The sequence below is a fragment of the Coprothermobacter platensis DSM 11748 genome (assembly GCF_000378005.1).
Classification (GTDB): Bacteria; Coprothermobacterota; Coprothermobacteria; order Coprothermobacterales; family Coprothermobacteraceae; genus Coprothermobacter; species Coprothermobacter platensis.
Window position 1 is genome coordinate 1,122,488 of sequence record NZ_KB899040.1, and the last position, 57,671, is coordinate 1,180,158.

Below are 57,671 nucleotides of genomic sequence, written 5' to 3' on the forward strand. Positions count from 1 at the left end.
CATTTATTTCTATGTTTTGACTTACCGATGGTATGGTTACAGGCGCTTTTTCTACTGTAGGACTTAAGGGTATGAGCAGCCTTATGCCTATAATCAGCCACACTATGTACCGCCACTTTGGAGTAAAGTTCTTATTCATCAAAGGTAGTAGTAGAAACATTGCTCCTATTACAATGGAGGTTGCTATGGATACTTGCACCACATTATGGAACAACCATTCAAGCATCCTTTATTCCCCCTTCGTTAATTCCTCTATATATTCCTTTAACGCTATTAGTTCTTCTTCGCTTACTGAGTTGCTTTCATATAACGCTGTTACAAAACTTGTCAGCGAGTTGTTGTATAACTTCTCCAGTATGCTTTTGCTTTCCCTCTCCAAGTATTCCTGCTCAGTTATTGCAGGAGTGTATATGTTTATTTTCCCTTCCCTACGGCATTCTATAAAACCTTTGTTGGTTAGACGTGCAAGAAACGTAAGTATGGATGTAATCTTCCAATCCCTTTTGCCTTTCAGCTTCTCACTGATGTATGCAGATGTTACTGGTTGATTGGCATCCCAAATAATCTTCATAATCTCCAGCTCGGAATCAGGCAATCGTTTTATAACCTTTTTCATGTTTCCCCTTCTTTCTACTTATGTCTAATTTACAATATCATTCTACAGCAGTAGAAATATTTTGTCAATAGATAAATATACAAGTCATTCATAGGAATGGGTATATCTATCAAAAAAAAAAAAAAAAAAATGCGATGCTAATTGTGTAATCAGCAGTCTTAAACTACCTGTGTGATGTTATAAAGCCTGAGCTAATAATATATAAAGCTTCAGGGTAGCAGGCATCAGGATTGTATTTGATCCTTTGGGTGAAACGCTGAGGCAAGCGCGAAAAGAAATTTCAGAATATCTGGAATTTTTACAACAACGAACGACCTCATCAATCCTTTAGATATTCCACTGCTACCGAAGTAATTAACAAAAAGGCTCATGATGAGGTTTTAGCCATAAGCCGATAAGTTCCCAAGCGTGCCTTAAGCACAGAAGTCGCCGCCCACTTTACAAGCCCGTTCAAAGGCATAGCTACATCATGGGCCTAAGGTGATGGAACATATACAGGGAAGCAGTGTGTAGAATTCTTTGAAAGACGTATAAATTTAAAATCTACACTTGTTGTTGAGGTCTGACTTTTTGTAGTATCTTTACAATCTCTTCCGTTCTTAAAACCTTACCGTAAGAGACCACTTTCCCATCAACTACTAAAGCAGGCGTTGTCATGACGCCATAGGCCGCAATCTGCGAGAAATCCGTTACATGGTCAATGGTAGTATCCATGCCAAGTAGCTTAAGTGCCTCTTTTGTTGCCGCCTCAAGCTGATTGCATTTTGCGCACCCGCTTCCGAGGATCTTTACGCTCGCGCCCTCGTCTTTAGCATGTTCGGCCTTTGCCATATTTTCTGCATCGCAGTTTCCTCCGCTGCAGGATGTTGTTTCTTCCTCTTTCTTTTCGAATGGTAACATGTTTATCATACCCCTTTCTATATAATAAATCCCTGAATAGCGTTAAAAAAGTAGCCTACTACAATAATACCAATAGTGCAAATTACGATGAACAACGTCAGCAGTTTCGGCTTGACCGCCTTACGCAGCATAATCATAGATGGTATAGATAGCGTGGTGACGGCCATCATGAACGAAAGAACAGTCCCGAGGTTGGCCCCTTTTGATAACAGGGCTTGTGCAATCGGGATGACACCGAATATATCGGCATACATCGGAACGCCGACAAGAGTAGCCAATACTACGCCAAACGGATTTTTACTGCCCAGGGCCGCGACCACCCATTCCTCGGGAATCCAGTTGTGAATAACGGCCCCGATGCCCACGCCGATCAGGATATATGGGAATACCTTTTTAAAGGTGGACAGCATCTGGTCCTTCGCATAAGCCAAGCGCTCCTTGATAGTCAGGTTGGGTGATTCTAAGTCTACGCTTCCTGCCGTCATAACAAAGCTTTCCACATGCCTTTCCATGTGCAGCCCTTCAATAATCGTACCGCCAATGACAGCGATAATGAGTCCGACGATTACATATATGACGGCTACTTTCGTACCGAAAATGCTCATTAGCAGAAGCAGAGAACCCAAGTCGACCATGGGGGAAGAGATGAGGAACGAGAACGTTACCCCAACAGGAAGCCCCGCCGATGTAAAACCGATGAACAGTGGAATGGATGAGCAGGAACAAAACGGCGTTACTGTACCAAGTAAAGCCGCAACTGAATTAGCCCAGATGCCATGGAACCGACCCAATATCTTCTTACTGCGCTCAGGCGGGAAATAGCTCTGAATATAACTGATAAAGAAAATCAAAAAGCACAACAATATAGTGATTTTGATAACATCGTAGGCAAAAAACTCGATACTTCCGCCCAAACGGGTGGATGTTTCCAGCCCCATACCGGAAAGGGCACTTCCTATCAGTTCATCGAGCCATCTCATGCCAAGAATTTGATATTGAATAAAATCCCAAATCCCTTTTAATGTTTGCATCTTGAGAAACATCCTACATTCAATTTAGAAAACCTCATATCAAATAATTTTGACGTCTTCTGCTTCATAAAAGCCATACGGGTGATGGTTTCTATTGTTTGCAACATGTATTCGCATCTAAACATGCGTTCGGCGTTGTTAGCTCTTTCAGCAGCGCAACTGCGTAAGCACTGCCTTTTTCGCTGATCTTATAGTGCACCCATTTTCCTTCTTGTCGGCTCTCCACAATACCTGAATCAACTAAAATCTTCATATGATATGAAAGCCCTGACTGTCCCAAGTCTAATTGTTCAAGAAGGACACAGGCACATTTCTCACCACTGCGCAAAAGCTCAAGTATTTGTAGACGCTTTTCATCGCAAAATGCTTTAAATATCTTTGCTTGCTCCTTATATTTTGTATCCAAGTAATCACCTCATATCAAAAATATTTGATATATGATCATTGTATGTATAAAATCACATCTTGTCAATAGCCATCACATCGGAACTATTTGCGATGTATATTTTTCTTAATTAAGAGCAGCAATGATGTACTCAAGTACGCAAAAGCTCATATACCAAATTTGGACAATTGACACAAATTAATGCTTTTAGCAGGATACGTAAACAGCCAATTGATTCTTTCCCAAATTGCATCATCTTTTCCCCACTGCAAAAAAGATCTTGAAAAGATTGGCATAAGAAATTGTGGAGTCATAAACCCAGTCACGAACTACGATCTTATAGCAGGAGTGACAACATTCAAGTTTATGATATTTCATCAGTCAAACAGGCTCCTAAATAATGACGAGCACTTCTTACTACAAAACTTGATCAGAGTTGACAATATGCATGGCCCACAACTAAGTAGACACATAATGAGCTACCCATGTTTTTAAAGGATGACGCCATTGCAAGGAAAAGCGATTGTGCGATGTTTCTAAAGTATATGATTAGTTCAAAGCAAAAAGGATAAGGCATCACAGCTTTGCTTTAATGATGGATGCCTTATCCTTTAAATTTTCTAAATGTAACCTTGTGTTACGCTTTACGGCCTAATAAGCAGTCCACCCTCCGTCGACTACCAGCACAGATCCGGTCACCCAAGAAGCTTCATCGGAAGCCAAATAAAGAGCAGCATAAGCGATGTCTTCTGGTTTACCAAGCCTTTTTATAAGGTGCCTGTTTATCCATTGTTGAACGACTTCCGGTTGTTCTATGAACGGTTTAGTAATATCGGCTTCCACCATACCTGGGCATATGACGTTAACCCTTATGTTATGGGGAGCATATTCCACTGCAAGCTGTCTGGAAAAAGAAATTATGGCGCCCTTTGTTGCACTATGTGCAGCAAAGCTGAGACCCTGCCCGCCCATAAGCGCAAGTATGGAAGAAGTGTTTATGACAGCTCCTCCACCATTTTCAATGAGAAGTGGTAGTCCGTAATGACAACTCCAATAGACCATGTTCAGCTCGTTGTCCATAGATTTGCTCCACTTTTCCCAGTCTAATTCAAGAAATGACGGAGCAAATTCTGGATGTGCAGCATTGTTGTAAAGTATGTCCAATTTCCCATAAGTGTCCTTGACGAAATCTATTAACGCCTTAACTTCATTTTCCTTTGATAGGTCTGTTTTCAAGTATTTGTATTCTCCACCAAACGCTGCTATTTCTTGTGCCGTTTCCTCCAGTAAGTTTTCTCTCCTTCCACAGCCGACAACTTTCGCGCCCTCTTTAGCAAACAGTACGGCGGCTGCCTTCCCTTGCCCCGTTCCTGTTCCTGTAATCAGTGCAACTTTACCTTCCAATCTTCCTGCCATTCATTTCACTCTCCTTCACAAGTTGAAAAGGAGACATCTGCATATTAAGTGCAATTGCATGTCTCTTGCTTGGCATTATACACCTCCACATATTCCAAGCTTATATTAGGTTTTATGTGGAAATAATTCCAATACTTGGATACTATATTTATACACATTTCACTATACGCATAACTGTTTATCCGTAATGCTGGTTTTTGATATTAGCCAAGTTTGAGCGAGTGCATAAACTATGTGCATATAAAACTTTTGGATCATATCCTATTGGCACTGCTAAAATTAAGTGGAGCAATCTTGCCTTTCAAGTTTTTTACATAATCTTATCAGGAGGGAAAACATGGACCAAACGAACTTGTTATCGCCGAAAGAAATAGCAGAGAAATGGGTGGAAACAGGCGCTAACAAATGTCAGCTCCCCATTTCCAAAATGTTTGTACTTGCTGTGCTCGCTGGCGCATATATTGCTTTCGGGGCTCAACTCTTTCTTTTAGTAGGTTCCGATACCACCATGGGATTTGGATTTTCAAAGTTTCTCTCTGCCAGCGTATTCACTGTGGGCTTGATGCTCGTTATACTGTGTGGAGCAGAATTGTTCACAGGTAATAACCTCATTATCATCTCCGTTTTGCAGAAAAGAGCTTCGTGGGGCGATCTTTTAAAGAACTGGTTTGTTGTGTACGCTGGTAATTTTGTTGGAGCTTTAGTTGTCGCCCTTTTTCTGTTCTTAGCTGGTACTTGGAGCTTAAATGGTAACTTAGTTGGCGCGAATGCTCTTAAGGTAGCAGCATCAAAAACCTCTCTCACATTTGTTCAGGCGTTTTTCAGAGGCATTTTGTGCAATTGGCTTGTTTGTCTGGCAGTATGGTTAGCTACAGCATCCAAAGATGTGGTAGGCAAGCTTTTCGGCATCTACTTTCCTATCATGGCTTTTGTAGCTTCGTCTTTTGAGCACTCTGTGGCAAATATGTTTTTCATACCTTATGGCATTTTATTAAAATCCGTGCCCAGTGTGATTGCAGCCACTGGAAAAACAGTAAGCAGTTTTTCTAATGTCAACGCGAGCACACTTTTTACTAAAAACCTAATACCTGTAACACTTGGCAACATCGTAGGTGGAGCCTTTTTTGTTGGATTCATATACTGGTACGTTTACTTGAATAATACAAAGTTATGATCCGTAGCCGTAAATTTTATACATGCTGCCAACGTTATAGAACTGCAAGTAGGCAATCCAGTATTCAAAGTAAACGGCAAATCTATGACTTTAGACAGCCCGCCGATAATCAAGAACAGCAGGACTTTGCTGCCTATCAGAGCAGTTGTAGAAGCTATGGGAGGCACTGTAGCTTGGTCTGAAGCAAAAAAACAAGTAGCAATAAACTATAAGGACAACTCTATTGTCTTGATAATTAACAATAACATAGCGGTTGTAAACGGTGCAGTAAAGCAAATTGATGAAAACAATCCTAATGTAGTGCCTGAGATAATCAATGGACGAACGATGCTACCTCTAAGGTTTGTAGCTGAATCGCTTGGTTGTCAGGTCAGCTGGGATGACAAGACGAAAACTATAACAATTACCTATTAGCCACGCTTCTATCAGTAAAAACAGTCAATGTCCTACTTTGGAGGGCAGGAGTCTTTGCTGCCCTTCTGCCCTCCTGCCATCCGTTTACTTTGAATGGTTTTGTTTTTGTAAGTATACTATCTCCCCAAAAAGTGATAAAATGCGGTCAGTTATAAGTTGTCGGGGGTGAAAAATTATGGAAGTACAAAAAGTGTGGGACGACAGCTACAAAATGCTGATCGGTGGTAAATTCGTAGATGCCAGCGACGGTAAGACGATTAAGTCCTACTGCCCCGCCGACGGTGAGCTATTGGCTAGTTTTCCAGAAGCGACAAAGGAAGATGTGGATACTGCTGTGAAAGCCGCATGGAAAGCATTTGAATCGTGGAAGAATGTCAGCGCAGCAGAACGTCAAGACATCTTAATGAAAATCGCAGATGCAATCGATGCAAACAAGCAGAAGCTTGCCATGATTGAAACGATGGACAATGGTAAGCCAATCCGCGAAAGTATGGGAGACATCATGCTTGGTGCTGACCATTTCCGCTACTTTGCAGGCGTTGTGAGAAGCGAAGAAGACCAAGCATCCATAATCAATGACCCTGGTTCTGGTAATAACCTTAGCATCATCCTTCGCGAGCCCATAGGCGTAGTTGGACAAATCATACCATGGAACTTCCCATTTCTTATGGCAGCATGGAAGCTTGCACCAGTAATAGCTGCGGGATGCTGTACAGTCATTAAGCCATCGAACTACACGTCACTTAGCTTATTAGAATTGGCGAAATTAATTGCACCTATTGTTCCTCCGGGTGTAATAAATATTGTCACAGGCAGAGGTTCCACAACAGGGCAATACTTACTCGATCATCCTGATTTCCGCAAATTAGCGTTTACAGGATCTACAGAAGTAGGCTACAGCGTTTCTGAAGCCGCAACTAAAAAGCTGATCCCTGCAACGTTGGAATTAGGTGGAAAATCTGCGAACATCTTCTTCTCTGACTGCAATTGGAGAAAAGCTATCGACGGTGCTGAAATGGGAATTTTGTATAACCAAGGACAAGTTTGCTGTGCTGGTTCACGCATCTTTGTGCAAGAAGATATTTATGACAAATTTGTGGCAGAACTTGTTGAAGCCTTCAAAAAGGTAAAAGTGGGGTTGCCGTGGGAACACGATACGCAAATGGGATCTCAAGTGAGTCAAGAGCAGTTGGATAAAATTCTTTCTTATGTTGAGATTGGAAAAAAGGAAGGAGCCAAAGTAGCTGTAGGCGGAGAAAGGAACACTGAGGGTCCATTGGCAAAAGGCTTCTTTATGAAACCCACTTTATTAATCGATGTTGATAACAAGATGAGAGTTGCTCAAGAAGAAATCTTTGGGCCAGTTGCATGTGTGATCAAATTCAAGAATGAAGAGGATGCTATTGCCATGGCTAATGACACGCAATATGGCTTAGCAGGAGCTGTTTGGACACAAGATATCAATCGTGCTATACGGGTTGCGAGGGGCATTGAAGCCGGTAAAGTATGGGTGAATCAATATAATAATCTACCTGCGGGTACTCCATTTGGTGGATACAAGAAATCGGGTATTGGCCGAGAAACCCATAAAATGATCATAGATGAGTACAGCGAGATCAAAAACATATTCATTAGCCTTGATGAAAATCCCACAGGATTATACTAAAAGCAGCCTATGGAAAGGAGATTGTACATGGTGATCACATTAGAAACACCGGTGGAAGACATTGTAAGAATTCCCGGTGCAGTAACCTATCTTACCGAGCAAGGGGTCTCACCTATTGGTTGAGATGGACCATTCCCAGGAACGCTCGGCAGGTTGCTCGAGATTAAAGGAATAACTGACACAGAAAAGTTTTTAGCACAGCTTAATGATTTTATAAATAAGCAAGGCAAATAGTTCTTAACATCTTCAAAATTATGGGCAAAAAATGGCTGTGGCTCGTTTCATAGCTCTGGAACGGGCAACAGCCATTTCCATATAGCAGAGTAAAAATACCTCTGTCATGCTACAATGCGGAGTATAAACAAGGTGGTATCCGGGGAGGGTGAGTTTAATGACAAAAACAATCAAGAGGCTTACGGTAATCTTTCTTACATTGGGACTTCTGTGTCCAATAATAATGCCAACACCCTTAAAAGCAAACACATCAAATAAAATACTTTCAACTCTTCCACCAGCAGTTTTGACATCCACGTCCTTTCAAAGTGTGCTGATTACCTTGAAAGACGCGCCTGTAATTGAATATGAACACCGTAAAGGGATTTCCCATTTGAATGCAAATACGATCAAAGCTGACCAAAATGCAACTAAATACGAAACTAAACTTCTACAAAAACAGGCACAAACGATAGCCGAAATCAAACAACTGGTTCCTGATGCAAAAATAGGTTACAACATCACTTGGACACTGAATGGATTTACGCTACAAATAAAAGGTATTGATATAAAACGTATAACTGATATTGCAGAAATAGGCTCTGTTTACTTGATAGAAGAACCAACTTATGACAAGTTAGGCAACTATATGGGACATTCGCCTATTGTAAAAGCGCAAACACTTACACCTACCTATATAGAGATAAATGATGATTTGTACAAAGAAATACACTTAAACGATGTGTGGCAGATGAAGGATGCTGTAGGTGATGAATTAACTGGTAGCGGAATGATTGTAGCACTCATCGATACTGGAGTAGATTACACACATCCAGATTTAGGAGGATGCTTTGGTCCTACATGCAAGGTCATAGGTGGATATGATTTTGGAGACAATGATAATGACCCCATGGATCAAGTGGGCCATGGAACAGAAGTTGCAGGCATATTGGCAGCAGATGGTGGTATCAAAGGAGTGGCACCAAAAGCAAAAATTCTGGCTTATAAAGTCATGCCTACACTTACTTCCAGCACTTCTACTGCTGGCGTGCTTTCAGCAGTAGAGAACATTCTTCCAGCCATCGATAAAGCCGCCAAGGATGGAGCAAATGTAATAAACATATCCATGGTAGAAAGTATTTCCACAAATGCGGCTTACGGACAAAAAGTAATAGAGAATTTAGACAATTTGGGTGTAACGTTAGTAGCTGCGGCTGGCAACTACGGTTCAGCTCTTTATTGTTCAGAACCTTTGGCGCCTTCTTTTTGCCAAGCGGGGTTCTCTGCTCCACTCATGACAACATTCACACAGCCGAATGTGATTACAGTGGGCGCGTCTCACTCAGATGGTGAATCTACTAATGGTATAGATGATTACTCCTCTATGGGACCATCTGTAGACTTCAGACTAAAACCAGATTTAGTTGCACCAGGATTTGTTTACACAACTGCAATGGAAATTGGTTACTATGAACCATCAGGAACATCCTTTGCTGCTCCCATAGTTTCATCCATGGTAGCTCTTTTAAAACAAGGGCATCCAGACTGGAGTGAACAAGATATAAGAGCTGCATTAATGAACACATCAACTATTTTAAGTAACGAGGATAATAACGAACCAATAACAATGTTGTTGCAAGGTGCCGGTAGAATAGATGCGTTAGCTTCCATGAAGACACCGCTGCTTATAACGCCCTACTCTATCTCTCTAACGGCAACTAATTTAAAACCAATTAATTTAACAATAAGAAACGTAAGTGGAGTGAATCAGAACATAACGGCATCAGTGCAGCTTACACTAGGGAATTTTGCTTTAGGCGCAAATGATGGGCTCACGTTATCTCTCTCTGCAAGCACAGTTTACTTACCTAAAGATGCCTCTGCCACAATAACACTCACACCATCTGCCGATTTAAATAAATTGGAGAAAGGGCCTCATGAAGCCATAATCTGGGTAAGCAACGGAACAACGCAGCTTCACGTGCCTGTGCTTATCTGGAATGATCCAAGCGCTTGGTGGTTCCCAGTTACAGAAAGCAGGCCTTCCAAGTTAGGCGATGTCAAAGCCTTATCATCCACAATTGATTTTAGTAATCCACGACAGCGCACAGCAACGATTGATTTTACCTTAAAAGCAGGTTCAATGCTGGTAGATACTACCACAACTATACCGTTGGGATACCTTGGTAATCATGTGTACCTTGTGAAGCTCTGCATTCTTGATGAAAACAACTCTACCATTGCGATAGCGTATTCCAAGGATAAATTACTTATAGGGCACTATGAAGCTTCATGGAACGGGCTCGATAAAGAAGGGCTTCCAGTTAAAAATGGCAGGTATAAATATGTGCTGGCTGCATCAGACTTGGGCTTTGGTAATATGGAATTTCTCGATGTAAATATCGATACCGCATCGGGTTACATAGAGGTAAAAAACAGTCCGGAAATCACTCTTCCTACAATAGCGCTTAATATTCCAAACGAAGTTACCGTTACAAAATATGTATTTCAACCAGATCCAACCTTTACACTCGTGGGCAAAACTGATGTCGGTAACACGATAGAAATCAACGGCCAAAATGTAGAAGTAGATGATAGTGGCGCATTCACCATAGATATTCCCCTTCTCGTGGGTGATAACGTCGTAACCATAAATGCCCATAAAACTATGCTTGGCTATATAAAAGTAGACAACACAAAGTATGTAACAATCAATTTGCAACCACTCAATCTTATCGAGCTTGTGGTGGGCAAGCAGCAGTTCCAAGTAAATGACCAAACAAAAACGCTGGATGCTCCGCCTGTAATTAAAAACAGCCGGACTTTACTTCCCATAAGAGCCGTTGTAGAAGCCATGGGAGGGCAAGTTCAATGGGACGCAAAGAATAAACGCGTGGACATACAGTATGGTGGAACCGCCATAAGCTTATGGATAGGCAAGAACACTGCAAAAGTAAACGGGAAAAATATATTAATAGATCCAGCAAATGCAAAGGTTGTACCTGAAATAATAAGTAGTAGAACGATGGTTCCACTGAGGTTTGTAGCAGAGTCTTTAGGCTGCACTGTTGATTGGTCAAATAGTACAAAAACCATAAATATAACTTACCATTAGTTAGAAAGAGAGGGCTTCCTTAGTATGCGGAAGCCCTCTCTAATTAAGCCAGCAGCTTATAAAATTGAAATATACAATCGTAATGTCATTTGTTGATAACGTAAGCGCCATAGGAAAAATGCAATCAATAATCAACCTAAAAAAATAGCCCAACTTATACCTAATATGAACCTTTAATAAACGGTCTTGATTAGTTCTTAGATGTGCCTCCTCGCTTTTCATGCAAGATCAAGTAACATGAATATTCCCGTGCTTCTCTCAACCATACGTTTTGCTCCTTCAGCTTTATAGTCTTCAAACTTCAAAGCAAAACCAACTTCCCCTTTAGCAGCCAGCGGTTTTTTACAACGTCTTGCCCCAATAATGTAATCGTACACCAAGTAGGCTTGAGAAGCCTAAGCACCTGCCTCATCATAGTTGTTTTACCAGCACCGTCGGGAGCCTATAAAACATACCAGCAATCTCATGTTACATAACACCAAGATTTACGAAAGGACACTGAGAAACTACTCTTTCGAAGACGGCAACCTATCACATGGATCTTGTGCGGCTTCCTTTCGTATCGTTATTTTAGCTGTCAAGAGCTATAGAAAAAGTAATCAGTATGGCCGAGGTTTGAAGTGGCAAAGATGTATGAAGGCAAGCTTCCTAAACGTAAATACCAATTAAAACTAGCAACTTTTTATACAACAGACTTTACTGTATAATCCTCAGCTTTAACTAGAGCTTCAAGGTTCTGCTTCAGCAAATCAATTGCATTTTGCAAATGTAAAATGCTGATAGTGCAGAACTTATTAGCCATTTGACACAAGAAACCCCCAAAAAAAAATGAAGCACATGAGTCGATCGCACTTAGAGAGCCGTGTTATACGCTCAAATAAGATTTATTGAGGTTTAATCGCTCACTCTATCTTTAAATTTTTTGTACTATTTTTCCCGGCGGTCATGCTCGTGAAACTAGACTTATGATGTTCAAATATCCATGCATCGTCAAATAGGAAGGAATAAGAAAGTTGACATATAAACAGAGTCGATGAAGCTATTTCTTCCCTAAAACTTTCAAGGTACTTTGTTGTAACTACCTGTGCTTCTATGACGATATGGAATTATTCTGCAGACTAGAGTGGCAATTATATCTGTTATTATATGAACATATTCCCCTACTGAGGAATATACAAAATCTTTAGAAGGGAATTACGTGATGGAAGCCGTTCAGGTGAAGTCTAGCAACGCAGAAAACGTTATCGTTGTCCCTAACAATTGTGGGGTTCACAAGAAGGAAGCTGAGTAATTCACGTGCTAGAAAGTGAAAGGTGATACTTGCATCATGCATAGCTTCCCAGAAGGCTTTCTCGGGAAAGCCATCTTTTGTGTTAGTTCTATCTGTAATCCCAGTTGCGTTTATTGTTATGAAAAAGAAAACTTTTTTGATGTTAATGCAGCACCCATAATGGATAAACAAAGTGCAGACCGTGCACTTGAATATATATTGAACAATTACGTAGATATACTTCGTGTTAGCTTTTTTGGTGGGGAACCTCTCCTGAATTTCTCAGTCATTGAAGCGCTACTGTATGGCCTAGGAAGCGATACCTTTTGTTTTGAGCTTTCTAAAGGATACTCAGAGACCTTCGATACGAAAGGCGAACGTCATCCCTGCTTTAGACTTATAAATTATGATGTTGATGATGAACTTGTAAAAGCTTGTAATTCGAAGAATAATAATCTCTGTAAAAATTGTTGGGCCAAGAATATTTGCCGCAGTTGTACAGCGAATATCCTTTCAAGTCGGGATTTGCCTTTTTTATCCGGTTATGAATGTAAAAAAAGACAAGGTTACCAATACGCATTGCAGCATTTTGTGGGTATATTGGAGGAAGCACCGGATCACTTTCAAAGAATTGTCGACAATTATGTCTACTTTAGCAATTAATTAGAGGGGAATAGTCGATGTGAATTGAAAACATATAATCCATTTATGAAAGATAAGCTGGGCGTGGCTAATCTTGTGCAAATTGTACCGCATTATTCACCACTGGAAGCCGTTTTTTTGGGTGCTCTGAATGTATGTGGGGGCATTGTCCCTACTGTTTATCTATTGGCAACTTCTAAATTCATTGATTCGGCTATAAGTTTTTCGAAGAATGGCTCAGGCAAAAACAGCATCTTCTTATTTATATTCATCATGGTAATTTGTACTGCTTATATGTGGCTTTACCCACTTTTAGTGGAGTTAATTGCTACTAAGCTTGAAAACAATTTAAGAAAAAGCTTTCGCATCGATTTGACAACGAACATTGCATCAGTTAGATACGATTATATCGAGAACCAAGAAAGCATGGATCTCATATCGCGTGTATGCAGGGAGCCTGAAGCAAGAGCATCCCAATCTTACCAGCGTATGCTCAGCGCCTTTGGCCTAATCTTGAAGATTGGTGGTATCATGGTCATACTTTTTTTGCGTGTTTGGTGGGCCACCTTAGTAGTCGCAGGCATAGCGGCTCTTGTATTCATGGTAGCCATGAAGGGTGGAGAAGAGAACTACGAAGCGGAAAGGTTAGCAGAAAAGCACAATAGAAAAGCGCATTATCTGTCCGAGGTTTTGCAAGGGCGCGATGCGGTGCATGAACGGACAATTTTCGACTATTCGGAAAAGGTAAATGAATGGTGGCACAGCCAATATGAAACAGCGAGGAAAATAAAGTTAAGTGCAAGTCTTAAGTGGCTTAAGGAATCTGAGATAAGTGGCATACTGACGTCTCTTATGATATTGGGCATTATTCTTGTGCTTGTAGTACCGCTTAAAAATGGGGCACTTTCCATAGGGCTTTATATTTCTATCATAAACAGCATCATAGCACTTATTCCAGATCTTTCGTGGGAACTGCCAGAATATACAGAAGCCATTGCAGAAGATAAAGAATACCTTTCCGATTTAAGTGGTTTATTAAAACTCCAGCATAATAAAGAATGGTTATCTACTCCTAGCAGTAAGGTCTCAGATGTAGAATCGATAGAATTTAGGAATGTGACTTTTTCTTACCCTGGTCTATGCCGAGATGTACTTAAGAATGTATCTTTTCTCATGGAAAAGGGCAAACATTACGCTATTGTAGGCGCCAATGGTTCTGGTAAAACTACAATCACAAAATTGCTTACAGGTTTATATAACGATTTTTCTGGACAAATACTTATAAATGGTATCCCCATAGGAGCCTATAGCTCATCTGAACTTAAATCCATGTTCGCCATAGTGTATCAGGATTTTGCCAAATATGGCATTTCTCTTTTTGACAATATAGCTATTGGCAATGTGAACAACTTTGACGAAGATAAAGTCTATGAAGCCATAAATGAAATGGAACTTAGTAGCCTTATAGAATCTTTGCCTGAGGGAGTTTTAACTTCTTTAGGGCGGATAAGCGAAGGAAGTGTAGATTTATCAGGTGGACAGTGGCAGCGCATTGCAACAGCAAGAGCACTGGTAAGCAATGCTTCGGTAAGAATATTGGATGAACCGACAGCCGCTTTGGATCCTATAAGTGAAAGCAAACTTTACGAGAATTTTGAGAAGATTAATAAAGGAAAAACGACCATACTTATAAGCCACCGTTTGGCCTCAACAAAACTTGCTGACGTCATTTTTGTCTTTGATGACGGAAGCATTGTGGAACAAGGCAATTATGAAAAATTGATGAGTATGGATGGTATTTACTCAACGATGTTTAATAGTCAGAGAAGTTGGTACATCTATGGCACAGAAGAATAAACAAGGTTCTTTTTTCTCAACGATTTTTCGCATAATACCTATTGTTATAAAGATGTACCCACTGCAGCTCTTAAGCATATGCACCATTGATTTACTTCTTGGTATGTTTCTTGGTTTGAACACTATTGCTTTAGACAGATTCTTCCATGCTATTCAGTATTACGCCGTAGGGAGTACACCGTTCGCAAACATTTTTTATGCGCTTTTGTTTCTTTTCGTATGCATCGCGGCTAATCCAGTTCTTAATGGCTTTAATGACGTTATTTCCTTCGATTATGAGCGTAAGGTTACAGGAAAGCTTGGGGAAATGCTCAATAGGAAGTGCGAAAAACAGGACCCAGTTAACTTCGAAGATATTACCTTTCTTGAAAAGATAAACAAAGCCCAAGAGGGGCTAAAAAACACGTTCAAATTGGCAATAGATATATTAGATGCCCTTTTTGCTTATATCCCATATTTTTTGGTCATAAGTGTTTATTTATATAGATTAAGCCCCATGCTCCTTCTGGTCATTGTACTATTCTTTGTGCCTGATATCTTCTCCCAAGCTTTTAAGGGCAGATTATATACAAAACTGGAAGATAATGTGGCTCCTATCAGAAGGAAGTATGAACATTACGAGCAATGCATCATAGGTAAGGATTATTTTAAAGAAACACGTTCTTTGGGCGCGTTTAACTACTTTTCTAATGTATATAAAGGAGCTTTGGCTTCGCTGAACCACGAAACAATGAAAACGCAGGTTCAATCAGCTCGTATTGAACTCACATTTAAATTGTTCACCCTGTCAGGTTACGTTGGTACATTGCTCTTGCTTGTTATGTACTTACTAAATGGCACCATATCTGTAGCCAGTTTTGGAGCTGTGTTGGCATCCATCGATATGCTTATGAGTATGCTTGAGCAATTCATTTTTTATGTTTTAGGTAGAAGCATGAAAAGAGTAGGTAGCGTGAATAACTTTCTAAGCTTCTTAACTGAAGAACAATATCAAGGCAAAAAGGCAATACTCAGGGAAGCTCCAGAAATCATTGTAAGAAGTGTATCTTTTAGTTATCCAGGAAGCACAGAAAAAGCCATATCAGATGTCTCACTAGTCATTCACAGCGGTGAAACAGTTGCCATTGTGGGTGAGAATGGAGCCGGTAAAAGCACGTTCGTAAAGCTACTTTGTGGCCTGTATATTCCCGACAAAGGCACTATTATTGTAGGTGGACATGATACACGCGATATTGATAGGGAAACACTTATGGCTGGTATGTCCTGTGTTTTTCAGCATTATCAACGCTATAAAATGACCTTAGCACAAAATGTATTTATAAGTAACACCAAAACGGAAATGGATCAAGAAAAGGTTGAACGGTCTTTACAAAAAGCAGATCTTTCTGTGAGAAAAGAGATATTCCCTGAAGGCGAAGATACGATGTTATCTCGCGAGTTCGATGGTATTGATTTATCGGGTGGACAGTGGCAAAAGGTGGCTATAGCCAGAGGGTTTTATAGAGCTCACTATATGATTCTTCTTGACGAACCTACATCTGCTATAGATCCTACTCAGGAGACAAAGCTGTATCGTACATTTATGGAACTATCCAAAGATAAAACGTCCATCATTGTTACGCACAGGCTTGCACTTACCAGTGTTGCGGACCGCATTCTAGTTATGGATCATGGCCACATCGTTCAAGAAGGGACCCATGAGGAGCTGATGGCTCATGACGGGCTTTACAAACGTATGTACCTTGCTCAGAGTAAATGGTACAAATAATCTTCACCCACCTCCTGAGCAGGAAAAGATCATACCATCATTTGCCTTTTTACTATTTGGGTAGACCTTCGTTAAGTTTTCTATCTTGGGAATCTTTTTCACAACGGAACCCGTCTTTCCAATTCAAGCAGAAGGCGATTCCAAGCTGTTCAGAAAAGCGAAGGTCTCCAGTGCTAACGTGATTTCCCTTTCTTCACCCATGGCAGCTAATTGTTCACCGCTGGCATAGTCGTTGATGCTCTGCTCCAGGCTTGCCGTCCTTTCAGTAACAACGTTCAAGATAGAACCTGTCCTGACCTTACGCAATTTTCCTATAACGAACAAGGCTGCAGTCTCCATATCGGCTGCCAAAACGCCCATCTTGCTCCAGTAGTCATCTATTTCGTTCTCTCTGTCTGTGTAAAAGCTGTCGTGACTTCTTATGATGCCACAGTAATGTCTATAATTCAGCTCCCGGGCACATCTCAAAATGGCGAACATCACATCGTTATCTGTAACAGCCGGGTAAGAAGGGTCTATATAGGTTTTTGATGTGCCTTCATCGCGCACAGCTCCTTGAGCAATGATTAGGTCGCCCACTTTCATATTATCCTGAAGTGCACCACAACTCCCAATCCGTATCATCGTTTTTACACCGATCTTGCTAAGCTCTTCAACGGCTATCCCTGTAGACGGCCCACCGATACCGGTAGAAACTGCCAGCACCGGCACTCCTTTGTACTTACCACGAATGCTACAGAACTCGCGGTTGTATGCAAGCTCTTCCACACCATCTAAAAACTTAGCTATGCGCTTAACCCTACCTGGATCACCTGGCAGAACAGCATAATTAGCTGCCTGCTCTTGCGTAAGCCTGATATGAGGCTGCAACTCTCTTTCCATGTCATTCTCCTTCTATTTATAGGTATTTGCCTCTCTCATATTGTTCAGGAAAAGCAACATTTGCCTTAAGTTCATGAGCAGCATACAAAGGCCAATAAGGCTGTCTGAGCAAAGCCCTTCCCAAAAGAACTATATCTGCTCTGCCGTTTCCGATAATCTCTTCTGCTAGTTCAGGAGAAGTGATTAAACCAACTGCTGCCGTAAGAAGCCCTGTACTTTTCTTTACTGCCTCGGCGTAGCCGATCTGGTAGCCCGGATAAAGATCTATTCTGGGAGACAAGAGACCACCAGAGCTGCAATCCACAACATCTACTAAATCCTTCACCAAGTTCACAATAGATACGGTTTCATCAATGTCCAAACCACCTTCGACAAAATCTGTAGCGGAAACACGCATAAAGATGGGCATGCTTTGAGGAATGCAACCCTTTACCTCTTCAAGCACTTCCCTAAGGAATCTAACTCTGTTTTCCCTTGAGCCACCATACTCATCTGTCCTTTTATTGGACAAAGGAGATAGGAACTCATGGATGAGGTAGCCGTGCGCGGCATGTATTTCCAAGGTGTCATAGCCGACTTTTACAGCCCTGCTCGCTGCCGATCCAAAAGCCTTTACGATATTTTTTATTTCATCTTTGGTAAGCTCCTCAGGTGTGGGATATTCATTACTCCAATGGATCGGCGATGGCCCTACAATGTGCTCGCCTTTGACCTCACACTTTCTACCTGCATGGGCGAGCTGCACACCCATCTTGCATCCCACACTGTGAACGAAATCAACAGTCTTTTTTAAAGGTGTGATTTGGCTATCATCCCAAAGCCCAAGATCGTTCCCCGTTATACGCCCTCGTTTTTCTACGGCGGTGGCCTCCTGAATAATGAGCCCAACACCGCCTACCGCTCGCGAACCATAATGGACAAAATGCCAGTCAGTAGATATGCCATCATCACCGGCACTGTACATGCACATGGGAGACATACCGATACGGTTTTTTAAATCAAGACCTTTAATCTGGAGTGGACTAAAAAGCTTACTCATCTTTTGCACCTCCTTCTACCTGTCACTATTATGGTACATAAACGCTGTGCAGGTAATAGTGATAGTGGGTGCAGTATCGACATTGCGCCAAATGAAAGATGCGTCCGCTGAAATTTGCACATGAGGTGCATATTTACGTTTTAGGCTTTTACTTTGTAGCGACCATAGACAACATCTAAAAAAACGATTAATACCATAAACGCAGAGTATGCAATCAAGTTATCTGAAAACAAAACCATTATAAAACCGATAGTGGCGCAGATGCAGAACAACCACCCCAATGCTTTGACGTTCTCCCTGTACAAAAGAGAAAGTGCAAATATGTTGAACATGATAGTAACCACAGTACCACTCACACAACAATTTCTGGAAAATCCAAGAATGTCTAGTGGGCTCATGAATCTTTTGCTATTCACATAGAGACTTAGAAGAACAGCTACTAAACTAACTGCTAAGAAAAACATCATAAGCAGGGACCCATTTGCTATCAGTTTGTATTCTTTAGTTTCTGGAGTCAGCACACCGGTATCGTCCCTCGCGGAAAGAAAATCAGAATAAACCATGCATAAAATTGATACGGTCCATACTACAATACCGAAGTAAGTTGCACTTTTCATGGATGCTAACGGAGCAATATAAAGCACAGAAAGCCCGTTCGTCAAAGCAATCTTTCTTTTAAAATCATTCCTACCCATAAAACCTCCCGTTCTCAATCCAAACTGTATTCGCTCTCTCCATCAAACGAAATCAAATACTGATAACTAAATGGTACATTCGTGCCAATCATCACTTAGTCTTCAGTACGCATGTACCATCTTTTCATATTATGTAAGAGATTTCAAATGCCCGATCTAACGAATCTCTATTAAAGTTAATGGCAATTACTGGATCAACTTTAGTAGGTAATATTACGCCCTTTGCATGATATAAATCAAAAGCTGCCCATGCTGCTAGCATCATCTGGTTTTCTACTCTAATCGCGTCAGGAGCAGGGTTTATAAGATGTTCAATGTAGTTTTGCGCAGCAGATACAGCCCAGTTAATGGGAACAGCTATAAAATCCGTAAAAGTCTCAACTTCTAGAACGATTCTTAAAAAATTCGCCTCGGTTATAAAATCCTTAATTTCCTGCGCGTAGGAACCACGCCTGTCTTCCCAGTATTTGGTTGTTACTGAATCTACTCCAGCTTTAGGGTTTAAATCACTATCGAGATATACACAACCAGTTATATGCCTTGATTGTCCACCCTTATAGTATTCATCAATTGTAAAATTCGCACCTTGAAACTCTTTCAGCGTGTACGAAAGATAATGTGCTGAATCATCCCATGTTCTCCCTCCAACTTGCGGTTCGCTCGCACTAACGTTGTAAATGCACAGTGAACCAACGAACACTGCTAAGATTACAGCAGTAGACAATACTTTCTTAAACCCCACGTATTTACTTACCATTACTATTACACCTTCTCGTAGGATTCTCAGCCTTACCCTGAAGCCCATCTAAACTGGATTATAGCGCTAGGTCAGCGAGAACAGAATCTACAAACTTGTGCAAGCTTAAGAGTCGATTACATCTGATTACATGCTTTAGGCTTTTACTTTGTAGCGACCATAGACAACATCTAAAAAAACGATTAATACCATAAACGCACAGTATGCAATCAAGTTATCTGGAAACAAAACCATGCAAAAACTGATAAGAGCACAAACAAAGAACAAGTCGACTAACGTTGTATGATTTTCCTTATACAAAAGAGAAAGTGCAAATATGTTGTACATGATAGTCGTAACGGCGTAGCCTACAAAGCAGTTTCTGAAGATTTCAACGGTGTTCAAAGGGCCTACAATTCCTTTGTCATTGAGGTAAGCAATTAGAAGCACAGTCCCCACACCAACAAAAAAGAGCAATGCCATAAACACGAACCCCTTCACAATCGCTTTGTATTCACTGCTTTCCACGGGAAGCCTGTCATTAAAATCCTTTCTTCCAAAAAGTACAACAGAATAAAAGGTAATCAGACATGCTACAACTACTAATACCATGGTAAAAACATTCGGATCTTTGGCAACTGCATAGCTGGTAAGCGCAATTAATGAACTTTCATTTATAAAGGTAATTCTCCCCTTAAAATCGCCTCTTTCTTTCATAAAACCTCCCCCTTAAGGTCGTTGTTTGTTGCGATTCTTCTGTGATTCCTACCCATATAATACCGCACGTGGAAAAGGAATATCATGCATACAAAAATTACAGGGATTATAAAGCATTCAAGAGTATCCATTTACTCTTTTTATAGTTTTAAGCCTCATTCTAACTTATTCGGTAGAGAAACTTACTAAGAACATAGAGTGCGGTACCTTGATGATGAATGTTTTACTTATCAAAGAGCTTATTATTTTAGAGGTGAACCACGGAGGCGGTACAGAGACCTGTCACAAACTACATGTTCTGCACCGCCTCCGTGAAAAGCTTATTTAGATATTCTTTGTATTAACAATTTTATTTACAGAATCCAAGTTGGCATCGGCTTCTTCAGCAACCATTTGCGTTTCTTCTTCGTCCCACTTAGGAGCTGGCCCTCTTAAGTAAGACATAAATGCAGCAAGCAAACTAAAAATCATAGCGATGAAGAAAGCTTCACGCAAACCTCTTATGAAAGAGCCGACAGCTAATCCCTGCGAACCTACTTGCGTTCCCACAAACAAAGCTTGCATGGCTTGAGCAGATATGCCAGAAGAAATAATACCCATAGACAAAGCGATGCTTACTACTTGACCAGCGTTATTCATCATAGTCCTGGTACCAGAAGCTATACCTCTCTTATCTTCCGGTACAGACCTCATTATTTCACTTGTATTAGGCGAAGCAAACATGCCCGAACCAAATCCCATGATGAGCATCCACATAACTAAGCCAATTAGGCTTGAGTTCACGGATATAGTAGATAAGCCCATTAAACCGATTGCGGATATCAATAGGCCCAGAGAGCTTAACATTCGTGCGCCGAATCTATCGGAAAGCCAGCCACTAATAGGAGCAGTGACCATCATAGACAAAGCGAATGGCGCCAAGAATATGCCAGCCTTAAGCGGATCCATGGCCTTAACGCCCTGTAGATAAAAGATTAGCAGGAATGTAACTGCACCTCTGGCTATGCCATTAAGCATAGTGCTTGTAAACGCAAAAGCCAGAATTCTTGTCTTAAACAGTCTAAGATCAAGCATGGGCTGATCAGTTCTATTCTCTACGTAGATAAAAACCCCAAGAAGTATTATGGAGAAAACAAAAAGCAAAATAATATAGGGACTTGACCATCCCATAAAGCCGCCAAAGGACAAAGCGATGAGGAATAAAAGCATGCCCATAGTGAACAGCATCGTTCCAGCATAATCAAAGTGCTGCCCTCTGGGTGCAACATGAAGTTCCTTAAGCTGGAACCAAGCCCACAATGTTCCTATTATACCTATGGGTACGTTTATGTAAAAAATCATTCTCCACCCAAAGCCAGCTAGGAAACCACCTAAAATAGGGCCAATAACTGACGCAACACTAACAACCATACTGTTTATACCAAGAGCCATTCCCAGCTCATTTTTCGCGAATGCATCAGTGACAATGGCAGTGCTGTTTGCAATCATCAGTGAACCACCTACGGCCTGTACAAGTCTAAAAATAAGCAGTTCTACTCCAGAGGTGGAAAGTCCACATAAAAGCGAGCCCACTGTGAATATGGCAAAACCTGAAACATAAAGCTTTTTCCTTCCATACATATCGGCTATTCTGCCGATGGAGGGCACTAAAACAGTCAAGGCAAGCATATAGCCCATGATAATCCATGTAATCAAGCTCATGCTAGTGTTTAAGCTTTTCATGATGTCTGGTAATGTAATCATGAGCATACTTCCATTTAAAACGGAAAAAAGCGTACCCAGCGTTGTGCATGAGAGCGCAATCCATTTATAGTTTTTATTAACCATGTACCAATCCTCCTTTTAATAATTTTTGGTTAAAGACAAAGCTCACAAAGAACTCCTCGGGAATAATAGCAGGATTAAAAGACCCTTTTACCTTTGCTCACAATATAAAAGAAACAATTCTGTTTTCTACACAACCACCTTTACTTTCTTTATCTGTTATTAATATTTTATAACCTAATAAAATGTTTTAGCTAACCTGCTTTTTAAAAGAAAAATAACTAAAGGAATTAACAAGAAACCCATTCGAAAAGTAAGCAAACCTTACTGGCCCTACCCTGTTATTGATTCTCAAGCAGAAATAGATAGGGATACTGTTACTCGCAAAACCAAAATGATATGCGAGGATCTATTTCAGCGCCTCGTGAAGATATGAGTATAGGAAAAAAGAAGGATGCAAAAGCAATCGCTTCAGGGATATTCTTTTTGAGAGTAATCATTAAATTATCGAATGCCATTGCCAGAAACAGTTAGAACACATTAGATACTTGAAGAAAGAACGTAATATAACTTCATAAGACTTTACGTTCAAACGGCACAAAGCACAAAATTTACCTATCAAAACTGCTAAGAAAGATTAAACAGACCTTTTGGATTTTAGGAGAATATTACAATGAAATTAGCCCTGATTCGCTGCATAAACCCTTGAAGCAAAATCTTCCAAAGCCTCTTGACAACGTGCGTAGTAGCTATCTGCCTCATCAGACCGCTGTGCGGAAAACAAATCACGGTTTCTTATTTTTTTCAGCCAACTTGTAAGACGCTTCAATGCTTCTTCATTCTCTTCAAATTCTGCATAAGTAAAGTTCTGTCTTCCTATTTCCATTTGTATTTCCTGCAGAAATGCTTCGCATTGTTCTATGAACTCAAAATATTCAAGATTTCGTTCTTCATTGTACCTTTCAAGAATTCTAGATTTACTTTTCTCATCGAACGGTGATGCTGTAAGCATAAAGCACTCACCGCCACCTTTTTCTATCTCATCGGAGATAGACTTAAAGCGTTCCACATTGGCATCTGTTTTGGGTATGGCGCAAACAGAATTCTGTACATAGATAGCACCAGAGTCTTTGATGTGGCGCCACACCGCCACCCTATATCTGGATGGTTCAGGAGGCATCTTGTATACGAGCAGTAGCCATTCCGTAATTTCACTCATAAGTTAAATATAACACTTGGCAATAACCATTTATGACAAATGAAAAGCCATAATAGTATTTACTCTTGTGACATGTTCTTAACAAAGTTACTTAAATGAGTTAAGAAACTACTCTATAACGGAAGGCTATATGAAGTAAAATTAGCAAAATCCATAAAATGAGGGAGGAATCCTTACGAAAAGGACATTAGGTCTATGGGACATTGTTTTAATGAATGTTACAGCCATCATCGGTCTCAGATGGCTTCCCATTGCCGCCGGTTATGGAGCTGCTGCTATTGTTTTCTGGCTTCTGGCAACTATTATGTTTTTTATTCCCCACGGCTTGGTCTCAGCGGAATTAGCAACTTCATTGCCAGAAGAAGGCGGTCTGTATGTTTGGGTAGAAAAAGCTTTCGGTGAACGTTGGGGTTTTCTTACATCGTGGCTCTATTGGATTAACAATCTATTCTACTATCCGTCTTTGTTAACGTTTATAGCGGTCACACTTTCTTATCTAATAAACCCGGAGCTTCAGAACAGTCGTTTGTACGTAGCTCTGACCATACTCGTTATCTACTGGATTGTAACACTGCTGAATTTAAGAGGAACAAGGGTCAGTAAGCTGCTATCCGATCTAAGTGGCACGTTAGGTACGATCCTACCAGGGCTTGTTTTGATTGTGCTTTCTTTTATAACAGTGCTTGTTTGGAAGAGGCCTATCCCAACGGATTACTCACTTTCCAGCATCATCCCCCATGCTGATACCTTTTCCAATATTGCTTTCTTATCCACTATCATGTTTGGTATGGCAGGGATGGAGCTTTCGCCTACCTTGGCTGGCGAAACAAAGAATCCTCAACGGACATTTGCCCTTGCTACGATTATATCGGGGTTTATCATCGCCGGCATTTACATTGTTGGTACTATGGCCATAACGTTCATGATTGCTCCGGATAAAATTGGCGCTGCCAGTGGCATTATGCAAGCCATAGAAATCATAAGCGCTGAACTACATCTAAATGTTTTAGTCCCATCTATCGCTCTGATGCTACTAATTGGAAACTTGGGTGGCCTAACAGTTTGGACAATCGGCCCTATAAAAATGCTTTTTGAGAGCACAAAACGAGGCATTCTGCCAGAGTTTTTTACAAAGCTAAATAAAGAGGGCGTGCCACAGAATGGGATGCTCATTCAAGCACTGATGGTCAGCGTTATTGTAGTGCTTACCAGTTTCTTACCCACCGTAGAAAGCACCTATGAAGTTCTTGTCATGATGACAACGATTACGTATTTCATACCTTACATTTTCATGTTTGCCGCATTCATTTCTCTTAGGCGTAACCATCCAGAGATGGAAAGGCCTTTTAAAGTCCCTGGAGGTACATTCGGCGCTTATTTAGTGGCAGCACTTGGCTTAATATCTGTTATCACTGCTCTTATTCTTCCTCTTATTCCATCTCAGGGCTTGACATCAAACGAAATTTTAATATATGAGCTGGAAGTAGCAGGTGGTCCTATTCTATTCGGTTTCTTAGGTTATTTGGTATATCAGCAGTATGTGAAAAAGACCACAAAAGCTTTTAAAAACTCGTAAAAATCACAATAAGTTATCACAGATTAGTTAGGCAAGGTTGGACTTTTTCAAAAGTCCAACCTTTTTTTTTGCGTTTACAATTATTAGGAGCAAAGTTCTATGGGAGGCGTGGCAATGGCGAAAGCTTTTTTATACGATGTGGGAACAAAGAACGTAGACATAACAGAAAACAACCAAGACATTAAGGATAACGCTAAGAATAAGAACAAACGCATCTGGGTGGACATATCAACTAATAACTCCGAAGAAATAAAGCTACTGCAAGATGCCTTTCATTTTCACCCTATAGCTGTCGAAAGTGCAACAAATGAAGGTGAACGCCCCAAATTCTATGATTATGGTAACTATTCGTTATTACTAATGCAGGTAGCAATACCATCTAACAAAGGAAGTACTGCTAAGTTTTCGCAGTTTACAGCATTTATCTCTCAAGACTCATTGGTAACCGTTCATCCAATAGAATTTAACTTTGTGGCTGACACCATAAAAACATACAAAGATGCGCCAGAGCTTTTCGATAAAGGCATTGGTTTTGTGCTTTACCATTTACTCGACGGACTCATATCCAATTACTTCAGCATATTAGACAAAGTGGATAATCGTCTTAAAGGCGTAGAAGAAAAGATATTTCAAAAACCTGACAAACATGTACTAAATGAGATTTTCAAACTTAGGCAGGGCATTAACCAAGTTAGAAAGAGCATTTCAAACAATTTGGATGTTCTAAGCTTGCTTCTAAGACATGATGCTTCCGACACCTCCGATGAAAACAGACTTTATTACATGGATCTTTATGATCACTTGATGCATTTGCTGGATATGACAGATATGTACCATGACATGGTGTTCACCTCCATGGATGCGTACTTATCCAGTGTGTCCAATAATATGAATAACGTCATGAAAGTACTCACGGTAATAACTACTATTATGATGCCTTTGACAGTTATTACGGGTATATACGGAATGAACTTCGATATACCTTCTTTTCACTGGCGCTTCGGTTATATTTGGGCACTCAGTTTAATGGTCATCTCTTGTATAGCTATGGCTTGGTTTCTAAGAAGTCGTAATTGGCTTTAAGTACAACAAGAAATAGGCTACAGACACTCCATAGGCGTGACCATATTAAATTGATTGTTACAAAATAAAATAACAATGATTTTTATGTATGAACATTTCCGACATACGCACTGTATTTATTGACTACCTGAGAACAAAAGGCTTGTATCTATGATGATTTATATCACACTTACTTCTTATCAATTGTTATTACAAACTACTCAAAGTAATGAATAAAATTTATCCACAAAGGCTATAATTAGAATTGTGAACATCATAACATTTGTAAATATAACGAGGAGGTAAGAAAGAATGGCTAAAGTTTTGTACATCAAAGCAAACCCGAAAAGCAATGAGGAATCACGTACATTCAGAATTTCTGAACATTTTATCGAAGAATACAAGAAAACACATCCAGAAGATGAAATAATTGAGTTGGACCTTTACAAAGAGGGAATCCACTTTCTAAGCAATGATGACATTAATACAATTATGGGTCCCAACAAAGAGAATTTGAGAAATCATCCTATCCTAAAATACACGTATCAATTTGTGGATGCAGACAAGTATGTTATTGCGACACCAATGTGGAATTTAGGTGTTCCTGCCATACTTAAAGCCTATTTTGATTATGTTTCTGTAACAGGAATTACATTCAAATACACAGAGAATGGCCCAGTTGGTTTGCTAAAGAACAAGAAAGGCGTCGTCATAATGACCACAGGCGGTGAATACTTAGAACCACCATTTGATCAGATGGATTTCGCCAGCAAGTATGTTACTACTATGCTGAAGTTCTTCGGTGTCGAAGAAGTATCAGTTGTGGCTGCTCAACGTCTTGATATTATCGGGGAAGACGTGGAAAAATTGGTTGGAGACGCCAAAAAGCAAGCAGAAGAGTTAGCAAAAACTTTTTAGCGATTAACCTGCTATTTAAGTTTGGGGCCCGCTTTCTTATAAAGCGGCCCTTTTTTATGATATTTGCTTAATGGTTTTTTAATTAAAACTAAGGCTTGTGGTAACTTTACCCACGCTAAAAAGAACTATAATTGCCCTCATAAATAAAACAACGTTTTATTGAAAGGGGCGTCGGTTCATTTGACAGAAAGAAGCACTGAAACTGAAAAAAGACTCAAGCTCCCAAAAACTTATTCACCGTACTTAGATTTGAGACAGACCGAAATGGCCATTAAGTTCATTAAGGACACATTCCAGAGACGCTTAGCTCATGCTCTCAATTTGCAAAGAATTTCTGCTCCATTGTTTGTTAAATCTAATACCGGGCTAAACGATAACCTAAATGGCATTGAAAAACCGGTAAGCTTTGGAACAAAAGATGGTACTTATGTTGAAATCGTTCAATCTTTGGCTAAATGGAAACGTGATGCTTTACGCCGGTATGGGTTTGCTGCTGGAGAAGGGCTTTACACTGATATGAACGCCATAAGGCGTGATGAAATAGTTGATAACTTACATTCGTTTTATGTAGATCAATGGGATTGGGAACGTGTTATCACGGAAGGTGACAGGAACTTAACTTTTCTAAAAACGATAGTGAGACGAATATACACAGTGATAAGAGATACCGAGAAGAAAGTATGTGAGCATTATCCCCTACTACCTGAGCCATTCCTACCAACGCACATTCATTTTGTACACAGTGAAGAGCTGGAACAAATGTACCCTAATTTAACGCCTAAAGAACGTGAAGATGCTATAGCTAAGCAATATGGTGCTGTGTTCATTATCGGTATAGGTTACCCGTTGAAAAATGGTCTACCACATGATGGAAGAGCTACTGATTATGACGATTGGATTACAGAAACAGAAAACGGCTATCATGGATTAAACGGTGACATTATCGTTTACTACCCCATACTCGAACAAGCAGTGGAATTATCGTCCATGGGAATAAGGGTAAGTCCCTCTTCACTGAAATTACAATTGCAAATGCGCGGCGAAATGCGTAAAGCATCACTACCCTATCACAGCAGCCTCATCAATGGCGAATTGCCCCTTACCATAGGCGGAGGCATAGGCCAGTCGCGTTTATGTATGGTCTATTTACGTAAAGTTCATATTGGTGAAGTGCAAGCAAGCATATGGCCTGACCAAGTGATTAAAGCCTGCGGGAAAGTTGGTATACCATTGTTATAATGCATCCATACAGGGGAGGTGTAAAACATGCAAGAACGCAGCATTGATTGGGCAAGTGTGCTCATTGCTGTTTTCATGTTGGTTATTGGCGTATTGGTTTTATCAAACCCAGCAGCTACAATTACGACATTGGCCATGTTTGTTGGCATTGCTGTATTAGTCACGGGAGTTATACTGCTGTTCAATTACAAATCATCCAACTACAATTTAGCATTCGGAATTATTGCTGTCATATTAGGTATATTCCTGCTTGCAAGGCCTGCTTTTGCAGTCGGGGCAATGGCTTTTATAATAGGCATATGGTTTGTAATTGAAGCTGTACAAGGCCTGACGCGAGCAGGTGTTTATCGGTTAGTAAGTTCAGCACTTTACACAATAAGTCTCATTGCAAATGTGGTATTGTTGATTTTAGGCATTTTAATCCTCATACATCCATTTGTAGCTGCACTTTCTCTGCCCATAATGGCTGGTATAGCATTAATACTTGGTGGATTAGTTCAGCTCGTATCTGCTTTTAGTCCTCGGTCATAACATTCAAGAGGAGCTTTGTCATACATGACCAAAGCTCCTCTAAGCTTTAAAACCTAATAAACAGCAAGTTCAAATAGAAGCTATCACTAAAGAGACAAATCCTAAAGCTACTATAAGTACATTCAAGAATGTATTGTATTTATCGTTGAGAAATGACAATCCGACGCCAATAAGCGCACATACAGCAAAAACTGCCACATTTTTTACAGTTACTGTCAACAAGGAAGCAGGACCAAGAAACATGAATGTGAATAAGGACAACAAAACCGACAATTGCAACGTGCTTTCTAAGGCAGACATACCTTGATACTTATTGCATTCGGAAGGAACACAATGATTTTTAACACTGAGCATTAGTATGAATGCCATAGATAAAATAGCAATTATGGATGACATGGGAAGCTTTGTAAGAAATGCATCTTTTGATATCCACTGTGCAGCCGTTTCGCCACTATAACTAAGCCACTGGGCACTGACTATGTCAGATAACTTAACCGAACCAACTAAAGATGCTACCTCAAAAGTAGATAATATAAATGATAAGTAAGCCCCTAAATACGAAAAATGGCGCACATTATTGCCGTTTTTCCGTTCATCTTGTAAAACTACATGAACTAATGGAACAAACAGCATGGCAAAGATAATAACAAGAAGGTCTCCGTGGGCCGACATGGTAGGCACAGAAGAAAAAGGTAGCAACCACAAAGCGAATATAGGCATTGCCAAAGAAAGTATGTGCATTACGTCCCATAGCCACCCTTTATCTTTCGATGGATTCCTGAAAGAATGCCATACCTGAACAAAAAAAGACCAAGGAAGAACACGATCTGTAGAACGATTTATCAAACCTTGTAACCATCCATAAACACCCATCAAAAGCAGGCCAAATGCGGCAAAATAGACAGGAAGGAATAAAAGAATTAGCGCTTTTAATATGTTGTACCCAATCACTGCTTATCACCATCCTCTTTGGAGGGGATATCTTCGCCGAGTTCATCTAAATGATCAGATTCTCCTGCTAAGTTTTCCGTATTTCCAGTGTTAGCATCCTGTTCACTAGTAGAGAAACTCCAAATCAATGCTGACAAAAGTATGGCAGCTAACAGCACTGCTAAGACATATAAACTATTCCAACCACCAGATGCCGTTTCTGTGCTGAAATCAAAAACCAAAAATCCCTTTAAATCCTTTAGTGGGGCCGCTAAGAGTTTCTGAAAACTTGTATTGAACACACCCATACCTACTAATGCTATGCAAGTAAAAATGCCAACCGCATTACTCATAAGTACTCGGCTGTTTCTTGCTATGCTCTTATAAAAGAAATCTGACCAATAATGGGCAATGCAAACAAATAAAGACAAACTTATAAACAACAGCAGACCAGCAAGAATAAACTCACCGGTTTCCAATAATCCCGTATAAACCATATAAACCGCTCCGAAGCCTATAAGGGGAGGCAATGCAGCAATGGAAAGCCCAGAAACTAATGACTGAGCAGCGATGATAGGCATGCCTTTCCATAACGGAACACCTTCTTGTACCTCATCAATGCTATCGAGAGATGTGCTGCGGGTGTGAGCTATGGCAGAAGCCATATATAAACTTGTTTGAGCAATACTGTGAGCATAGCCTAACATCACAGATGCAATGAACGCAGAAGGCAAATAATCAACTTGCATTGGCATGAAGGGCAGAATCAAAACCACATAAGAAAGCTGGAGGCTCGAGATATATACAAGCGAGTGTGAAGAATCCGCACCATTAGCGGCCTTCCTTGCAGATATGATAGACCATGCTATAACGAAAGCACCAATGATGCAACTAACCAATGGTCTAGAAAAAAGTGTGCCAAAATGTGCCATCCATTCGCTTCCTGTAAGCAAAGACAAAAAGATGGCGCCGAACAACCCTGCTTTCGTCACAGAACCAGATAAGTAAGCCGAAATCGCCGGGTCAATACCTGTAAATGTTTGCTCTGCTCGCTTGTGGAATGGAAATATACCCATGTTAGATAAAAAGATTAGGAAAAAGATGAGTAAGCCCAAGAGCGAAAAAACATTGTACTTAAGAAGTTTGTCAGAAACAGTTGCAAAACTGGAGTCCAAGCTGCCTCCGGACAAAAGCACCACAGCTATGATCATGGCTATTGTGGAAAGGATGTTCCAAATAAGGTTGAATTTGACTACGTTTTTGTTTTGAGCACTCATCTTCACAAGTAAGAAACTTGACCATTCCATAAGTTGCCAAGCCAAGAACATGGACAGGAATGTCCTCGAAGTGAGAACAAGAAAAACGCCCAAGCTTGTAACCAGAGAAAGAGACACAAAAGACTCTATCCAATTTCTGTCCTTCAAATCGAAAAGTGTTAAGTATATGATTATGGTGGGTATGAGAACTGTGGGCCATAATACCCTGGAGATTCCAGTCCAAATGAAAGAAATCTGAGCATTGAACAACGAGAATTCTATGCCTTCCGCAGCAATTCCAAATTCATAATAACAGCCATATGCAATGGCAAGAAGGCCTATGAACAAACTTAACACCTGCGACCAACGTGTACGAATCAATGAGAGTAAGCCGGCAGCGAATGCGCACAAAGCAAAAACTAACGCCAAAGCCGTCAAATGTCGTCACCTCCTATAGCAATTAAACAAAAGAACACACTTGCTCTTATTCCCTTTAGGCTGTATTTTAGACGGTGTTTCTTTTGAGCACTACTATTTTACGCCGAGGTATACACTTTTCGATAATATCTTCCTATTTGCCCATCATAGTACAATGAAGCAGTGGGAGGTGTTGCTCTTGGAAATGAGTTTCTTCGACCAAGTAGTAGACAGAAAAGGAACGAATTCAAGTAAATGGGATGGTCTAAAGAACGTTTTTGGAATTGAAGACGCTATTCCTATGTGGGTAGCTGACATGGATTTTAAAAGCCCTCCAGAAGTTATTGAAGCCATTAAGCAGCGGGCAGACCACGGTATGTTTGGCTACACAGTCGTGGATAGTGAGTACTATGACTTAGTTGCACAATGGATGAACAAAAGGCACAAATGGGAAGTTAAACCCGATTGGGTTGTGACATCTCCCGGTACGATTTCTGCTCTCAGCGTTATTATAAGGACTTTCACGAACGCAAATGACACGATTGTTATCCAGCCACCCGTTTACCCCCCGTTTGAAAGATCAATATTGTTAGCCGGAAGGAAAGTAGCCTACAACAATTTGATTTTAGAAAATAACCGTTATCGTATGGATTATTCCGGATTAGAAAAACTCCTAAACAAAGGTGCAAAAATGTTTATATTATGCAGTCCACACAATCCTGTGGGCAGAGTTTGGGCCGAAGATGAGTTATTGGAGTTAGCCAGCGTTCTTTCCAAACACGAAGATGTGTTCGTTTTTGATGACGAACTTTGGGCTGATTTTACATATGCTCCTAACGAGCACCATCCTCTGCTTCAAGTAGCACCGCATTTGGTAAAGCGGACTATAACTGCAACATCTGCAAGTAAAACTTTCAATTTAGCAGGCTTGGAAAACACTAATTTGATCATTCCAGACGAGAACATAAAGAGCAAATTCAATGATGCTATGTTTTCTCTTGCCTTAAGTAAAACAAATCTCTTTGCCATTGTAGCCACCAAGGCGGCTTATAAATATGGTGAAGGGTGGGTGGATCAACTTCTGCAGTACCTACACGAGAACTTTGAATTCATGAAAGATTTTCTTAAATCTCGTATACCTTCATTGGAACTCGTAGAACCTGAAGGCACATATCTTGCTTGGGTAAATGCGTCGCATCTTGGCATTTCTTCTTCTAAAGTTGCCGATAAGTTGTTGAGAATCGGACATGTAGCCGTGGAAGATGGAAGCACATTTGGGCCTGGTGGAGAAGGATTTCTCAGAGTAAATTATGCAATGCCTCGTTCACTACTTGAACAAGCGCTAAATGGATTCCAAAAGGCACTGACATAAAAAAGGCCCTCTCTTAAAGGAGGGCCTTTTTTGATGGGTAATTAGCAGTTTTAACTAATGATTTTTGGATTCTTTTCGATAAGGTCGACAATGCCATCGTAATCAACAATACTGACCGGTGCTGTTATCTTTGCAGGATCGTAACCGCGAGCAATCAAATCATCTTTGCATGCGTACACATTAACACCGCGTTGTTTTAATTCATCCAGCAAATCGACCTTTGTTATTGTGTATAGAACACCATCCTCAATTAGAAGCACGTCATCTCCTGCAGAAGCGGTATCAAAGAGTAAAGAGTTTAACGTCCTTCTGCTATCGTTGAATTTGACCATTATTAGAGACATTTTAGCCGCCTCCTTCTTAGAACCAGAGCACGAAGTCATATTCGTGCAGGAACTCCGGCAAATCTTTTTCTGCAATAAAATTGACGTGCCATCGTGGATCGATGTCTTCTTCTTTTATCTGCCTGTACTCAACACAATCTTTCACAGCAAAAACTTTTGTTTCATAACGTTCAATGTACTTGAAAGTCGTGTTTAGTGGAAGTAACCCGAGATGCTCTGGCTGTGTATTTTTGTTTAAAGCCACTACAGCGTCTCTAACGAGCAACACTGCAGGCTCTATGTCTTCAGCATACATGCCAAAAACGCATCTAAAAGCTTCATTCACCCATATGGAGCCTACAGGAGATTGATAAACTGCAAACAGTACTTTTCTCATATCAGCCGCCTCCTACACCGTAAAGTTGACATAACGATCAGCCGTAGTTAAAAGCGTAGCCATTTCTGGAACACCGCTCAACTGAGAACCTTCTACAGCAGCATCTCTGTCTAATCCACGGTATTCGAAGCAAAGTCCACAAATATGGACTTCCGCTCCCCTGCTAGCTAAATCTTTTAACAAGTTTGGTATGTTTCTGTCAGCTCTTATGGGTTTCACCTTTGAGTTAACAGACAGCACAGAATCTGCGAAGAGAAAGATCGAAACCTTGTGACCTTTCTTAAGTGCTGCATCCGCTATTTTTATAGCGCTGTCCATATCTTCATAACTGTAAGGAGGATTAATAACCTGCAAGACGATATGCATGACTAATTCCTCCCGTAAACCAACCAGTACATAAACCAGTTGCCAAGTATAAAGAATATGCTAGCCAAAATTGAACTAATAGCAAGATGAGGTATACCACTCAAGAAGTGACCAATGTTGCATCCGCCTGCTACACCAGCGCCCCAACCCATAAGCAAGCCACCAATGACTGCGAAAACATAAGATTTTGGATCTTTCGGGAAGCGAATCTTGAACTCTTTAAAAATTGCTGCAGAAATAAAAGATCCAATGATTATGCCGAATACTTCCATGCCAATCCAGTTATAAGGAGCTTCTGTCATGGTAGCCGTAAACAGATTTATCCAACCGCCCGTTATACCTAAGCTGTACGTTTGCTGAGACCAATAAGCGAGCATGCCCACAAGACCAACAAGTACACCGGCAATTGCCCAGTGCATAGGGGCTTTCCTCTGTGATGTTTTTGTGAAAAACAAGTAAGCAAGAATGATAGCAGCAAATACAATGGACACAACCCAAGGATTAAGTCCAAACAAATTGGCGACTGTTGGCGCAACTTTTCCATCCTGTGCCGCGTATACACCTGGATTCGTCATGGTAACAGTGATGGGCTTTCCAAAAAGTCCTGTTAGACCTTTTAGTTTTCCCGCCCTTGCAGCAGCGGCAGAAATAGCATAAAAAGTGGCGGCAATGATAGCCGTAACGTTTCCTTCACCTATTCTGTAAGTTACACCACTGGCGCAGCCACCAGCCAAAACCATGCCCATGCCGAATGCGAATCCGCCCACAATCTGAGCAGCAGGAATAAATGCTGACGGGTGCAATTTTATGACGCCCATAGCTGCCATAGCTTGAAAACCAATTGTTTCAACGGCAATAGCCATTAGCCCTTGCTTCCATAACCAGTTATCTTTGAAATAACGCAAATCTCTGAAAGCAGAATTGAAACACATACGAGTACGCTGAAGCAAGAAACCAAATAAAATACCTACTATTAAACCACCTATCAACGTGCCTTGCATAGAATGTACCTCCTCTTAGGTTTTTAGCCTAACGGCCGGAACTTACTGTTTCCGGATGATAATGCGCCACTCACTCGGCCCTGTCTCCTCGATACTGAGTACTTCGCCGCCTTCCTTAGGAGCATTAGCTGGAATACGTTCCTTAGAAAGTGGATAGTCGATTAGTACTTCCAAAACTTCTCCAGTTTTCATGGTTTTAAGTTTTCTCCGAGTTTCTACATCAGGAACCGGGCAAACTTCTCCTCTCATGTCTAATGTGTAATTAGGCTTTACCTCTGCCAAGGTAAGTCACCTCCCAAATAATGTTGTGAATTAGATTTGGTAGAGCACCCATCATGCTCTCCGTTTTGTATTATACTCAACTATTTAATTGAATGTACATCAATGCGCATAAAACAGGGCAAAACTATTGACAAGATAAATCGTTAATAGGCTTCACAATAAGTACAATACAATGTACAATCTAGTCAAGGAGGTGGAATATGGAGAAATCTCCGCTGGACAGTTACCATGAATCGGTAATACAGATTCTGAACGACATTTCAACGCAACAGCGTCAGAACTTACTTGAAGCTTCAAGCATCTTAACAGAAACAACACTTAAAGGAGGCATCATTCACACATTTGGAACGGGCCATTCTCATTTGGTGGCAGAAGACGTTTTCTGGCGTGGCTCAACATTAGCAAACATACATGCCATATTGGAACCCAGTTTAACAGGTCATGAAGAAATAACAAAAGCTGAATACATGGAAAAAATTGAAGGAATGGGCAAAGTCATCGTTGACTACCACAGAATAACACCCCCAGATGCACTCATAGTTATTTCCAATTCAGGCAATAATGCCGTACCCATAGATGTGGCAATGGAATGCCACAAACGTGGTGTCAAAGTCATTGCCATCACTTCTTTTGCATATTCTGATTACTTGAAAACACTCCATTCTTCTGGAAAGAAGCTCAAAGACATTGCTGACGTTTCCATAGACAACTGCTGCCCTGTAGGTGATTCCGTAGTTCATTTCGAAGGCATGGATATGAGTGTAGGCGCCGTCTCCACTATTGCCGGTTGCTTCATTATGCATTCGCTGGTGACTCAAACCGTAAAAAATCTTCTCGATGAAGGTGTTAAGCCAGATGTCTATTACAATGGCTCTCTCATGGCAAATAGAGAACAAGTTGATGCTTACAACCAACAACTTATCGAGAAATACATGGGGAAAATTAGAAACCTGTGAACATTTAACATGCTTAACATTTATTCGCGTGATGTATTAAAATGCTTATGAGGAAGCTTGATATGTTGTTTATGGAGCTTCCGAGGAGGTGGTTAAGAATACTGAACGGGGTGCCAAAAGCAACAAGAATCGGAAAGTCAAGTCACCCAGGGAGGTGAAGTATCAATGAATGGTTACAACGTTGGTATTGCATTTTTGCTTGCCCTTTACGGGTATTTCGCTATTTTAGCGAATTTAGGGCCATCATGGTTGTTTTCTGATCCAATCGTAGCTGGCTTGTTTACAGGGCTCATCGTCGGGAACGTTCCACTCGGCTTGGCTATCGGCGGAACGTTGGAGCTAATGTCTTTGGGGTTATGGACATACGGTGGAGCCACCATTCCTGACTACATGACCGGAGCTATCGTTGGCACAGCCGTGGCCGCGCTGTCTACAGCTCCTATGGCAACTGCAATAACGCAAGGTATCGCTGTTGCTGTACCAGTTTCTTTGTTGATGACGCAGTTGGACATTCTTGGCAGAACGCTGACTACAGTGTTCATTCATGGTGCAGACCACTATGCCGAACAGCAGAACGAACGCGGTATCGTCATTATGCACTGGCTTGGTCAATTACCTTGGGGTTTAAGCCGTGCTATACCGTTGTTCTTCGCTATTTGGCTCGGCGCCGGACCTATCCAAAACTTAGTATCTGTTATCCCAACATGGTTAACAAATGGATTCACAGCCATGGGACACCTCTTACCCGCTTTGGGCTTTGGTATTTTGTTAACATACCTGCCTCTACCGAAGTATTGGGGGTTCTTTGTTCTTGGATTTGTGCTATTTGCTTACATGAAGATGCCACTCATCGGCATCATGCTCGCAATTCTGGCAGTAGTAGCTATATACAATTACCTATCCTCTCGCATAGAGCATGTTGAGACAGCTCAGGCAGTGGCAGAAGGTGCAGAAGAAGAGCTGGTAACAGGTCCTCAAGAACTTATCAAGAGTAATGTAACCCGAGCAGATTTAGTCAATGCCATGCTCAGGCACAACTTTACCCTGCAACTCTCTTGGAACTACGAAAGAATGCAGGCGCTCGGCTTCGCTTATTCAATGATGCCGATCTTAAAGAAAGTTTATCCAAACAAGGATGAATATTTTGCTGCAATCAGAAGACATCTTAATTTCTACAACACGAACCCTTCTCTTGGTTCACCAACGATTTTCGGTGCTGCTTGCGCATTAGAAGAGCAAAAACAGCCTGAAGTAGCAGACAGCATAAAGATAGCCTTAATGGGACCTTTAGCAGGTATTGGTGATACCATCGAAGCCATCTTATTGAAGCCTATTTTTGCTGTGTTTGCGGCAAGTATGGCTTTAAGTGGAAACTGGTTCGGCGCTGCCCTCATGCTTATTTTAGGATTCATCTATTTCTACATTATGTTCCCCGGTTTCTGGCTGGGATACAACCAAGGAATTAACTTGGTAAAGACGGCTGGCAGCAGGGCTCTCGCAACCATAACCGACTTGGCAAGCATGTTTGCATTAGGCGTTATGGGCGGGTTCATACCTTCCATATTAGCTTCGGTAAAGACACCTCTAAAATTTGCCAGAAGTGTAACTATAGAAGGAAAAGCTGCTCAGCAAGTAGTAGAAATTCAAAGCATACTCGACCAACTGCTTCCTTACCTCATACCGATAGCGTTTGTGTTCATGGTTTACTGGCTGCTCCGTTCAAGGAAATGGAGTATATTGCAAGTGCTGTTCTTATTGGTAGCAATCGGTATCGTATGTGGAGCATTAGGAATCTTGGCTTAGTAAACGATAAATAGAAAGGAAAAATGACGAATGGTAGGAATGGTAATAGTGACCCATGGCAGATTGGGTGAAGGTCTCTTGGACGCCATGCAGATGATTGCAGGGCCGCAAGAAAAAGTGGATGTCGTTTCTCTTAAAGAAGGAGATAATATCGACGAACTCAAACAGAGAATTCTCGATACAGTAAGACGCGTGGATGATGGCGAAGGAGTTCTCGTATTTGTAGATATGTTCGGAGCCTCGCCGAGCAACGCTGCGGCTTATCTCATTAATGAAAACGTCAATGTTCAGGTTATTACTGGAACTAACTTGCCCATGCTGCTGGAAATCGTTAACTTTAGAGAGAATGGCTCTCTTCAAGAACTTGCCGCCAATGCTATGAACGCTGGCGTCGAGTCTGTGAAGAACTTAACCGAGCTTCTCAAAGATTCACTTGGAAATTCTTAGACAGGCTCAAGGAGGTCGATTTAAGTGAGATTACATCTGCATATTGACAACAGGCTCATACACGGCCAAGTTACTGTTACATGGTGCTCATTCTACGGCGCAAACATGATTGTGGTTGCTGATGATAAAGTAGCAGCGGATCCAATTCAAAAAGTAATGCTACCTCAAGCTGCCAGGGGTCTTCCTACCAAAGTTATGAGCGTTAAAGACGCCATTGAGTATCTAAAAACATTAGATGCGCAGCAGGGTTCTGTTCTCATCATCGCAAAAACGCCTCAGGACGCTTTAGAACTCTTAGAAGGCGGAATAAAAGTTGAATCCATAAACGTTGGGAATCAGGCCCCTGTGCCAGGTACAAAACCGGTTATGGTGTTCCCGTGGATCGCTGTAACACCTGATGATGCTCAAACGTTCCAAAAAATCGCTGCTTTAGGATATCGCATAACACCTAAAAGGACACCGGCTGATAGAGATTACGATTTAGTAGAAGAGATAAGAAAGAAGAAATTGCTGGCGTGAATGTAACGTTAAGCCAGGGAAGGAGAAACTTATGAGTTTCTGGCAAGCCTTAGCAATTGGGCTAATTGGCTATATGTCCTCTATTTATTCACCTTGGCTTTACGGCGGGTTGGCTGGTTGGTATACCACCGGCCGCCCATTTATAGCAGGTATGCTCATTGGTTTAATATTAGGTGATATCAGAACAGGCATTTTAATGGGAGCGGCCGTGCAGGCTTTGTATATTGGATTGGTGACCCCTGGCGGAGCAATGCCTGCGGACGTAAACTTCGCTGCATATATTGGTATTCCTCTTGCAATGGCTGCAGGGCTTCCAAGTTCAGAAGCTGTTGCGCTCTCTGTACCGTTGAGTTTCTTTGGTGTAGCCATGGTGTACCTTGTAGTAACAGTAAACTCACTGTTCGTTCATTGGCAGGATAGACTTATTGAACAAGGTAGACTCAAGACTGCAATTAATGTACCTGTTTATGGGCAAATAACAAATTTCATAGTTAGATTCTTCCCAATATTTCTTATTGATTATTTTGGTGCTCCATACATAAGCCAAATTTCTGGTTTAGTTCCAGATATGGTCAGAACTATGCTCGTAACATTCGGCTCTATTCTTCCTGCCGTTGGTTTTGGCCTACTACTTTCTTTCATAATAAAAGAAGACTTCGAGCTTCTCTATTTCCTTATTGGTTTTCTACTGGTTGCTGTTCTAAAAATCTCGATTGTTCCAGTTTTGCTTGTCGGTGTGTTTTTAGCCTATCTTGACGTCAAGTACAGACGAGCAGAAGTATCCGCTACAATGGTTTCTGGACAAGAAGAAGCAGAGCAAATAGAGAAGAAAAAGCCACTTTTAACATCGCGAGATGTGAGAAAAGCTTATTTTTCTTGGATGTTCTGGAATCTCTCAGTGCAGAATATGGAACGCATGCAGGCACCAGCTATTGTAAGGATGCTTGGCACAGTAATGGATAAATTATACGATTCTGTAGAAGAGAAAAAAGCCTTGCTTGCAAGACACACTCCGTTCTTTAACACAGAACCTAACATCGGTGCTATCGTGCCAGGTGTGGTATTGGGTATGGAAGAAGAAAGAGCAAAGGGAGCCGATGTTAGCGACGAACTTATCATTAACACAAGAACAGCTTTGATGGGTCCCTTAGCAGGTATAGGTGATTCTTTACTTCCAGGCACATATATCCCTATATTACTCAGCATAGGATTGGGACTTTCAAAAGATGGAAGTATTGCAGGTCCTTTGTTCTACATTGTAGTGTTCTTGGGAACAATGATTCCCCTAACTATGTGGCTTTTCAACATGGGTTATAAGTTCGGTATCGGCGCAGTAGAAACAATATTGTCATCTGGACTTAAAGACCTTATCTCAAGTGCTGCGGCAATTGTTGGCGGTACAGTTATTGGTGGCATTTCTGCTACATATGTAGCCGCTAATTTAGGATGGCAATTTAAGTCAGGAGATATGACAATATCTTTACAGAATATTTTGGACGGTATCTTCCCTTCTCTTGTTCCCCTATTACTTACTCTCCTAGCTTATTACCTTATTGGCAAGAAGCATGCAAGTATAGGACGGGCATTTTTCATCTTTTTTGTCATTGCAGTTGTCGGTGTCCTCATTAGATTTTTTGTGTAGCTATATTTAAGTGCAATGTTTTATGCCGGAGCCCAAAACACCTTGGGCTCCGGTAATAAGAAGAGGTGAACATGAACACAATATTAGAAAGACTAAAAGGTGGTTTAATTGTTTCCTGCCAAGCATATGAAGACAGTCCACTTTATGGCGCTGAGATTATGGCAAGAATGGCAAGAGCTGCCGAAATTGGCGGGGCAATTGGATTAAGAGCATGCTGGACCCAAGATATAGAAGCTATAAAAAGTGTCACATCTCTTCCAATCATAGGTATAAACAAGGTCATAAAGCCAACCACTGATCCAGTGAATGATGTTATTATTACGCCAGACTACGAATCTGCTTCTGTTATATGTGAGACTGGAGTAGAAATACTTGGCCTTGATTGCACAGCGCGAAAAAGAAGTTATGACGATATTGCAAATCTCATAGCAAAAATAAAGGTAAACTACCCTAACATTCTAATAATGGCGGATATAAGCACCTTAGAAGAAGGTTTGCATGCTGCGGATATTGGTGCCGATATTATATCCACCACGCTTTCTGGATATACAACATACAGTAGGCAACAAGAAGCCCCAGACATTGCTTTAGTAAGAGACCTATATGCTAATACAGATAAGCCCATAAATGCAGAAGGCAGATACTGGGAGCCAGCTCAAGTATACTCAGCGTTTGACAACGGAGCATGGTGTGTAACAATAGGATCGGCAATAACAAGACCAGAGCTCATAACGCGCAGGTTTACACAATCAATTGAAAAATACTGGCAGAACAAACAATCACACTATCAAGAAGGAGGCTCCTAAAGATGAGTGTTAGCTTAGTTAGATGCGATGATAGACTTATCCACGGTCAGGTAATTGTGAGAGTCCTTAAGACTTATGCCATTAACAGAATTTTACTGATCGATGATGAGACGGCAAAAAACCCCACTATGGCAAGTATATACAAATTGTCTGTGCCACCTGGCGTCAGGTTGGAAGTCTTTGCTCTCGACAAATCTTATGATGCAGTAGAAGAATCAATAAATGATAAAACGAATACACTTATTCTTCTTAAGAATCCACAAATAGCGCTTGAACTTTTTAAGCAGCATTCCGGTTTGCCTAAAGAATTCAACATCGGTCCCATGAGTAACAGGAAGGATACAAAGAAAGCAACTATGTATGCTTATCTGTTGGCCAATGAAATTGAAGCAATAGAGAGTCTTTCTAATTTGGGTATAAGAGTTTATTTTCGGCAGGTATCGGAGCAAGAAGAAATTGACTGGGCAAAAATTAAAAGTAATTTAGTAGGAGGTAAAAAATGAAATATTTCGAAGTAATTAAAGGCTTAATTCCCGTTTTGGAAACAGAAGAAGAGAACATGAAACAAGCTGGACACTTGATGGCTCAGAGCATTATGAATGGCGGTATCATTCAAGCATTTGGAAGCGGCCATTCTTATGCAGCTTCCATTGAAATAGCAGGAAGAGCTGGTGGTCTTCTGCCCGCAAAGGCCGTAATGGAAGAGACCTTTGGTCGTTATGAAACCGTGGAGGGTGTTGGCTCAAAGTTCACGGAGAGTTGGGACTTACGACCCAACGACTGTGTAGTTATCATATCTAATTCTGGAAGAAATCCTTTTATCATAGAAATGGCATCATTTGTGAAATCGAAAAATGTTCCACTCATAGCCGTTACCGCTTTGGAAGTTAGTAAGAAAAGCACATCAAGGCACTCCAGCGGTAAAAGGCTTTTCGAACTTGCTGATGTTGTGCTCGACAATCACAGCAAGGAAGGAGATGCAGCAGTAGAAATAGAGGGTTTATACACCAATGTAGGAGGAACTTCTTCTATTTCTGCTGATCTACTTCTGAACCAAACAGTAGTTTATGCCATTGAAGAAATGCTCGCGAACAATTTCCAGCCACCAGTTTTGATGAGTGCAAACATAGATGGCGGGCCCGAGTTCAATGAAAAGCTAAAAGAACAATATAAAGAGCAATACGGATACCGTATTTGGATAAACAAGTAAGTTTAAGGAGGCTTAAGTGTAATGGCATTTGAAATAACAAATAACCACTATGTTATAAAAACTGATAATTTTTACAACCCTCAGCACGTAGATGGCACAGTTTATGTAGAAGTGAACAACGCTCATATTGAAAACGTATCATTTAACCAGCCTGAAGAAAACCTGGAAATGTTGGATCTCACAGGTTACATTGTAGGCCCGGGCTTTATCGATGTTCACATTCATGGCTTTGCAGGGCATGACACCATGGAAGGAACAATGGAATCTATAAATAGCATGGCTAAAAGCTTAGCATCCACTGGTACTACGGCATTCTTGCCTACCACAACTGGTGCTCCTGTGGAAATGCTGAAGCCTATCATGGAACTTACAAAACACTTCTCTGAGGTCAGCGGGACACGACCGCTCGCGCTACACTTAGAAGGACCTTTTATAAGTAAGAAAGTTCCAGGCGCGATGGATCCAAACCTATTTAGGCAAGCAAACCGCGATGACATAATGACCCTTCTTAGTGAAGGCGATGTTCTCATGATCACCATTGCACCTGAAATAGAAGGACATTTGGATATGATAGAACTTTTAGCTTCGGAAGGTGTGAACGTCTCTCTTGGTCACACATCTACAGATTTTGAAACAGCAGCAAAAGCATTTGCCAAAGGAGCAACATCTATAACGCATTTCTTTAACGCTATGACACCCTTCCAGCATAGGGAACCAGGTTTAATCGGCGCAGGTTTGCTCTACCCATTTTTCCTGCAATTCATAGGGGACGGTGTGCATACGCATGTAGCTACCTTAAAGCTTATGTGCCAGTATGTAAAGGACAGATTGGTACTAATAACTGACGCCACAATGGCTGCAGGTTTGGGAAAACCAGGAACTTACAAACTGGGAAATAGAAATATCATCGTTGACGAAACATCAGCTCGCCTGGAAAATGGAACATTGGCAGGATCAGTGCTTAGCATGGACAAAGGCTTTAGAAATCTCGTGCACTTCGGTGATTTAACCATCGCTGAAGCTTTCAATTCAGCGTCCTTATTGCCTGCTAAGTCAATAGGGCTTAAAGATAGAGGAGCTCTAAAGAAAGGTTGTTTTGCAGACATTGTCGTGCTAAACAAGGAAAATCTCAAGGTAGAAGCTACAATAGGAGAGGGAAATATTATCTATGCAGGGTCAGATAAGTAAAAAAGATGTGGCTGAAGATATAAAGAAGCGATTGAGAAATGTCAGGAAACTCATAGTTACAGACCTCGACGGGACATTATTAAACAATCGTTCAGAATTACCTCAGGAGTACGTGGACCTAATAAAGGAGGTGCTTACTCCTGAGGTTAAACTTACTATGGCGTCTGGACGTGGCTTTCCGTCAGTGAAAAATTTCTCGGACAGGTTTCCAATTGATTTGCCTGTTATTTGTGAGGGTGGTGCTGTTGTAGTCGACCCTATCACGAACAGTATTATCTACGAAACATTCATTGATGAGCCAATTGTTAGGTCTATTGCAGAACATTTAGAAGCAAAACAATATGGATCCAATTTTTACCTCTATAAAGGGCAAACACTCACATGCTACAAACGTCCGGAAGTACATCTCTTTACAGACAAAGAGCCGGCTCCTATCATAAACATAGATCTTACTAAGATTCCCAAAGAAGATATGACAGGTGTAAGAAAAATAGCCGTCATACTGGATGAGAAGTATTTGTATGATCTACAGAACGAACTTAGGAACCTCTTTGGAGAAAAAGTTAACATTATGCGAGCGGATGATGGCTGCTTAGACATTATGCCTGTTGGAGTTAGCAAAGGAAGTGCATTGCAGTACTTACTCCATATTTTAGATTTTCCACCTTCCAATGTCATGGCCATTGGTGATAATGAAAGTGATGCTACTATGTTCGATGTTGTAGGCTTTTCTGTTGCCATGGCAAATGCTGATGATTATACAAAGAGCAAAGCTTCCTTTATCACCACATCCAATGAAGACTTCGGTGTTCTGCATGCCATAAAAAAGTTCTTGGAGGCATAACAAAATATGATGAGATTCGGTTTCTCAGAAGAAGTGATAACGCCGCCTATAGGTGTACAAATGGCTGGATTCATAGGCGAAAGGAAAGCTGAAGGAGTCCACGACGACCTGCATGCGAAATCGTTATACATTGAACTAAACGAGATAGATAAAATTCTGTTTATAGCACTTGATACGTTGGCGATTTCGTATAGCTTCACACAGCACGTAGCTGAACGTGTGTCTGCATTAACAAATATACCCAAAGACAACATCTTAATTGCTGCCACTCATACGCACTCTGGACCTGAAGGTCTACAAAGCATAACCATTGCAAAAGATAGTGGCGAAATCATGCACATAAATGATATTGATGATACCTTACTTGAATACACAGAACAGCAGGCAGTCAAATCGGCTGTGCAAGCAGTTCAAAATACACACATCGGTAATCTGTATTATGGTGAATGTCCATTTACAGAAAGAGTCTTTGGCAACCGCAGAGAAGCAATGGAAGAGCCCATGCCAACCTTTAAGATGCTTATGCTAAGTAGCGAAGAGGGAAAGCAAGTGCTCTTATACAATTTCGGATGCCATCCCACTGTGCTTCATGAAGAGAATCACTTTATAAGTGCTGATTTTCCTGGACAAGTAGCATCTATTTTAAGGAAGGATATTCCTTCCATAGACTTATGCATGTTCCTTAACGGTGCGGCAGGAGATATGAGCACACGTTTTTACCGACAACAATCCAGTTTTGAAGAACTCAACCGCATCAGCACAGTCATGGCGCAAAGTATTGAGCGTTGCATAAGCAAAGCAGAAAAAGTAGAATTAGAAAATGTAAAATGCACAGTAAAAACAGTGCCGATAAAACTAAAAATAAAGAAAATGCCAGAAGTACATGCATTGGAGAATATGCTTGAACAAGCTAAAATGGAACTTGAACAAGCCAAAAAAGAAGGTAAGGCAAATCTCAGACCTTGGCAATCTAAAGTGGAAGGAGTAGAAAGTTTAATAAGAGAAAGCAAGCTTGTGGATGGAGCCACCAGCGTCAGCACAGCATTCAAGATTATAAAAATGGGCAACTTCGTATTCGCAGGCATTCCTGGAGAGCTGTTTTCCACTTTAGGTAAGGAAATAGAAGAAGCACTGAAGCCACAAACTGTGTTTGTCGTTGGTTACTGCACCGATTACATTGGTTATATCCCAGACAAGACTGCCTATGAAGAAGGTGGATATGAAACACTTTCTACCCTTTTAGAAAAAGGCGAAGGAGAACGTTTGATAGAAATGATCCTTCAGACGATTAAAGTACAAAACTAAGCAGCATAAGGAGGTAGAAAAGAATGAGCGAAGAACAGTTTAAAATGCTTACGGAAATAAAGCAGGTTCCTGCTGTTTTAGAGAAACTTCTTGATGTAGAAACACCGCATATGAAAGCTATTGCAACTCAGATAAAGCAGTACAATCCGGCTTTCGCGGTGCTGTCTGGTCGTGGTAGCTCAGATAATGCATGCGTTTACGGGCAATATGTCTTAGAACTCCTGGATGACCTCCCATGTTCCTTAAGTACTGGTTCCATCTATACACTTTATAAGAACCCACCACATATTGCGAATGCATTAGTACTGGGTGTATCACAGTCCGGAGAGACAGATGACGTATGCGAAACGATAAAATTGGCTAACAAAGAAGGTTCTATAACGATGGCAGTCACCAATAATCCTGAAAGTACACTTTTTAAACTTGCTGGTGATAACGCTGTATACATGCAAGCAGGTAAAGAAGAAAGCGTATGTGCAACGAAGAGTTTTACAGCCTCTTTAGCTGCTTTCCTTATGCTCGCAAATGAACTTTCCAATAAAAACATAAATACATCCGCTATCATCGACGTAACGCAACATGTTATAGAACAAGAAGAGCAAATAGCGTCACTGGCATCACACTACACCTTTGCCTCGAACTTAGTTGTTTTAGGTACTGGCTTATCTTACAGCGCTGCTTTAGAAACGGCACTAAAGCTTAAAGAATCTTGCTACATAAGTGCTTGGGGCATGTCATCAGTAGACTTTTTGCACGGCCCTGTAGCGATTGCTAGTAACATGTTCCCCATTATTGTCTTGGCACCCAACGATGAAACGTTGCAGGTCAGTTTGAATGTTATAAACCGGGTCAAACAAGTAGGAGCGCATGTTCTGGTCATTTCTGATAGCGAAGATGCGCTAAAACTTGGCGATCTTGCCTTCACATTACCGCACATGGAGAACTATCTTTATCCGTTTTCCGAGGTAACATTTGCCCAGTTATTTGCTTTCCACTTAGCGCGGCTAAGAAATATTAATCCTGATGCACCTCGCTATTTAAGCAAGGTGACGCAAGTATAAATAAATACATATGTATTATGGGGCGGCCCATGATAGAGCCGCCTTTTTCATTTCTACTAATTGCTCGAACGGTCAGCTTCAAAATGATAGAGCGTAGCCACCGCTACAAAATGCCCGTTCTTAGAAGCTAACTCTCTATACACATTCACGATAACCAGAAAAATGGCTTATTTCCTACCGATGCGGTGTAACATTTTTATGTAGAATGCAAGGTTCAGATAGTTTAAGATCTCGATACACTTTTACATTACTATTTTTGTTTGTGTAGGAAAGGGAGGCAATCAACATGGAAATAAACTATGGGCTTGCCGGTTTAGGAACAATTTCCAAGACACATTTGCTCGGTCTTAGAAACATTCCTCTTTTAGGCATAGATGTTCCATTTTCAGTGAATTTGCATACGCTTTTTAGTAGCCACCCTGAGCAAAATGCTCTAGCAGCAAAACAGATCGGATTTAAAACAGTGGTAGACAGCATGGAAAAACTCGTAGCTTCCAGTGAATTAAACGTAGTTGACATATGCACACCGAATTTTCTTCACCGAAAGCAGGCTTTAACTGCCATGAAAGCTGGCAAACACGTATATTGTGAAAAACCGCTGGCTGTTAACAGCGATGAAACGGCTCAGATGCTACAAGCAGCAACTACCACACAGGTAATAAACCAGGTCGCTTTCGTTATGAGGTTCAACCCAGCTGTAGCTGCTGCGCATTCAGCTATAAAACAAGGTATCATAGGAAAACCTTATGCCTTCCGTGGAGAAATACTTCATTCCAGCTATTTACCGGTACAAAAATCCATGACTTGGCGTTTAGAAAAAAGCAAGAGCGGCGGTGGCGCTTTAGTTGATCTTGGCGTACATCTTATCGATTTAGTTAGGTTCTTACTCGGAGACGTAAAAGCAGTGAGCTGCACAACAAAAACAGTGGTTAAAGAACGCCAACGTCCCAACGGTGAAATAGGTAATGTTGATGTCGATGATTGGGCATCTTTGGACTTGCAAGTGGAAAGCGGCATAAGCGGTACCATTGAAGCATCCCGCTTAGCTGTGGGCAACGATGCCAGCAGACTTTGGATTTATGGTACCGCTGGTTCTCTGTTCATTGATCTAAACCACGAACCATACTCCCCTGCTTTTTATAATACCTATGGCCAGCGCATATACGTGGATACAAAAACACTTATGCAAGACACGTTTTATCAAAACATAACGAAACTCTACCCACCAGCAAAACTCTCTCAAGGTTTTATGGTAGACACACATTTAACCAGCTTACTATGGTTTTTAATGGGAGTAAGTAATGGCAAGCCTATGGATGATGCTCCCACATTCATGGATGGCCACATAGCAGAACTTATTATGGAAGCTGCGTACAAATCCGATGAACAAGGGCATAACTTTATACAGATACTGTAGGCTAACAGCAGATAGAATCTTTAATTTTTTAGTTGTTTTAAATAGGGTTATTTTTGTGTGTAGTTTTTTGAGCTAAAATACCACCATAATGCTTTCGTTGAGAGGAGCCGTACTTTGTGAATGAACACATCAGGAATATAACGCTAACTGCACTGCTCATTGCGATAGGGATACTTTTACCGGTTGTATTCCATATGGTCTCTTTAGGCGGCCCCATGTTTTTACCTATGCACTTGCCTGTAATTATAGCTGGCTTTCTACTGCCTTGGCAGTTCGCAGCTTTGGTTGGAGCAGTTACGCCACTTCTAAGTTCTTTTTTAACAGGTATGCCACCTATGCCCGGAGCCCTTACTATGGTTGCGGAGTTAACGACGTATGCTATAGTCACATCTCTCTTGTACAGACATCTAAGAAAAGGCATATATGGTTCAATGATACTAGCCATGGTCTCTGGCAGGCTGGTTTCCATTATTGCTAACTGGGCATTATTAACACTCGTCCTCGGCCAGCCCTTTAAGATTACGTCATTTCTATATACCATGTTTGCAGTGGGTTTACCGGGCATCGTGTTCCAGTTAATCGTTATACCCCCGCTTGTAACACTTATTTTGCATGCGGAAGCACAACAAAAACAAAAATTCTCTACACAGAAAGGATGATTTTATATTATGGAACTTAGCGATAAAGAGTTTTTTAACAGCATTGCTTCTGAATGGGACAGTAGAACTCACCACGACCCCATAAAAGTGCAGGACGTTTTGAGCTACGTTCATGTAACAGAAGGTTCTTCAGTATTAGATGTGGGATGTGGAACAGGAGCACTAACCCCTTATTTACTGGAGTTGGTGTGTCCATCTGGACAAATCGTCGGTCTTGACTATTCAGAAAACATGCTTAAGATTGCTAAAACAAAATTTCCAAAGGAAACTTATCCTAATATAGATTTCATATTAGGTGATATCATGACTTTCAGCCCAACGCAGGAATTTGACTTCGTCATCTGCTATTCATCTTTTCCACACTTTCCTGATAAAGAAGGAAGCATAAGAAAGATGGCAAAACTCCTCAAAAAAGGCGGAAAACTGGCTATACTCCATTCAGAAAGCCGTGAGCATATAAACACGATGCACCGTAATATGGGAGAAAACATGGAAAACATTGAGCTTCCAGATTCGGATACTTTGACAGGATATATGGTTGCAGCCAATTTGAATGTGGAAACAATTATAGACAATGATGAGAAATATGCCATAGTTGCAGTTAAGTAACTAATAACTGATATAACGGCCTCTTATATAAAGAAATCTAAATGTTGCAGTATATAGTATGAAGCTTTTAGCGACAAGTTGATTGGTTGTGCTGATGTGCAAGGAGAAAGTTCGGGAAAAACTACATGGCGAAAGAAACCATCGGAGCATGCAGAGTTCAAGGACTTAAACTACTGCTTTATAAAAATTCATGCTTTGTATTTTACTAAAGCGTTATAATAGATTTAACCATTTTAAAAATGAATTGGGGGCGACATTGTGGAAAAAGAGTTATTTACTTTTATAGCTGGAGGCACGGCTGGAGCAGGTATCAGAAAAGCCGGAGCTGTAGCTGGCTATATATTTACGCAAATGGGAAGACGCGTATTTGAGATGGAGGACTACCAGAGCCTTATTAAAGGTGGGCACAATTTTGCCGTAGTTTCCTCAGCTACTTATCCTATACAAAGCCATTATATGAAAGCAGATCTTGTTGTTGCCACAGACAAACGAAGCTACGATATGCATAAGGATCATTTGACCAGTGGTGGCATCATGGTCTATAACAGTGATGCTATGAAAGATCAGCAAATTCCAAATGGAGTCGGTGTTGCTTTTACCACTATTTCGCGCAAATACACGAATTCCGAATTAAGGCTTGGCGTTGGAGCCATTGCTGCATTGGCAGCGGCAATAGGCATGTCAAAAGATGAACTTACAGAGGTCATAAAGAGCCAGTATCGTGATGCAGAGAACAATGTTAACTTTGCTATGGAAATATACGATGCGGTGGCACCACAGCTTTATGCCAAATTTGCCTTAAAGAAAAGTGATGCAAAGCATCTGCCCATGATAAGCGGAAGCGAAGCCATATCCATGGGTGCTGTAGCAGGTGGATTGGATTTCTTCTTTGCTTACCCGATGACGCCAGCATCCCCTTTACTGCACTACTTAGCTGGACATGCTAAAGATTTCAACATTGGGGTTATGCATCCGGAAAGTGAAATTGCTGCTATAAACATGGCTATCGGTGCTGCTTCCATGGGCCTTAAGACTATGGTGTCTTCCAGTGGCGGTGGAATGGCTCTTATGGAAGAGGCATTTTCTCTTTCAGGTATGGCAGAAGTACCTGTGTTGGCTATTCTTGGCTCAAGGCCAGGCCCATCCACGGGAGTGCCTACATATACCGAGCAAGGAGATCTCCGCTTTGCGCTTAATCAAGGACATGGCGAGTTTCCTCGCATAGTAGCTTCCCCTTACAGCATGGAAGAAGCATTTTATCTGGCTGCCGAGATGCTGAACATGGTACAGCAGTTCCAAACTGTAGGCACACTGCTAACAGAAAAACACCTCATAGAAAGTCGTATGAATGTAGACATAGATGTTGAAAAAACGCAATGGGCTCAACCTGTAATGTATACAGGCGGCGACGAAAAATATCTCAGATACAAATTAACAGAAGACGGTATATCACCGCTGATGTTCCCACCTTCAGAACAAGTAGTGAAATTCACAAGCTATGAACACGATGAATATGGACTTTCCACAGAAAGCCCAGAGATGATAGCGAAAATGCACGAAAAGAGAGCCCGTAAGGAAGAAGCACTTATAGAAAAACTTAAACAGATGCACACAGTGAACGTGTTTGGCGAAACAGGACCACTCATTTTTACATATGGATCAACCACTATGTCTGTTTTGGAAGCTCTCCGTTGTGGAAACATACAGGCAAGGGTAGTACAGCCTATTTATCTTGAGCCCTTCCCTGTTTGGGAATTCGAGCAGTTCAAAGAAGAAAGCCCCATCGTTGTAGAACAGAGTGTTATGGGCACGTTTGAAACACTGATAAAGGATAAAACAAACATAAAGGCAAAAGCATCCATTAGAAAATATGATGGTAGGCCTTTCGATCCAGAAGAACTTGCTCAGAGCATAAAGGAGGTGCTGTAAACATGGCTGACGATTTAACCACATATGAAGAGAATACATGGTGCCCCGGATGCGGGAATTTTGGAATTTTCAATGCTTTTAAGAATGCTGTGAAGAGACTGGAGATGGAAGACGGCATAAGCAGACAAAACATACTCATAACAGCAGGAATTGGTTGCCATGCCAAAATATTTGACTACCTCGACTTATCTGGCTTTTACTCCCTGCATGGAAGAGAAATCGCCACTGCTCAGGGTATGAAGCTTGCCAATCCACAGGCAACCATAGTAGCTTTTGCTGGTGACGGTGATGCTTTCGGCGAAGGAATAGAACACCTCATATTTGCCGCAAAAAGAAACGCGGATATGACAGTGATCATACATGATAATGGCGTTTATGGTTTAACCACGGGTCAGTTTACCCCTACTTCACCAGAAGGTTTTAAAGGACCTTCCACACCATTTGGAAGCCCAGAAGAGCCTATCAATCCACTTAAACTAATGCTGGTTACTGGCGCAACTTTTGTAGCACGCGGCTTTTCAGGAAGACTAAAAGAACTTACCGATGTCTTCGTACAAGCCATGAAGCATAAAGGTTTCTCTTTTGTGGACGTGCTCCAGCCATGCGTGTCATTCAATGACACTTACAAACTATATAACAGCAAAGTGGAGCTACTTTCTCAGCCTGCGGCAAACGTGGATGAAGCAATGAGATTAACCGAGCAAACAGAAAAGCTACCCATAGGCGTTTTTTATCAGGCAGAGGCGCCTGTCTACCATGAAAACCTATTGGGCAATTGGAACCCCACCGTTCAGCGCGCTACCAGGCAGCAGCGTTTACAATCTATAAAATCACTTTTAGAAAAAGCATAATATGAAAAGGTTCTTACCTCCGCCAAAGAAAGCATAAAATCTTTGGTAAGGAGGTAAGAACCCATGAATGAAAAACGTCTCCACAAAGTACTACAGAAAATGTCGGAAAATGGCCTTGGGCAAATGATTATATCAGACCCAATGACCATTTTTTACCTTACCGGAAAGTTTATCGACCCCGGGGAACGCATGTTAGTGCTGCTTTTAAAAGTGAATAATCGCCCAATGCTTTTCGTAAATGAGATGTTCGCTGTAAAAGACGATTTTGGCGCCGATGTGGTGAGCTATGGTGATTCGGAAGACCCTATAGCCATACTATCACCTCACGTAGATAATGAAGTGCTCTTAGGTGTAGACAAAGTCTGGCCTGCACGCTTCCTAATAAGGCTTATGCACCAAGTAAAGGTTAAAGATTTTGTGGATATTTCCCCCATTGTTGACAGCATAAGAGCACGCAAAGACGAAGAGGAACGCGAGCTTATGAGAGTGGCGTCCCGCATAAATGACCAAGCCATGGAGAAAATCATCGCTAAGCTTCCTAATCGCTACAGTGAAAAAAAGATGGCTCAAATTCTATTGGAAACATACCAAGAACTGGGGGCCGAGGGCTTTTCTTTCGAACCTATCATCGCATATGGTGCCAATGGAGCAGACCCACATCATGAGACAGACGCAACTTCCATCCTCAATGAAGGCGACAGTATCATAATCGATATTGGGTGCCGCAAAGATTTTTACTGCTCTGACATGACAAGAACGGTTTTTTACAAGAAAGCAGATGAACTCCAAAGAAAGGTTTATAACATCGTTCTTGAAGCAAACATGAAAGCCATAGAAACGGTGAAACCAGGCGTACGTTTTTGTGACATAGACGCAACCGCCCGCAACCACATATCTAAATTCGGTTTTGGTCAATATTTCACCCACCGCACAGGACACAGTATCGGCTTAGACGTTCACGAAACAGGAGATGTCTCTTCAGCAAATACCGAACCCGTTGATGAAGGGATGATCTTCTCCATAGAACCTGGCATATACTTCCCAGGAAAGTTTGGCGTGCGCATTGAAGATTTGGTCTTAGTAACTTCAGATGGTTGCGAGGTATTAAATCACTATCCTAAAGATTTGCAAATTATAGGGTAGCCAAGCAGATACATCCGCAAAGACGAGCTACAGAAAAGGAGGTGCGTCACTTTGGATGTGGTGGATTTACTTTCAACACTGGTATCTTTCCCCACCGTGAATGACCCTGGTAAGGGTTTACTGCCAACAAAGGAGTGCCCACAATTCATAGCAAATACGCTTTCCTCGTGGGGCATAGAAAACGAGATTATTGAGCATGATGGTGCATATGCAGTTTGTGCATCAATCGGTACAGGCAAGCCAAAAGTCATGGCTATGGCACATTTTGACGTAGTGCCCGTGAGCGTGGAAGAATGGTCTTATGAACCGTTTAAGTTGACCATTGAAGGCGATAAAGCTTATGGCCGGGGATCAGTGGATGATAAAGAAAACGTTGCTTCACTCATGCTTGCTTTAAAAGCACTAAAAGACAAATCACTTAATGGAAAAGTCATATGCGCTTTCACAGGTGACGAAGAAACAGGCGGACGCATGGCATCTTTCATAGCTGATAAAATGCAAGAAGAGAACAGCTTACCTTCTTTCTTAATCAATGCAGACGGTACTGGCATGGTTCCAATTGTCAGACGAAGGAAGGGATTTGGTGTAAACATAAGCCTGCCCGCTAAAACGGTTGCCGTTAAAGGCGCTGTTAAAGAAAAGACTTTCGAAATCCGTACGCCCATTGTAGAAACACGGCATGCTGCATATTTCTTGCCTGGTGTAGATACACATCCGCTTATTGCCGCATCGCAGTTTCTCAGGGAAACTGATTTTCAAGCAATACAACTTAGCGGCGCTTTTTTAAAATCCAACGTTGTGCCGGGAAAGGTCGTTCTTACATACGTGGATGAAACAGTCGGTTCAGAAAGTGATGTTAACGTGGATGAAAACCTAACTGCCCTTCTGAAGGCCGTTGTTCCACTAATCAAGGCGCCTATAAAACCTGACAGATACAGCGATTTTGGTGTTTCCATAACACCGAACATGTACAGTTTCGAGCAAGAAAGACATGTACTTTATATCGACATAAGGGCTATGAGCAACGGCAACAGTGACATAGAAAAAACCATTAGCGAAGTGATTTCTTATAACCTACCTGAAGCCGAAGTGAGCTTTGGTAACAAAGATAAGGCAGGATTTTTGTTCACCGACCCAAAAGAACCGTTTGTAAAAACCGTCTTAAACGTCATAACGCAACATGGAGAAAAAGCAAAAGCTGTAGAAGGTGCTGGAGCGGCAGACAGCCGGTATTTCACACCGCTGGGTGTAAAAGCTATCGATTTCGGTCCCAAAGGTGGAAACGTACATGGACCTAACGAGTATGTGGAAATACCTTCGTTGAAAATGCTTCCTCAGGTTTACACAGAAATTTTAGAGAACTTATTAGCTTTATAGTGCTAAATGAAGAGAGTCAGCTAATCAAACATGAGACATGATGGCTGACTCTCTTGTGCATTAAAATACTGTGTATGATGTGGTTTTTTATAGGCCTGTCTATGGGTTTACTCTTGCTGCTTTTTCTCAAGCTTTCTTACCAAAGAGATTTAGAGCGCACAAAGAGAGAATTGCAAGAAGAATACCAAGCTACCATAAGGGAAAGTCAGTTACGTGCGGAAACATTTTGGAAGGCGCAGTTCGAAGACTGGAAGAGTCGAGAAATAGAAACAATCAGATTAAGCACAGAACAGCAGTACAAGGCACTTTTTGAACAGTGGAAGCTTGCCGAAGAAGATGGCATCCGGCAGGATGCTGCAAAGAGAAGCAAATCGGTCATGCTTGGACAAATAACGGAGCATTTAGTTCCTTTCCTGCCCAACTTTAGCTATAATCCCAAAGATGCCAGATTTTTGGGAACACCTGTCGATCTCATTGTTTTCGATGGGCTGAGCGATGGCGATTTAAAACAAGTTGTCTTCATAGAAGTAAAAAGCGGAACTTCCAAACAACTCACTGAGCGAGAAAAACAAGTCAGGGATGTCATCTTTGAACGGCGTGTTTCGTGGGAACTCTTCTACCAACCTGCAGAACTATTAACTACGGAAAAAGGTTTACTTGACCATCCTTATGATGACCAAGTAAACCCCATGGACAGCGAAGAATCTACGGAATAATAGCCTTTTCGTTTCTTGTTATTTCGCTAGGCAAACCAAAGTGACCCCAGTATGACTCTATAGCGTAACCGTCTATTTCTCCTTTGGTTTTGCCTTCTATGCTAAGCTTCACTGTTTTTATGTCAGGAAACTCGGTTAGCGTATTTCCTATGGCGTAAATACTCATCGCTTCGCCACCTGCGGATACTGGGCAGTACTTATATGCTTCTGTAATAGCTTCCTTGCTTAAATCCACATACGCAGTGCCATTCTCCACATTGAAACCCAAAATACGTGTTGTTGGCGGAAGCGGCATACCCATACTTAAATCAGTTGGACCTTGAATCAACGCTTCCAACGCTCTTAAGGGTTTGTTTTCGTCAACTACATAATGGTTCTCTGCCTTTACTCCCCAGTCTGGGTCAGCCACGATATAATAAACCTTTACCTGTGTGAGTGCCAGCGGAATAGAACGACTTTGATTGTACTCTTTGACTAAACCTATAAACTTATCTGTTTTATCTCCCAAAGCGCTGGTAATAATTTCGACAGCAGATGCTGTTGTACTCTTTAATTGAGAAGAAATAGCATTGTCAGCTAAACCTTGTTGAGTCAATGCCACTCTTTCAGAGAACTCAGATTTTATGGCAAGTTGTACAACTTCCTTTTGCGTGGCAGTGAGTTCCAAGTCTCCTGAAATGCTGTTCAAGTAAATAGAGTCAAGATTTGAAAGGTAACCGGGTTTCACACCGGAACTGGAAAAACTCCCACCATAGCGCGAATACAAGAAACCCGCTCCAAAACCAATGACGATCAAAAGTACTACTATGAGTATCCAACGCGCAGCGCTACCTCTGGCATTTCTTGTGCTTCTGCTATTTCTAACGCTTCTATTGTTATTCGACATGGTGGTGCACCTCCGGATCTATAAGAAACAATAAAAAAGAATAGACGTTTTTGCCGCAAATTCTTACAGTAAAATATTAACATGAACTTAATTGAATACTATGGCCTTAAAGACGTCTACCTAAATGTCATTCCCAAGCTTAACATGGACAAAGACCCCCTAACGCTTTGGAGCCATTCCGTGGATGTAGCTCGGCGTTTTGCTGAACTTTCAGATAAACTTTGGCGTCCACCCATTGGTCCTGAAGCCCATCTCATTTTGCGCTATGGTATAGAGATGATGCAAAGTTTGGTCTATCTCCATGATGTAGGTAAAGTTGATGCACAGTTCCAGGAAGAACTAAAAACAGGTTCGCTAACATCCAGACACACTATTTTGGGGTTAAACTTAGTCGTCGAAGCTGCAGAAAAACTTGCTCAAAACTATCCTAAAGAACTCCGGCCTACGCTAATCTATTTGACTTCACTGGCAACCACATTACATCATGTGCCCCTTATGAAGACTACACTTAGCAATCCTAAAGAACACCCTGATGCCAGCCTACTCCCTTATCATTTGCAAGCGATTTGGGAACAGGACATAAGAAATACGATTACACATTTGAAACAGTATAGGAAAGAACTTACCATTAGCGGTTGGGAGCTCCACTGGGTCTTTAGTTACCTTAGCGGTTTAGTCGCCTTAGCTGATGAAAGTTCCAGTGCTCATTATCCCATTACGCTTTCTCACACGTTTTTTGTTGATTACAAAGTTCCTGATGAACCTTGCAGCTCGGAAGTAGGCATATATGCCCCTCAACTTTGGGCAAGTCAGTTAAAAGAAGGCATCATTACTCCATCCACGAGTGAAGCATTCCGTTTAATGCAGCCGCGTATTTACACAAGCTTCTACGATATACTGCCGTTCATACTGGGCCTGGGTAAATATAACATAAGAATGTTGAGCCTTCTGGGAAGTACTGTTTATACCCCAAGAAAAGACTGGGCAGAGCTCTTTTCGGATTTATTTAGGTGCCGTGTTGTCCTTACGCAGCAGCCTAAAGGTTCAATAAACATAATCAGAACAGACAACTATGAAGGCAAACCCCCATACTATATGCAGTCCGTTAATGATA

55 protein-coding genes (2 of these 55 running past the window's edge) are annotated in these 57,671 nt (G+C 41.2%); 34 read left to right on the forward strand and 21 right to left on the reverse strand.

The genetic code is table 11. From position 1 onward, the window contains the following. From D890_RS0106050 to D890_RS0106075, 6 genes are all read right to left on the reverse strand, one after another. Window positions 1-226, reverse strand: partial view of a M56 family metallopeptidase gene (locus D890_RS0106050; protein ID WP_018963621.1) — the beginning only. 2,207 nt of this gene lie to the left of the window's left edge; only the first 226 of its 2,433 coding nucleotides appear in the window; the start codon lies at window positions 224-226; the stop codon falls past the left edge of the window. Window positions 227-229: 3 nt separating this feature from the next. Continuing rightward, window positions 230-616, reverse strand: coding sequence for a BlaI/MecI/CopY family transcriptional regulator (locus tag D890_RS0106055; protein WP_018963622.1), 387 nt, complete (start codon window positions 614-616; stop codon window positions 230-232). Window positions 617-1,159: 543 nt separating this feature from the next. Next, window positions 1,160-1,516: a thioredoxin family protein gene (locus D890_RS0106060; protein ID WP_018963623.1), complete on the reverse strand. Its 357-nt coding sequence runs from the start codon at window positions 1,514-1,516 to the stop codon at window positions 1,160-1,162. A 17-nt stretch (window positions 1,517-1,533) separates the two neighbouring features. After that, window positions 1,534-2,547, reverse strand: a complete 1,014-nt coding sequence (locus tag D890_RS0106065) for a permease (RefSeq protein WP_026291337.1) — start codon at window positions 2,545-2,547, stop codon at window positions 1,534-1,536. Between the two features lie 91 nt (window positions 2,548-2,638). Then, window positions 2,639-2,953, reverse strand: coding sequence for an ArsR/SmtB family transcription factor (locus D890_RS0106070; protein WP_018963625.1), 315 nt, complete (start codon window positions 2,951-2,953; stop codon window positions 2,639-2,641). 630 nt (window positions 2,954-3,583) lie between these two features. Next, window positions 3,584-4,348 carry an SDR family NAD(P)-dependent oxidoreductase gene (locus D890_RS0106075; RefSeq protein WP_018963626.1) on the reverse strand — a complete coding sequence of 255 codons (765 nt, stop codon included), beginning with the start codon at window positions 4,346-4,348 and terminating at the stop codon, window positions 3,584-3,586. 337 nt (window positions 4,349-4,685) lie between these two features. Between D890_RS0106075 and D890_RS0106080 the strand changes: the two genes are divergently transcribed. The 7 genes from D890_RS0106080 (at window position 4,686) to D890_RS07640 (ending at window position 16,467) form a co-directional block, all read left to right on the forward strand. Further along, window positions 4,686-5,522, forward strand: coding sequence for a formate/nitrite transporter family protein (locus D890_RS0106080; protein WP_018963627.1), 837 nt, complete (start codon window positions 4,686-4,688; stop codon window positions 5,520-5,522). An 18-nt stretch (window positions 5,523-5,540) separates the two neighbouring features. Next, on the forward strand, window positions 5,541-5,936 hold the full coding sequence (locus D890_RS0106085) for a copper amine oxidase N-terminal domain-containing protein (protein ID WP_040363495.1): 396 nt from the start codon (window positions 5,541-5,543) through the stop codon (window positions 5,934-5,936). A gap of 175 nt (window positions 5,937-6,111) precedes the next feature. After that, entirely contained in the window at window positions 6,112-7,602 is a 1,491-nt protein-coding gene (locus tag D890_RS0106090) for an aldehyde dehydrogenase family protein (RefSeq protein ID WP_018963629.1), read from the forward strand. A 391-nt stretch (window positions 7,603-7,993) separates the two neighbouring features. Continuing rightward, window positions 7,994-10,930, forward strand: coding sequence for a S8 family serine peptidase (locus D890_RS0106100; RefSeq protein ID WP_018963631.1), 2,937 nt, complete (start codon window positions 7,994-7,996; stop codon window positions 10,928-10,930). A gap of 1,327 nt (window positions 10,931-12,257) precedes the next feature. Then, a complete protein-coding gene (locus tag D890_RS0106120) occupies window positions 12,258-12,863 on the forward strand; it encodes a 4Fe-4S cluster-binding domain-containing protein (RefSeq protein WP_156802690.1) in 606 nt (201 codons plus the stop codon). 45 nt (window positions 12,864-12,908) lie between these two features. Then, on the forward strand, window positions 12,909-14,699 hold the full coding sequence (locus D890_RS0106125; RefSeq protein ID WP_156802691.1) for an ABC transporter ATP-binding protein: 1,791 nt from the start codon (window positions 12,909-12,911) through the stop codon (window positions 14,697-14,699). Then, the gene (locus tag D890_RS07640) at window positions 14,683-16,467 is read left to right on the forward strand and encodes an ABC transporter ATP-binding protein (RefSeq protein WP_018963637.1); all 1,785 of its coding nucleotides are present in this window, start codon (window positions 14,683-14,685) and stop codon (window positions 16,465-16,467) included. Before D890_RS0106125 ends, D890_RS07640 begins: the two co-directional genes overlap by 17 nt. 123 nt (window positions 16,468-16,590) lie before the next feature. Here the strand turns inward: D890_RS07640 and D890_RS0106135 are convergent, their stop codons facing one another. The 7 genes from D890_RS0106135 to D890_RS0106165 form a co-directional block, all read right to left on the reverse strand. Beyond that, complete coding sequence (locus D890_RS0106135) at window positions 16,591-17,349, reverse strand: nucleoside phosphorylase (RefSeq protein ID WP_018963638.1); 759 nt, start codon at window positions 17,347-17,349, stop codon at window positions 16,591-16,593. A 16-nt stretch (window positions 17,350-17,365) separates the two neighbouring features. Then, window positions 17,366-18,388, reverse strand: coding sequence for an NADPH dehydrogenase NamA (gene namA, locus D890_RS0106140; protein WP_018963639.1), 1,023 nt, complete (start codon window positions 18,386-18,388; stop codon window positions 17,366-17,368). Between the two features lie 140 nt (window positions 18,389-18,528). Next, window positions 18,529-19,083, reverse strand: coding sequence for a hypothetical protein (locus D890_RS0106145; RefSeq protein ID WP_018963640.1), 555 nt, complete (start codon window positions 19,081-19,083; stop codon window positions 18,529-18,531). Between the two features lie 124 nt (window positions 19,084-19,207). Continuing rightward, the gene (locus D890_RS0106150; RefSeq protein ID WP_018963641.1) at window positions 19,208-19,840 is read right to left on the reverse strand and encodes a hypothetical protein; all 633 of its coding nucleotides are present in this window, start codon (window positions 19,838-19,840) and stop codon (window positions 19,208-19,210) included. A 135-nt stretch (window positions 19,841-19,975) separates the two neighbouring features. Continuing rightward, complete coding sequence (locus tag D890_RS0106155) at window positions 19,976-20,536, reverse strand: hypothetical protein (RefSeq protein ID WP_018963642.1); 561 nt, start codon at window positions 20,534-20,536, stop codon at window positions 19,976-19,978. 324 nt (window positions 20,537-20,860) lie between these two features. Next, the gene (locus D890_RS0106160; RefSeq protein ID WP_018963643.1) at window positions 20,861-22,363 is read right to left on the reverse strand and encodes an MFS transporter; all 1,503 of its coding nucleotides are present in this window, start codon (window positions 22,361-22,363) and stop codon (window positions 20,861-20,863) included. 616 nt (window positions 22,364-22,979) lie between these two features. Beyond that, window positions 22,980-23,519 carry a Chromate resistance protein ChrB gene (locus D890_RS0106165; RefSeq protein ID WP_018963644.1) on the reverse strand — a complete coding sequence of 180 codons (540 nt, stop codon included), beginning with the start codon at window positions 23,517-23,519 and terminating at the stop codon, window positions 22,980-22,982. A 169-nt stretch (window positions 23,520-23,688) separates the two neighbouring features. Here D890_RS0106165 and D890_RS0106170 point away from each other — a divergent pair, with 169 nt between their 5' ends. From D890_RS0106170 to D890_RS0106190, 5 genes are all read left to right on the forward strand, one after another. Further along, window positions 23,689-25,095: an amino acid permease gene (locus D890_RS0106170; protein ID WP_040363496.1), complete on the forward strand. Its 1,407-nt coding sequence runs from the start codon at window positions 23,689-23,691 to the stop codon at window positions 25,093-25,095. A 114-nt stretch (window positions 25,096-25,209) separates the two neighbouring features. Next, window positions 25,210-26,178 (forward strand): magnesium/cobalt transporter CorA, encoded by a 969-nt coding sequence (corA, locus tag D890_RS0106175; protein WP_026291340.1) that lies wholly within the window; start codon window positions 25,210-25,212, stop codon window positions 26,176-26,178. Between the two features lie 291 nt (window positions 26,179-26,469). Next, window positions 26,470-27,075 (forward strand): FMN-dependent NADH-azoreductase, encoded by a 606-nt coding sequence (locus D890_RS0106180; protein WP_018963647.1) that lies wholly within the window; start codon window positions 26,470-26,472, stop codon window positions 27,073-27,075. 180 nt (window positions 27,076-27,255) lie between these two features. Next, window positions 27,256-28,314: an aspartate--ammonia ligase gene (gene asnA / locus D890_RS0106185; protein WP_018963648.1), complete on the forward strand. Its 1,059-nt coding sequence runs from the start codon at window positions 27,256-27,258 to the stop codon at window positions 28,312-28,314. Between the two features lie 27 nt (window positions 28,315-28,341). Further along, window positions 28,342-28,845, forward strand: a complete 504-nt coding sequence (locus D890_RS0106190) for an HdeD family acid-resistance protein (protein WP_018963649.1) — start codon at window positions 28,342-28,344, stop codon at window positions 28,843-28,845. A 69-nt stretch (window positions 28,846-28,914) separates the two neighbouring features. Here D890_RS0106190 and D890_RS0106195 read toward each other — a convergent pair whose 3' ends face one another. Together D890_RS0106195 and D890_RS0106200 are read right to left on the reverse strand one after the other, a co-directional pair. Beyond that, window positions 28,915-29,796 carry a hypothetical protein gene (locus D890_RS0106195; RefSeq protein ID WP_018963650.1) on the reverse strand — a complete coding sequence of 294 codons (882 nt, stop codon included), beginning with the start codon at window positions 29,794-29,796 and terminating at the stop codon, window positions 28,915-28,917. Continuing rightward, window positions 29,793-31,469, reverse strand: a complete 1,677-nt coding sequence (locus D890_RS0106200; RefSeq protein ID WP_018963651.1) for a proton-conducting transporter transmembrane domain-containing protein — start codon at window positions 31,467-31,469, stop codon at window positions 29,793-29,795. The genes D890_RS0106195 and D890_RS0106200 overlap by 4 nt, the downstream gene beginning before the upstream one ends. Before the next feature lie 184 nt (window positions 31,470-31,653). Here D890_RS0106200 and D890_RS0106205 point away from each other — a divergent pair, with 184 nt between their 5' ends. After that, complete coding sequence (locus tag D890_RS0106205; RefSeq protein WP_040363581.1) at window positions 31,654-32,820, forward strand: MalY/PatB family protein; 1,167 nt, start codon at window positions 31,654-31,656, stop codon at window positions 32,818-32,820. Window positions 32,821-32,870: 50 nt separating this feature from the next. Here D890_RS0106205 and tusB read toward each other — a convergent pair whose 3' ends face one another. From tusB to D890_RS0106230, 5 genes are read right to left on the reverse strand one after another with little or no spacing between them, the layout of a single operon-like run. Further along, window positions 32,871-33,164, reverse strand: coding sequence for a sulfurtransferase complex subunit TusB (gene tusB, locus D890_RS0106210; RefSeq protein WP_018963653.1), 294 nt, complete (start codon window positions 33,162-33,164; stop codon window positions 32,871-32,873). 16 nt (window positions 33,165-33,180) lie between these two features. Further along, on the reverse strand, window positions 33,181-33,540 hold the full coding sequence (locus D890_RS0106215; RefSeq protein WP_018963654.1) for a DsrE family protein: 360 nt from the start codon (window positions 33,538-33,540) through the stop codon (window positions 33,181-33,183). A 12-nt stretch (window positions 33,541-33,552) separates the two neighbouring features. After that, the gene (locus D890_RS0106220) at window positions 33,553-33,906 is read right to left on the reverse strand and encodes a DsrE/DsrF/TusD sulfur relay family protein (protein ID WP_018963655.1); all 354 of its coding nucleotides are present in this window, start codon (window positions 33,904-33,906) and stop codon (window positions 33,553-33,555) included. 2 nt (window positions 33,907-33,908) lie between these two features. Further along, window positions 33,909-34,907, reverse strand: a complete 999-nt coding sequence (gene tsuA / locus D890_RS0106225; protein ID WP_018963656.1) for a thiosulfate transporter TsuA — start codon at window positions 34,905-34,907, stop codon at window positions 33,909-33,911. Between the two features lie 42 nt (window positions 34,908-34,949). Next, on the reverse strand, window positions 34,950-35,156 hold the full coding sequence (locus D890_RS0106230; RefSeq protein ID WP_040363582.1) for a sulfurtransferase TusA family protein: 207 nt from the start codon (window positions 35,154-35,156) through the stop codon (window positions 34,950-34,952). Between the two features lie 233 nt (window positions 35,157-35,389). Between D890_RS0106230 and D890_RS0106235 the strand changes: the two genes are divergently transcribed. The 20 genes from D890_RS0106235 to D890_RS07650 all read left to right on the forward strand — a co-directional run bounded on the left by D890_RS0106235 (window position 35,390) and on the right by D890_RS07650 (window position 55,671). Continuing rightward, a complete protein-coding gene (locus tag D890_RS0106235; RefSeq protein ID WP_018963658.1) occupies window positions 35,390-36,145 on the forward strand; it encodes a sugar isomerase domain-containing protein in 756 nt (251 codons plus the stop codon). Window positions 36,146-36,310: 165 nt separating this feature from the next. Next, on the forward strand, window positions 36,311-37,948 hold the full coding sequence (locus D890_RS0106240; RefSeq protein ID WP_018963659.1) for a PTS system mannose/fructose/sorbose family transporter subunit IID: 1,638 nt from the start codon (window positions 36,311-36,313) through the stop codon (window positions 37,946-37,948). Window positions 37,949-37,978: 30 nt separating this feature from the next. Then, window positions 37,979-38,395, forward strand: a complete 417-nt coding sequence (locus D890_RS0106245; protein ID WP_018963660.1) for a PTS sugar transporter subunit IIA — start codon at window positions 37,979-37,981, stop codon at window positions 38,393-38,395. Window positions 38,396-38,419: 24 nt separating this feature from the next. After that, complete coding sequence (locus D890_RS0106250; RefSeq protein ID WP_018963661.1) at window positions 38,420-38,914, forward strand: PTS sugar transporter subunit IIB; 495 nt, start codon at window positions 38,420-38,422, stop codon at window positions 38,912-38,914. Between the two features lie 31 nt (window positions 38,915-38,945). Then, window positions 38,946-40,556 (forward strand): PTS system mannose/fructose/sorbose family transporter subunit IID, encoded by a 1,611-nt coding sequence (locus D890_RS08030; RefSeq protein WP_018963662.1) that lies wholly within the window; start codon window positions 38,946-38,948, stop codon window positions 40,554-40,556. Between the two features lie 71 nt (window positions 40,557-40,627). Then, on the forward strand, window positions 40,628-41,362 hold the full coding sequence (locus D890_RS0106265) for an N-acetylmannosamine-6-phosphate 2-epimerase (RefSeq protein ID WP_018963663.1): 735 nt from the start codon (window positions 40,628-40,630) through the stop codon (window positions 41,360-41,362). Between the two features lie 2 nt (window positions 41,363-41,364). Beyond that, complete coding sequence (locus D890_RS0106270; RefSeq protein WP_018963664.1) at window positions 41,365-41,865, forward strand: PTS sugar transporter subunit IIB; 501 nt, start codon at window positions 41,365-41,367, stop codon at window positions 41,863-41,865. Continuing rightward, on the forward strand, window positions 41,862-42,572 hold the full coding sequence (locus D890_RS0106275) for an SIS domain-containing protein (protein WP_018963665.1): 711 nt from the start codon (window positions 41,862-41,864) through the stop codon (window positions 42,570-42,572). Before D890_RS0106270 ends, D890_RS0106275 begins: the two co-directional genes overlap by 4 nt. A gap of 21 nt (window positions 42,573-42,593) precedes the next feature. Beyond that, window positions 42,594-43,760: an N-acetylglucosamine-6-phosphate deacetylase gene (gene nagA / locus D890_RS0106280; protein WP_018963666.1), complete on the forward strand. Its 1,167-nt coding sequence runs from the start codon at window positions 42,594-42,596 to the stop codon at window positions 43,758-43,760. After that, complete coding sequence (locus tag D890_RS0106285) at window positions 43,741-44,604, forward strand: Cof-type HAD-IIB family hydrolase (RefSeq protein WP_040363585.1); 864 nt, start codon at window positions 43,741-43,743, stop codon at window positions 44,602-44,604. Before nagA ends, D890_RS0106285 begins: the two co-directional genes overlap by 20 nt. A 6-nt stretch (window positions 44,605-44,610) precedes the next feature. After that, entirely contained in the window at window positions 44,611-45,909 is a 1,299-nt protein-coding gene (locus tag D890_RS0106290; protein ID WP_018963668.1) for a neutral/alkaline non-lysosomal ceramidase N-terminal domain-containing protein, read from the forward strand. 23 nt (window positions 45,910-45,932) lie between these two features. Then, window positions 45,933-46,970, forward strand: a complete 1,038-nt coding sequence (locus D890_RS0106295; RefSeq protein ID WP_018963669.1) for an SIS domain-containing protein — start codon at window positions 45,933-45,935, stop codon at window positions 46,968-46,970. Between the two features lie 286 nt (window positions 46,971-47,256). Next, a complete protein-coding gene (locus tag D890_RS0106300; RefSeq protein ID WP_018963670.1) occupies window positions 47,257-48,387 on the forward strand; it encodes a Gfo/Idh/MocA family protein in 1,131 nt (376 codons plus the stop codon). Window positions 48,388-48,503: 116 nt separating this feature from the next. After that, window positions 48,504-49,046, forward strand: coding sequence for an ECF transporter S component (locus tag D890_RS0106305; RefSeq protein ID WP_018963671.1), 543 nt, complete (start codon window positions 48,504-48,506; stop codon window positions 49,044-49,046). A 9-nt stretch (window positions 49,047-49,055) separates the two neighbouring features. Beyond that, a complete protein-coding gene (locus tag D890_RS0106310) occupies window positions 49,056-49,655 on the forward strand; it encodes a class I SAM-dependent methyltransferase (RefSeq protein WP_018963672.1) in 600 nt (199 codons plus the stop codon). Window positions 49,656-49,913: 258 nt separating this feature from the next. Next, complete coding sequence (locus D890_RS0106315; protein ID WP_018963673.1) at window positions 49,914-51,584, forward strand: 2-oxoacid:acceptor oxidoreductase subunit alpha; 1,671 nt, start codon at window positions 49,914-49,916, stop codon at window positions 51,582-51,584. Between the two features lie 2 nt (window positions 51,585-51,586). Continuing rightward, window positions 51,587-52,435 (forward strand): thiamine pyrophosphate-dependent enzyme, encoded by an 849-nt coding sequence (locus D890_RS0106320; RefSeq protein ID WP_018963674.1) that lies wholly within the window; start codon window positions 51,587-51,589, stop codon window positions 52,433-52,435. Between the two features lie 63 nt (window positions 52,436-52,498). Then, on the forward strand, window positions 52,499-53,578 hold the full coding sequence (locus tag D890_RS0106325) for a M24 family metallopeptidase (RefSeq protein ID WP_018963675.1): 1,080 nt from the start codon (window positions 52,499-52,501) through the stop codon (window positions 53,576-53,578). A gap of 51 nt (window positions 53,579-53,629) precedes the next feature. After that, entirely contained in the window at window positions 53,630-54,955 is a 1,326-nt protein-coding gene (locus D890_RS0106330; protein ID WP_018963676.1) for a M20/M25/M40 family metallo-hydrolase, read from the forward strand. A gap of 74 nt (window positions 54,956-55,029) precedes the next feature. Beyond that, a complete protein-coding gene (locus D890_RS07650; RefSeq protein WP_156802692.1) occupies window positions 55,030-55,671 on the forward strand; it encodes a Holliday junction resolvase-like protein in 642 nt (213 codons plus the stop codon). On the opposite strand, the gene D890_RS0106340 is transcribed toward D890_RS07650, so the two are convergent. Beyond that, the gene (locus tag D890_RS0106340; protein ID WP_018963678.1) at window positions 55,661-56,557 is read right to left on the reverse strand and encodes a GerMN domain-containing protein; all 897 of its coding nucleotides are present in this window, start codon (window positions 56,555-56,557) and stop codon (window positions 55,661-55,663) included. The genes D890_RS07650 and D890_RS0106340 overlap by 11 nt on opposite strands. Before the next feature lie 81 nt (window positions 56,558-56,638). Between D890_RS0106340 and D890_RS0106345 the strand changes: the two genes are divergently transcribed. After that, a protein-coding gene (locus D890_RS0106345) for a CRISPR-associated endonuclease Cas3'' (protein WP_083916943.1) crosses the window boundary here: on the forward strand, window positions 56,639-57,671 show its 5' portion. 362 nt of this gene lie beyond the right edge of the window; the window shows 1,033 of its 1,395 coding nt (coding positions 1-1,033); the start codon lies at window positions 56,639-56,641; the stop codon falls past the right edge of the window.

Excerpts from the sequence above, each read along its gene's own strand:
- nagA (WP_018963666.1), top strand. The coding sequence starts at position 42,594 with ATGGCATTTGAAATAACAAATAACCACTATGTTATAAAAACTGATAAT.
- D890_RS0106340 (WP_018963678.1), bottom strand. The coding sequence starts at position 56,557 with ATGTCGAATAACAATAGAAGCGTTAGAAATAGCAGAAGCACAAGAAAT.
- D890_RS08030 (WP_018963662.1), top strand. The coding sequence starts at position 38,946 with ATGAGTTTCTGGCAAGCCTTAGCAATTGGGCTAATTGGCTATATGTCC.
- tsuA (WP_018963656.1), bottom strand. The coding sequence starts at position 34,907 with ATGCAAGGCACGTTGATAGGTGGTTTAATAGTAGGTATTTTATTTGGT.
- D890_RS0106240 (WP_018963659.1), top strand. The coding sequence starts at position 36,311 with ATGAATGGTTACAACGTTGGTATTGCATTTTTGCTTGCCCTTTACGGG.
- D890_RS0106145 (WP_018963640.1), bottom strand. The coding sequence starts at position 19,083 with ATGGGTAGGAATGATTTTAAAAGAAAGATTGCTTTGACGAACGGGCTT.
- D890_RS0106180 (WP_018963647.1), top strand. The coding sequence starts at position 26,470 with ATGGCTAAAGTTTTGTACATCAAAGCAAACCCGAAAAGCAATGAGGAA.
- D890_RS0106060 (WP_018963623.1), bottom strand. The coding sequence starts at position 1,516 with ATGTTACCATTCGAAAAGAAAGAGGAAGAAACAACATCCTGCAGCGGA.
- D890_RS0106285 (WP_040363585.1), top strand. The coding sequence starts at position 43,741 with ATGCAGGGTCAGATAAGTAAAAAAGATGTGGCTGAAGATATAAAGAAG.
- D890_RS0106075 (WP_018963626.1), bottom strand. The coding sequence starts at position 4,348 with ATGGCAGGAAGATTGGAAGGTAAAGTTGCACTGATTACAGGAACAGGA.
- D890_RS0106275 (WP_018963665.1), top strand. The coding sequence starts at position 41,862 with ATGAAATATTTCGAAGTAATTAAAGGCTTAATTCCCGTTTTGGAAACA.
- D890_RS0106215 (WP_018963654.1), bottom strand. The coding sequence starts at position 33,540 with ATGAGAAAAGTACTGTTTGCAGTTTATCAATCTCCTGTAGGCTCCATA.
- D890_RS0106080 (WP_018963627.1), top strand. The coding sequence starts at position 4,686 with ATGGACCAAACGAACTTGTTATCGCCGAAAGAAATAGCAGAGAAATGG.
- D890_RS0106125 (WP_156802691.1), top strand. The coding sequence starts at position 12,909 with ATGAAAGATAAGCTGGGCGTGGCTAATCTTGTGCAAATTGTACCGCAT.
- D890_RS07650 (WP_156802692.1), top strand. The coding sequence starts at position 55,030 with ATGATGTGGTTTTTTATAGGCCTGTCTATGGGTTTACTCTTGCTGCTT.
- D890_RS0106295 (WP_018963669.1), top strand. The coding sequence starts at position 45,933 with ATGAGCGAAGAACAGTTTAAAATGCTTACGGAAATAAAGCAGGTTCCT.
- D890_RS0106320 (WP_018963674.1), top strand. The coding sequence starts at position 51,587 with ATGGCTGACGATTTAACCACATATGAAGAGAATACATGGTGCCCCGGA.
- D890_RS0106235 (WP_018963658.1), top strand. The coding sequence starts at position 35,390 with ATGGAGAAATCTCCGCTGGACAGTTACCATGAATCGGTAATACAGATT.
- tusB (WP_018963653.1), bottom strand. The coding sequence starts at position 33,164 with ATGTCTCTAATAATGGTCAAATTCAACGATAGCAGAAGGACGTTAAAC.
- D890_RS0106100 (WP_018963631.1), top strand. The coding sequence starts at position 7,994 with ATGACAAAAACAATCAAGAGGCTTACGGTAATCTTTCTTACATTGGGA.
- D890_RS0106065 (WP_026291337.1), bottom strand. The coding sequence starts at position 2,547 with ATGCAAACATTAAAAGGGATTTGGGATTTTATTCAATATCAAATTCTT.
- D890_RS0106160 (WP_018963643.1), bottom strand. The coding sequence starts at position 22,363 with ATGGTTAATAAAAACTATAAATGGATTGCGCTCTCATGCACAACGCTG.
- D890_RS0106205 (WP_040363581.1), top strand. The coding sequence starts at position 31,654 with ATGAGTTTCTTCGACCAAGTAGTAGACAGAAAAGGAACGAATTCAAGT.
- D890_RS0106190 (WP_018963649.1), top strand. The coding sequence starts at position 28,342 with ATGCAAGAACGCAGCATTGATTGGGCAAGTGTGCTCATTGCTGTTTTC.
- D890_RS0106270 (WP_018963664.1), top strand. The coding sequence starts at position 41,365 with ATGAGTGTTAGCTTAGTTAGATGCGATGATAGACTTATCCACGGTCAG.
- D890_RS0106055 (WP_018963622.1), bottom strand. The coding sequence starts at position 616 with ATGAAAAAGGTTATAAAACGATTGCCTGATTCCGAGCTGGAGATTATG.
- D890_RS0106325 (WP_018963675.1), top strand. The coding sequence starts at position 52,499 with ATGAATGAAAAACGTCTCCACAAAGTACTACAGAAAATGTCGGAAAAT.
- D890_RS0106245 (WP_018963660.1), top strand. The coding sequence starts at position 37,979 with ATGGTAGGAATGGTAATAGTGACCCATGGCAGATTGGGTGAAGGTCTC.
- D890_RS0106090 (WP_018963629.1), top strand. The coding sequence starts at position 6,112 with ATGGAAGTACAAAAAGTGTGGGACGACAGCTACAAAATGCTGATCGGT.
- D890_RS0106155 (WP_018963642.1), bottom strand. The coding sequence starts at position 20,536 with ATGAAAGAAAGAGGCGATTTTAAGGGGAGAATTACCTTTATAAATGAA.
- corA (WP_026291340.1), top strand. The coding sequence starts at position 25,210 with ATGGCGAAAGCTTTTTTATACGATGTGGGAACAAAGAACGTAGACATA.
- D890_RS0106165 (WP_018963644.1), bottom strand. The coding sequence starts at position 23,519 with ATGAGTGAAATTACGGAATGGCTACTGCTCGTATACAAGATGCCTCCT.
- D890_RS0106265 (WP_018963663.1), top strand. The coding sequence starts at position 40,628 with ATGAACACAATATTAGAAAGACTAAAAGGTGGTTTAATTGTTTCCTGC.
- D890_RS0106150 (WP_018963641.1), bottom strand. The coding sequence starts at position 19,840 with ATGGTAAGTAAATACGTGGGGTTTAAGAAAGTATTGTCTACTGCTGTA.
- D890_RS0106230 (WP_040363582.1), bottom strand. The coding sequence starts at position 35,156 with ATGAGAGGAGAAGTTTGCCCGGTTCCTGATGTAGAAACTCGGAGAAAA.
- D890_RS0106120 (WP_156802690.1), top strand. The coding sequence starts at position 12,258 with ATGCATAGCTTCCCAGAAGGCTTTCTCGGGAAAGCCATCTTTTGTGTT.
- namA (WP_018963639.1), bottom strand. The coding sequence starts at position 18,388 with ATGAGTAAGCTTTTTAGTCCACTCCAGATTAAAGGTCTTGATTTAAAA.
- D890_RS0106135 (WP_018963638.1), bottom strand. The coding sequence starts at position 17,349 with ATGGAAAGAGAGTTGCAGCCTCATATCAGGCTTACGCAAGAGCAGGCA.
- D890_RS0106310 (WP_018963672.1), top strand. The coding sequence starts at position 49,056 with ATGGAACTTAGCGATAAAGAGTTTTTTAACAGCATTGCTTCTGAATGG.
- D890_RS0106300 (WP_018963670.1), top strand. The coding sequence starts at position 47,257 with ATGGAAATAAACTATGGGCTTGCCGGTTTAGGAACAATTTCCAAGACA.
- D890_RS07640 (WP_018963637.1), top strand. The coding sequence starts at position 14,683 with ATGGCACAGAAGAATAAACAAGGTTCTTTTTTCTCAACGATTTTTCGC.
- D890_RS0106220 (WP_018963655.1), bottom strand. The coding sequence starts at position 33,906 with ATGCATATCGTCTTGCAGGTTATTAATCCTCCTTACAGTTATGAAGAT.
- D890_RS0106290 (WP_018963668.1), top strand. The coding sequence starts at position 44,611 with ATGATGAGATTCGGTTTCTCAGAAGAAGTGATAACGCCGCCTATAGGT.